Annotated in this window: 42 protein-coding genes and 1 tRNA gene (1 of these 43 running past the window's edge); 20 read left to right on the top strand and 23 right to left on the bottom strand. The window is 59.3% G+C overall.

Translation table 11 applies throughout. The annotated features are described in order from the left end of the window. A protein-coding gene (locus MP439_06060; GenBank protein MCI2975625.1) for a diguanylate cyclase crosses the window boundary here: on the bottom strand, positions 1-1,183 show its 5' portion. 1,112 nt of this gene lie to the left of the window's left edge; the window shows 1,183 of its 2,295 coding nt (coding positions 1-1,183); the start codon lies at positions 1,181-1,183; the stop codon falls past the left edge of the window. A gap of 575 nt (positions 1,184-1,758) precedes the next feature. Here MP439_06060 and MP439_06055 point away from each other — a divergent pair. Together MP439_06055 and trpD are read left to right on the top strand one after the other, a co-directional pair. Beyond that, entirely contained in the window at positions 1,759-4,422 is a 2,664-nt protein-coding gene (locus MP439_06055; GenBank protein ID MCI2975624.1) for an EAL domain-containing protein, read from the top strand. 9 nt (positions 4,423-4,431) lie between these two features. Then, a complete protein-coding gene (trpD, locus tag MP439_06050) occupies positions 4,432-5,592 on the top strand; it encodes an anthranilate phosphoribosyltransferase (protein ID MCI2975623.1) in 1,161 nt (386 codons plus the stop codon). 607 nt (positions 5,593-6,199) lie between these two features. Here trpD and MP439_06045 read toward each other — a convergent pair. Continuing rightward, the gene (locus tag MP439_06045) at positions 6,200-6,862 is read right to left on the bottom strand and encodes a hypothetical protein (GenBank protein MCI2975622.1); all 663 of its coding nucleotides are present in this window, start codon (positions 6,860-6,862) and stop codon (positions 6,200-6,202) included. Between the two features lie 58 nt (positions 6,863-6,920). On the opposite strand from MP439_06045, the gene MP439_06040 reads away from it, so the two are divergent. Both MP439_06040 and MP439_06035 read left to right on the top strand, forming a co-directional pair. After that, a complete protein-coding gene (locus tag MP439_06040; GenBank protein MCI2975621.1) occupies positions 6,921-7,451 on the top strand; it encodes a hypothetical protein in 531 nt (176 codons plus the stop codon). After that, a complete protein-coding gene (locus tag MP439_06035; protein MCI2975620.1) occupies positions 7,448-7,834 on the top strand; it encodes a hypothetical protein in 387 nt (128 codons plus the stop codon). Before MP439_06040 ends, MP439_06035 begins: the two co-directional genes overlap by 4 nt. A 493-nt stretch (positions 7,835-8,327) precedes the next feature. Here MP439_06035 and MP439_06030 read toward each other — a convergent pair whose 3' ends face one another. Together MP439_06030 and mshD are read right to left on the bottom strand one after the other, a co-directional pair. Further along, entirely contained in the window at positions 8,328-9,398 is a 1,071-nt protein-coding gene (locus tag MP439_06030) for an aminotransferase class V-fold PLP-dependent enzyme (protein MCI2975619.1), read from the bottom strand. 539 nt (positions 9,399-9,937) lie between these two features. Continuing rightward, a complete protein-coding gene (gene mshD, locus MP439_06025; protein ID MCI2975618.1) occupies positions 9,938-10,867 on the bottom strand; it encodes a mycothiol synthase in 930 nt (309 codons plus the stop codon). Positions 10,868-10,911: 44 nt separating this feature from the next. Between mshD and nth the strand changes: the two genes are divergently transcribed. Beyond that, a complete protein-coding gene (gene nth / locus MP439_06020) occupies positions 10,912-11,556 on the top strand; it encodes an endonuclease III (GenBank protein ID MCI2975617.1) in 645 nt (214 codons plus the stop codon). A 614-nt stretch (positions 11,557-12,170) separates the two neighbouring features. On the opposite strand, the gene MP439_06015 is transcribed toward nth, so the two are convergent. The 3 genes from MP439_06015 to MP439_06005 form a co-directional block, all read right to left on the bottom strand. Then, on the bottom strand, positions 12,171-14,489 hold the full coding sequence (locus tag MP439_06015) for a DEAD/DEAH box helicase (GenBank protein ID MCI2975616.1): 2,319 nt from the start codon (positions 14,487-14,489) through the stop codon (positions 12,171-12,173). 27 nt (positions 14,490-14,516) lie between these two features. Beyond that, positions 14,517-14,978 (bottom strand): hypothetical protein, encoded by a 462-nt coding sequence (locus MP439_06010; GenBank protein ID MCI2975615.1) that lies wholly within the window; start codon positions 14,976-14,978, stop codon positions 14,517-14,519. Positions 14,979-15,164: 186 nt separating this feature from the next. Then, positions 15,165-16,505, bottom strand: a complete 1,341-nt coding sequence (locus tag MP439_06005) for an amidase family protein (GenBank protein MCI2975614.1) — start codon at positions 16,503-16,505, stop codon at positions 15,165-15,167. Positions 16,506-16,546: 41 nt separating this feature from the next. Here MP439_06005 and MP439_06000 point away from each other — a divergent pair, with 41 nt between their 5' ends. Then, a complete protein-coding gene (locus tag MP439_06000) occupies positions 16,547-17,323 on the top strand; it encodes a class I SAM-dependent methyltransferase (GenBank protein MCI2975613.1) in 777 nt (258 codons plus the stop codon). Between the two features lie 349 nt (positions 17,324-17,672). On the opposite strand, the gene MP439_05995 is transcribed toward MP439_06000, so the two are convergent. Further along, positions 17,673-18,638 carry an aldo/keto reductase gene (locus MP439_05995; protein MCI2975612.1) on the bottom strand — a complete coding sequence of 322 codons (966 nt, stop codon included), beginning with the start codon at positions 18,636-18,638 and terminating at the stop codon, positions 17,673-17,675. Between the two features lie 891 nt (positions 18,639-19,529). Here MP439_05995 and MP439_05990 point away from each other — a divergent pair. Then, positions 19,530-20,006, top strand: coding sequence for a transcriptional repressor (locus tag MP439_05990; GenBank protein MCI2975611.1), 477 nt, complete (start codon positions 19,530-19,532; stop codon positions 20,004-20,006). A gap of 78 nt (positions 20,007-20,084) precedes the next feature. Next, a complete protein-coding gene (locus tag MP439_05985; GenBank protein ID MCI2975610.1) occupies positions 20,085-21,749 on the top strand; it encodes an acetolactate synthase large subunit in 1,665 nt (554 codons plus the stop codon). 364 nt (positions 21,750-22,113) lie between these two features. Here the strand turns inward: MP439_05985 and MP439_05980 are convergent, their stop codons facing one another. Beyond that, a complete protein-coding gene (locus tag MP439_05980) occupies positions 22,114-23,271 on the bottom strand; it encodes a hypothetical protein (GenBank protein MCI2975609.1) in 1,158 nt (385 codons plus the stop codon). Positions 23,272-23,402: 131 nt separating this feature from the next. Between MP439_05980 and MP439_05975 the strand changes: the two genes are divergently transcribed. Next, positions 23,403-24,521, top strand: coding sequence for a L,D-transpeptidase family protein (locus MP439_05975; protein MCI2975608.1), 1,119 nt, complete (start codon positions 23,403-23,405; stop codon positions 24,519-24,521). A 946-nt stretch (positions 24,522-25,467) separates the two neighbouring features. On the opposite strand, the gene MP439_05970 is transcribed toward MP439_05975, so the two are convergent. From MP439_05970 to MP439_05960, 3 genes are all read right to left on the bottom strand, one after another. After that, entirely contained in the window at positions 25,468-26,052 is a 585-nt protein-coding gene (locus tag MP439_05970) for a cytochrome b/b6 domain-containing protein (protein ID MCI2975607.1), read from the bottom strand. Further along, entirely contained in the window at positions 26,036-26,695 is a 660-nt protein-coding gene (locus MP439_05965) for a molybdopterin-dependent oxidoreductase (GenBank protein MCI2975606.1), read from the bottom strand. The genes MP439_05970 and MP439_05965 overlap by 17 nt, the downstream gene beginning before the upstream one ends. Before the next feature lie 711 nt (positions 26,696-27,406). After that, positions 27,407-28,780 carry an MFS transporter gene (locus MP439_05960; GenBank protein MCI2975605.1) on the bottom strand — a complete coding sequence of 458 codons (1,374 nt, stop codon included), beginning with the start codon at positions 28,778-28,780 and terminating at the stop codon, positions 27,407-27,409. Positions 28,781-29,291: 511 nt separating this feature from the next. Between MP439_05960 and MP439_05955 the strand changes: the two genes are divergently transcribed. From MP439_05955 to MP439_05935, 5 genes are all read left to right on the top strand, one after another. Then, positions 29,292-29,720 carry a universal stress protein gene (locus MP439_05955; GenBank protein MCI2975604.1) on the top strand — a complete coding sequence of 143 codons (429 nt, stop codon included), beginning with the start codon at positions 29,292-29,294 and terminating at the stop codon, positions 29,718-29,720. A 61-nt stretch (positions 29,721-29,781) separates the two neighbouring features. Next, entirely contained in the window at positions 29,782-30,435 is a 654-nt protein-coding gene (locus MP439_05950; GenBank protein ID MCI2975603.1) for a response regulator transcription factor, read from the top strand. Between the two features lie 115 nt (positions 30,436-30,550). Then, positions 30,551-33,703 carry a hypothetical protein gene (locus tag MP439_05945; protein ID MCI2975602.1) on the top strand — a complete coding sequence of 1,051 codons (3,153 nt, stop codon included), beginning with the start codon at positions 30,551-30,553 and terminating at the stop codon, positions 33,701-33,703. Beyond that, complete coding sequence (locus MP439_05940) at positions 33,700-34,533, top strand: ABC transporter ATP-binding protein (protein ID MCI2975601.1); 834 nt, start codon at positions 33,700-33,702, stop codon at positions 34,531-34,533. Before MP439_05945 ends, MP439_05940 begins: the two co-directional genes overlap by 4 nt. Continuing rightward, complete coding sequence (locus MP439_05935) at positions 34,526-35,179, top strand: ATP-binding cassette domain-containing protein (protein MCI2975600.1); 654 nt, start codon at positions 34,526-34,528, stop codon at positions 35,177-35,179. The genes MP439_05940 and MP439_05935 overlap by 8 nt, the downstream gene beginning before the upstream one ends. 56 nt (positions 35,180-35,235) lie before the next feature. Here MP439_05935 and MP439_05930 read toward each other — a convergent pair whose 3' ends face one another. The 3 genes from MP439_05930 to MP439_05920 all read right to left on the bottom strand — a co-directional run bounded on the left by MP439_05930 (position 35,236) and on the right by MP439_05920 (position 38,676). Beyond that, on the bottom strand, positions 35,236-35,892 hold the full coding sequence (locus MP439_05930) for a hypothetical protein (GenBank protein ID MCI2975599.1): 657 nt from the start codon (positions 35,890-35,892) through the stop codon (positions 35,236-35,238). Between the two features lie 838 nt (positions 35,893-36,730). Continuing rightward, positions 36,731-37,645 (bottom strand): SDR family oxidoreductase, encoded by a 915-nt coding sequence (locus tag MP439_05925; protein MCI2975598.1) that lies wholly within the window; start codon positions 37,643-37,645, stop codon positions 36,731-36,733. 89 nt (positions 37,646-37,734) lie between these two features. Continuing rightward, entirely contained in the window at positions 37,735-38,676 is a 942-nt protein-coding gene (locus tag MP439_05920) for a LysR family transcriptional regulator (protein MCI2975597.1), read from the bottom strand. 423 nt (positions 38,677-39,099) lie between these two features. On the opposite strand from MP439_05920, the gene MP439_05915 reads away from it, so the two are divergent. Continuing rightward, positions 39,100-40,428, top strand: coding sequence for a MurT ligase domain-containing protein (locus MP439_05915; protein MCI2975596.1), 1,329 nt, complete (start codon positions 39,100-39,102; stop codon positions 40,426-40,428). Then, positions 40,425-41,141: a glutamine amidotransferase gene (locus MP439_05910; protein ID MCI2975595.1), complete on the top strand. Its 717-nt coding sequence runs from the start codon at positions 40,425-40,427 to the stop codon at positions 41,139-41,141. The genes MP439_05915 and MP439_05910 overlap by 4 nt, the downstream gene beginning before the upstream one ends. A 531-nt stretch (positions 41,142-41,672) precedes the next feature. On the opposite strand, the gene MP439_05905 is transcribed toward MP439_05910, so the two are convergent. Then, positions 41,673-43,934, bottom strand: a complete 2,262-nt coding sequence (locus MP439_05905; GenBank protein MCI2975594.1) for an aconitate hydratase — start codon at positions 43,932-43,934, stop codon at positions 41,673-41,675. A gap of 615 nt (positions 43,935-44,549) precedes the next feature. Here MP439_05905 and MP439_05900 point away from each other — a divergent pair. Beyond that, the gene (locus MP439_05900) at positions 44,550-45,305 is read left to right on the top strand and encodes a GntR family transcriptional regulator (GenBank protein ID MCI2975593.1); all 756 of its coding nucleotides are present in this window, start codon (positions 44,550-44,552) and stop codon (positions 45,303-45,305) included. Between the two features lie 355 nt (positions 45,306-45,660). Here the strand turns inward: MP439_05900 and MP439_05895 are convergent, their stop codons facing one another. Genes MP439_05895 through MP439_05875 form a run of 5 tightly spaced genes read right to left on the bottom strand, consistent with a single transcriptional unit; the run spans position 45,661 to position 52,247 of the window. After that, positions 45,661-46,566, bottom strand: coding sequence for a 1-acyl-sn-glycerol-3-phosphate acyltransferase (locus MP439_05895; protein MCI2975592.1), 906 nt, complete (start codon positions 46,564-46,566; stop codon positions 45,661-45,663). Continuing rightward, complete coding sequence (locus MP439_05890; GenBank protein MCI2975591.1) at positions 46,556-48,142, bottom strand: nickel-dependent lactate racemase; 1,587 nt, start codon at positions 48,140-48,142, stop codon at positions 46,556-46,558. Before MP439_05890 ends, MP439_05895 begins: the two co-directional genes overlap by 11 nt. After that, on the bottom strand, positions 48,135-49,343 hold the full coding sequence (locus MP439_05885; GenBank protein ID MCI2975590.1) for a zinc-binding dehydrogenase: 1,209 nt from the start codon (positions 49,341-49,343) through the stop codon (positions 48,135-48,137). The genes MP439_05890 and MP439_05885 overlap by 8 nt, the downstream gene beginning before the upstream one ends. Positions 49,344-49,351: 8 nt before the next feature. Then, positions 49,352-51,676 (bottom strand): HAD-IB family phosphatase, encoded by a 2,325-nt coding sequence (locus MP439_05880; GenBank protein MCI2975589.1) that lies wholly within the window; start codon positions 51,674-51,676, stop codon positions 49,352-49,354. 40 nt (positions 51,677-51,716) lie between these two features. Further along, positions 51,717-52,247 (bottom strand): hypothetical protein, encoded by a 531-nt coding sequence (locus tag MP439_05875; protein ID MCI2975588.1) that lies wholly within the window; start codon positions 52,245-52,247, stop codon positions 51,717-51,719. A gap of 195 nt (positions 52,248-52,442) precedes the next feature. Here MP439_05875 and MP439_05870 point away from each other — a divergent pair, with 195 nt between their 5' ends. Continuing rightward, positions 52,443-53,030 (top strand): TetR family transcriptional regulator, encoded by a 588-nt coding sequence (locus MP439_05870; protein ID MCI2975587.1) that lies wholly within the window; start codon positions 52,443-52,445, stop codon positions 53,028-53,030. A gap of 149 nt (positions 53,031-53,179) precedes the next feature. On the opposite strand, the gene MP439_05865 is transcribed toward MP439_05870, so the two are convergent. Both MP439_05865 and MP439_05860 read right to left on the bottom strand, forming a co-directional pair. Then, positions 53,180-53,572, bottom strand: a complete 393-nt coding sequence (locus MP439_05865) for a metalloregulator ArsR/SmtB family transcription factor (GenBank protein ID MCI2975586.1) — start codon at positions 53,570-53,572, stop codon at positions 53,180-53,182. Continuing rightward, on the bottom strand, positions 53,553-54,722 hold the full coding sequence (locus tag MP439_05860) for an aminotransferase class I/II-fold pyridoxal phosphate-dependent enzyme (GenBank protein ID MCI2975585.1): 1,170 nt from the start codon (positions 54,720-54,722) through the stop codon (positions 53,553-53,555). The genes MP439_05865 and MP439_05860 overlap by 20 nt, the downstream gene beginning before the upstream one ends. Positions 54,723-54,995: 273 nt before the next feature. On the opposite strand from MP439_05860, the gene MP439_05855 reads away from it, so the two are divergent. After that, positions 54,996-56,570 carry an MFS transporter gene (locus MP439_05855; GenBank protein MCI2975584.1) on the top strand — a complete coding sequence of 525 codons (1,575 nt, stop codon included), beginning with the start codon at positions 54,996-54,998 and terminating at the stop codon, positions 56,568-56,570. 452 nt (positions 56,571-57,022) lie between these two features. Continuing rightward, positions 57,023-57,096: transfer RNA gene (locus MP439_05850), tRNA-Val, on the top strand. Positions 57,097-57,671: the final 575 nt, after the last annotated feature.

Here is a 57,671-nt window from a genome sequence, read left to right as displayed (position 1 = left end):
CGAGATGGCGAACACCTTCGGCTAGACCATTGCGGTTGAGAATGCCGGTTAGCGGATCATGGCTGGCGTGCCATCGCCACTCCTCGAGTTCAAAATGGGATCGGCTCGTATCGACCAGGGTGACGAGATAGCGATAGCCATGTGCGCCGTCGACACGTCGGACGGCGATTGAAGCTGGTTGTGGCTTGCCGCTTGGTTTTCTCAGGATGGTGTTGGTCATCAGCCATGGTGTCGGTGACGTTCCGAGTGAGAGCAAAAAGTCACCAAACTGTTCCGAGATCGCGTTCGATCGAGATTGGATGAGTTCACCCGGTGTGTGTCCGAGGAGATGGGCTGCTTGTCGGTTGGCGAAGACGATCGTTGAGTCTTCGGTGAGGCCGAGGACCCCGATATCCAGATTCGAGATAATTGTCGTCACGATAGAGTCTTGCTTTGCCCACTGCCGTTGATGTTGGACGAGGCTCAGACCTGTGACGTAGATGCGTAGACAGTCTTGGACGATTGCGAGGGTTGCCTGGTTGAACGTCGCCTCGTTGGTGGTCCACACTGTGATGGCTTGAGCACTTGCTTGGTCGACGGCGGCGACGGCGGCGATGACTGGCTGGCCATGGTCACTGATGACGACGCCGCGAGCCGGAAGGTCATTGAAGTACAGTGATTGGCGAACTTGCGCGACCCAGGTGGCAACCGGGGTATTTGAGGGTGGTTCGTTGAGGGAAAAGACGGCAACGTTCTCCGGAAAGAGGCGGCCAATGATGGCCTCGGTCACTTGCTGCCACCCAATGCTGTCGTAGTCGAGGGTGAGCAAGGCCATGATCATCTCATTGGTGGCGCGAATCGAAAGGAGCGCTGTTTTTGCCTTGCGCTCATGGTTCAATTGGTGCGAAAGCAGGCCATAGGCGTTGACGAATGCCTGAGCAAGCCTGGTTTGAAGGTCATCGAGATTGGCGGAGCCTTCGGCAAATCCTGGAGCCAGCAGCTGACAACCACGGAGACGATTAGTGGCTGACGATGTGAGTTCAGTCGTCGCCGATGATAGGGCCGGTGTAGCCTGGTCCAGAAAGATGGCACCCTCAAAGTGTTCGTTTGCAAGCCTGGTGAGCCGCTCGATGCGCATTTCGAGGGGCTCTTGGGATGCGATGATTGCGGAGATCTCGCGGAAGGCGATGCTGGTGTCAGCCACGTCAGTCATTCTCGGAGTACGCAAGCATAGTTGGTACCAACCTACACTCCCTATGTCGTCGAATGTCCCCAAGTCCAGCAACAACGGTATCTGGCTGTGGTAGCCACCGCAGGTCGGCTGCGATCAACATTTGTTGAATCAGTTCTTACGAAATATGGGTCCCTCGCACACCTAAAGTGATATTTGTTGCTAGGATCAGAGCCGTGGTGGGTTTCAATACGAAGGTCTGTTTGCATGCATGGGATGTGACGGATGTTCGTTAGTGGGGATCGTGATCGTGGTGATTCGGTATTGGGGGCTGTTTCGGCTGTGCGTAGGGGAGATGCTCCTTGGCCAGTTGGCGTCCGCAGTGGGTGCGTCGAGCGCACCGATGCAAGGTGTGTTGGTCATCCGTTGTTGATGAAGGTAATGGCCAGAGGGTGTGAGCAACGGCTGCCCCGTGGTGCGTGGCATTTAGTAGATTGGCGCGCAGCTGATTGGAGCTTGGCTCCCTGGCCCCGGTTGGCTGCAGATGTGGTTGTCACCTTTGCCGAAGCTATGCAATCATCGCCTGCCTTTGACGGGAGGCGTCGCGCGTGAAGACGAACGCCAATCACTCTCAAGTCGTTGGCGTATCCTCTCATCGTCTGGTCGACGAAGTCGAGTCAAAGGCGGCATTGCTGCGTCAGGTATCGGCGATCCTCGCTGGAAATGTCGGGTCTCACGCCACCCTGGGGGAACTGCTTAAGCTACTGGAGACCCACTTTGGTGTCGCAATTGCGGTCCTTGAGATCGAGGAAGCCTTTCATCGTTTGCGACCCCTTGTACCGGACTCGATTGCCGGTTTTGCCGATTATGTCGGTCTCGAAGTTGACCCCTACGTTCCAGGTACGATGCCTTGGTGCGAGCGGCGGGTGCTCGGTACCGAGTTGACGTTGCTGAGGCTCGAGGAGCACCTGCTCCTCGGCGTGATCGACCCTGACCGCCTCGGGACAAAGGACTACGAACTGCTCGAACAGGTCCTCCCGGCGCTTCGGGTGGCGAGTCAGAGCTATCGACAGGAGCGTTCGAGCCGATGGCTCCATCGACGTGTTCGGGCCAACCAACGTCTTCTCGATGGATTGGTGAGCGCTCGCGAGACTGCGATCCCATGGACGGCGATCGCTCGAGAGGCCAGGGTCCTGACTGGGGCGCGCAGTGCCCTTGTGCTCGAGGTCGGCACTCACAACATGACGGTGATGGCGGCTATCGGGGACACGCTGCGAAAACCTGGTGATCTCATCGATCGCACCACTGGTCTGCTGGCGTGGGTTGCCAACAGCGGTGAGTCCGTGCTCATCGGATCACTCGCCGATCGGACGAGTACGAATACGCAAGCCTTGTTGACCATTCGAGGTGAGAGCCAACATGATTCGGCAGTCGTCGGCCCGATCTTTGACTTAACCGATTCCTTGGTGGCTATCGTGGCAATTTTTAGCCCGGAGCCTTATCGATTTTCTTTGCGTGACCTTCAGGTGGTTCGAGAACTCGCACGCTTTGGCGGGGTTGTTGCAGCCCAACGAAGGACGCTCAACTTTGTTGCAAGCGGGCGCGAGCGCAGCGATTTGGCCGCCGAGGTGCTTGAACTGATGCCTGATGGAGTGGCGATCCTTGACGACCAGGAGATCATCACGTTGCACAATCGAGCCTTCGCCGAGCTCCATGGTGCAGGTGGGGTAGTATCGCTGCGCGGTACCAACGTCGCTGACTTTGAGGGTCAGCGGTTGCGCCAAGTTCTGAACCAGGATGTGCTTGTCCAGGAGGAGGAGCGTCGACGCCTTGATGGATCGACCTTTGTGGCCGAGTCGTATCGCCGTCGATTTGTCGATTCGGCCTCCGGTATCACCGGTGTCCTACTGGCCATCCGTGATATTCAGGAACGAACTGTTGAGCGCCAGCGGGTCCGCCAACTGGCGCACATGGATCCATTGACCGGACTCAACAACCGTGCTGGCTTCTTTGATCTTGCTACGCAGTATATGAAATCAGACGACGAGGTGCTCGTTGGCTTGCTGTTTATCGACGTGGATGGGCTCAAGGTTGTCAACGATCAGTTTGGGCACGCCATCGGCGATCGGGTGCTGGCCGAGGTGGCCAACCGCATTCGCAAAAGCATGCGACCCCTCGACGTGATCGGCCGCATTGGAGGAGATGAGTTTGCGGTGCTCATCGTCGACCTCGAGGCACCACGGGTTGCCAGACAGGTGGCCGATCGTCTCGCAGCTGCGATATCGTCACAGCCTGTCGCCGTAGGGACGGTTGAGCTACGGGTGACGGCGGCGGTAGGTATCGCGACCGGCACGACATCGACGGTCGACCTTGATCAACTGATGTCGATCGCCGATTCGGCGATGTACCACGACAAGTTCTCACGGCGCCGCCCAGACCTGATGAACCTGTATCGAGGAACGCGCGATGCCGTCGAGATCGGTCTCGGGCCAGACCTCGTGCGGGTCCTGCGTGGCGACGAACGCGGTGGCGCCCTGTTGCTGCGTTTCCAGCCGATCTTTGATGCCACAAGTCGATCTATCACCGCAGTCGAGGCGCTTGTACGCTGGCAGCATCCGAGTGAGGGGTTGCTGTTGCCCGGTCGCTTCCTCTCGCTTGCCTTGCAGTACCGTCTCATGGATCAACTAGATGCCTTTGTGCGGGCTGAGGCGATGGCGCGCTTTGCTCGCTGGCGCGAAGCTGGCCTTGGCACCAACATGCGATTGTCCATCAACTTAAGTGGCGTCAATGCCGCTGAGAGTCGTACCGTGCGTGACTTTTGCCAGCTGGTGGACCGGTTTGGGATCCCCAGTGACGCGATCGTGATCGAACTCACCGAGACAGAGCTTTCGGATCTGTTGATCGATCGGATTGCTCGGGTGATGCGTCGGCTCAAGGCCGAGGGCTTCAAGATTGCGTTGGATGATTTCGGGGTTGGAACGTCGTCATTTCGGCACCTGCAGATCATCCCGGTTGACATCGTCAAGATCGATCGTCAGTTCGTTAAGGATCTTGGCTCTGGTGACGATCGTGGGCTGGTGGCGGGATTGGCCGCGCTTGCTGGGGAGCTCGATATCGAGGTGGTCGCAGAGGGAGTTGGCGATCAGGCCTGCCTCGATGTCCTGATCGAGCTTGGTGTCCCTGAGGTGCAAGGCTTTCATCTTGCTCGACCGCTGCGTGAGGCTGCACTCCTGAAGCTATTAGAGAAAGAGGAACACACCGGGCTCGGCTAGCATGGCTAAATGCCCCAGTCAGCCTCTCCGGATTCTGTCGTACCCGCGGCCCGCGTCGATCACCATGGTGATGATGCCCCCTTGCCAAAGACGGTTGTAGAGAGCCGCCCATCACCGGTACCAGCCACCGGATCACCCATGTGGGCCGACCTTTTGGCTTTACTGATGCGTGGGGGCTATCTCACCGAGGATGAGGCGAGTCGTGTGCTCATGAGTTTCTTCACCGACGAGGTGCCCGCGCCAGTGGTGGCATCGGTGCTCGTCCTCATGCGCCGACGGGAGGAGTCGGTCGACGAACTCGTTGGTTTCGCCAAAGCGATGGCGGCCAAGATGTTGGTCGTCCCCATCGATGGTGAGGTGCTCGATACCTGTGGGACGGGAGGCGATCGGCACGGGACCATCAACGTCTCCACGGCCGCTGGACTGGTGGCGAGCGCAGCAGGCGCCCGGGTGCTCAAGCATGGTGGCCGAGCGGCTAGCTCGAAGACAGGTTCAGCTGATGTGCTTGAGCATCTTGGCATCGATATCGAACTCGATCCAAAAGGAGTGGCACAGATGGTGCAGACGTCGAGATTCGGCTTTGCACTGGCGACTCGCTTTCATCCAGCGATGGCCGCTGTCGCGCCGGTTCGCCGGGCGTTGGGGATCCCAACGGCCTTCAATTTTCTCGGGCCCTTGGTCAATCCGGGCCGAGCAAAGTACCAGCTGGTTGGCGTCTTTGACCGCCGGTTGGCACCGTCGATGGCCGAGGTGCTCAGAGCCCAGGGATCGGAGCACGCCTTGGTCGTCTCGGGAGACGATGGCATGGATGAGGTAAGTCTTAGCACTCCGACGATGGTGTGGGAGGTACGGAGGGATCGCGAGGTGACCTGCTATGAGATCTCCCCAGGTGACTTCGGCCTCCCGACGGCATCGCTCGCACAGCTACAGGGTGGCGACGCTACCGAGAATGCCGACGTGCTGCGATCCATCCTCGCCGGGGCGATCACCGATGCCAGGCGGGATCTGGTTGCGCTCAATGCTGGTGCGGCCTTGTACGCTGGCGACAAGGTTGGCTCCATTGCTGAGGGAGTTGCCAGTGCGATGGAATCGCTTACCAGTGGTCAGGCAGGTGTTTATCTCGATGAACTCGTCGCATCACAGCCTCGCCACAAAGCAAAAGGGCACTGACGTAGCCCGCAGTCCTGGGTGATCCCAGGCGATCCGGTAAGGACGTGCCCTGCCCTCAACTCCACACTCAGCCCTGCCCAGCCCAGACTGACCTAGCCCAGACCACATGGACGAAGGCCACAGGCGACGTCCTGGCGCATCGGTGTCTAACCTGCTGAGTCTTTGAGCGTTGATCAGCGATCTTGTTGGTTCCTGACTGGCCGGTTGCTGCTTGCTGCGTGTTGGTTCGATGGGCCCCAGAGTCGGTGTCTGGCACGCCGTAGCCAGTGCGTGCAAGCGACGTTTTCTGTCGACGCAATGTGTATGTGGGCCCATGGCATCCTCTCGATTCGTGTAGGAGGATAAGTCGATGCTGATCTTCGATTACGAAGTGACAACCGGCGCCATGTCGCAGGCGGTTGGTAGGTTGGCGATGCCAACGTTTTTCGATGCCCACGTTTGATGATGTCGCCGGATTGTCGTGGCAAGGTCAAAGCTGTGTGTGCGGACCGGGGCGCGCTGTCGGCACTTGGTGTTGGTACCGTCGTGTTGTGTGCGTCCTTGGTCGAATTGGGTTGTGGAGTCGTTGGATGCTGGTGGCATGAGCTAAATCAACTGGGCCAGCGATTCAACTGGTGCGCTCGATGAGCGGTACGCGGCCCTGTGAGGTTGTCCTTGCCTTTCGTGGAGCCGACCAGCGCTGGAGATCCTCAAGCGTCGCGATGCCGAGCGAGCCCAGACGTTCGATCAATGCGTGAAGGAGGGCAGTCGTGGTAACGACGTCGGCGAGTGCACGATGGCTGGGTGAGCGCAGCTGCAGGTAGTGAGCTAAGGTAGCAAGCTTGAAGTTGTCGACTTCGTCTCGTAGAAGTCGACGCGCCAGTAGCAAGGTGTCAACGGCGTGATTGTCGATCGATTGCCCGAGACCTCGCGTGCATGCTGCATTGAGGAAGCCAAGGTCGAATCGAAGGTTGTGTCCTACGATGACGGCGTCGCCGAGAAAGACCCGAAAGGCATCGAGGACGTTGGCCTCAAACGGGGCGCACCTACGCATGCGATCATCGATGCCGGTGAGGCTGACGATGAAGCCGGGAATCGGATCATCACCCCAGACCAGCGAGCGAAAGTGCCCCAATACCTCCCCGCCACGGACCTTGAGCGCGGCGACTTCGGTGAGACGATGAGCGTACGGAGAGGCTCCGGTCGTTTCAGTGTCGACGACGACAAAGGTCACCTGCCGAAGGTCCTGAGGCACGCCATCGGTGACGTGAGTGACCACTGAACGATCCATAGTCAGCCAGCCTAGGCCGAGTTCACGACACGTTCGTTTACGGGGTAGAATCCATGGCGTGGATAAATCATTGGACCAAGCACACGCGGTTCGCCTCTATCGCCGTGTTCTCTGGGTTCGCCTGCTGTTCGCGGTTGGCATTGGTGCTTTTTTCGGAGGGATGGTGTCGCTCCCGCTAGTGTTGGTCGGTCTCACCGAAGCGTCGGCGCTCGGGGTTGGGGCGGGTCTCGGTCTCGTCTTGGGCGTCATCGTGGTTGTTGCCTCTCGGGTCCAGCGTTCCAGTGAAGCCCCATCAGCGTGTGGAGCACAGTGTTCGAACTGCGCCGCTGCTGGCACCCAGGGCTGCCTTGCTGGTTTTGATCGAGATCTTGAGGGACGCATCGCCGCCTATGATGCTGATCGTCTCAAGCAGCTGGGCTTTCGCATGCGTGGAGTTCTCGTTCTCCCGATATTGCTCGGAATTCTCGATGTCGTGGTGCTTTCGCGGAGCGCTGGAGTTGGGCCGCTCATGTTTGCACTCATCGCTTTTGTCGCAGCGATGTTGGCGATGGCGTTGATGGGCTCGTGGTCGGTGAGCCGTTCGTCGTGACTCGGGTTCGCACCGCTGTGGCTGTTGCTGGCGGTGTGGTCGTGGTTGCCTGGTTGGCACTCGAAGCTTGGACCCATACCTTTACGCGAGACGCTGAGGTGATCACCGGTGTGGCCATCGTCGTGTTCTTCCTGGTCGCTGCGCCAAGGGTATTGCATGAACGCGTCCGTCCATTCGACATCAAGGGTGTCACGATCTGGGGCGTCGCGGCGTTGGTGGTGGTGGGCGTTGAGTTGTTCGATCTCTTTGCCGGTCCTCGGTCGCAATATCCGACGATCTCTTCGATGACGAATACGTTGGTCGGCCAGACACCTCTTGGGCGGGTGATTCTTGCTCTGGTCTGGCTTGTGCTTGGTGCTTGGTTGGTACTATGCGGGTCGTGAGTTTGGTGCTCTGGCTCGTGGTGGCGGTTGGGCTCGTGGTGACCTCGTTCAGCGCTCATTGGCACCATCATCGGCTCACCCAGGTCGTGGCTGCCATTCGTTCGCGTCGGGTAGGTGCTTTGTTGCTCGGGCTTGGTTGGGCATGGGTCGGTTGGCACTTCCTCGTTCGATAGCGGTGCATTGTTGTAGCCCACGATCGCTCACCAGGGACGCCAAATCCAGCGGGCCGTCGTGTACCAAGCTGGAACTGCTTCAGCGGTCATGGCAGCCACCACTGATGCAGGGTGATCGACATCCCTTGGTACCGACATGAGTGGTACCGACATGAGTCTCAGCCGATGTTTGGTCGCGGGAACACTTTGGTGAGCCACCATCGCCCACGAGCCCCTCAAAGCGGGCCGGATTATGGGCGCCACCAAGTTCTGCTTCTCATGACGAGGTCGTGACTGGCCATCGTTGTGTTTTTGATCGTATGGGATTTCGTTGTGCTCATCTAGGCCGACGCTATGACATGTGGTCGTAGCGTCGCCGCAGCGCGCTCGACGTCGTCGGAGGTGTTGTACAGGTGGAATGACACGCGGAGGCGGCCATCGCGAACCGAGACGGCAAAAGGTATTGTGTCAGGGATGAAGTCGGGTTGAACCGCAAGTGAGACGATCGCCGAAGGTCTCGTTGGTAAGGGCTGTCCTAAAATGGTGAGGAACCGTGTCGCGAGTGCGGTGTCATGGGCGTGAATGGCGTCGACGCCGATCGAGTTTATTAGCGTCAGTGACTGCACAGCACCAACCCACGACAGCCATGCCGGTGATGGGTCGAGCCCTCTTGCGGTCGTTGCCAGCCGTAGGGGAGGGCCATAGAACGACTGGCTGATGTTCTCGCCGCCGTACCAGTTGGCATACAGTGGGGTGATCATCCGTCGGAGCCGGTCGGAAAGGGCCATGTAGGCCGCGCCACGCGGTGATAGGAGCCACTTGTATCCGGAGCAGACGAGCGCATCTAAACCATCGAAGTGCAGCGGGAGCCAGCCGGCGGCTTGGGTCGCATCCACGGCCAGCAGTGCGCCGACTTCATTTGTTCGAGTTCGGATTGCATCGAGGTCACAGACTTGCCCGGTGGCGCTCTGCACTGCCGATAGCGAAACGAGGGTGGTCGATTCGTCGATGGCATCAAGGAGGTCCTCCTCGGCGACGGTGATGACCTCGACTCCTCGCTCCTTTTGCACCAGATAGGGGAACAGGTTCGAGGTGAACTCGATGCTAGGGGTTACGATCCTAGCTCCTTGGGGTAGGGAGTGTGCGATGAGGGCGACCAGGACCGATGTGGAAGGACCGGTAACGACCTGGTCGGGCGCCGCTCCAACCATGGCCCCAAAGAGTGCACGAGCGACATCGGTCTGTGTAAGCCAGTCGTTAAACCAGTTCACCTCTCCGCAGGCCCAAGCATCAACGGCCCTGTGGAGGGCATCTGCGGTAACTTTGGGTAACAAACCAATGCTGGCAGTATCGAGAAAATCACGGTGGCTCGTAAAGTGCTGGCCGAAGTCTGACTCGTTGGCGATGTGCATTACAAGAACTCCTTTGTTCCTAAAGCTGTAGTTGTCGTTTCGGCGTCGTCAAAGTATCGTGTCGTGTCGTTGCTGTCTGGGTCGTGGCTACCTATGTGACGCTTCGGGAGTGCTGTAGGGGCCGATCGCTTGGTTGTCCAGCCGACGGCTCAGCTTATCGGCTCTTAGCGCCGCTTGCTGTTGTGATCGTCGGGGCACTAGGCAAAGAGCCCGCTGGTGGCCAAGGTGAGGCATTGGTTGGATCTGGAACCGAGACAAGGTGCGGCTAGTGGTGTCAGGATGGTGTCGAAGTAGCCACGTATTACCCGCCATCGGCACAGAAAGAGAAGACACAGCCAGCTAGCGGGCAGACCGATTGCGATACCGCAAGCGCCGACACTGTCCGCCAATGCGCGTGATTGGATTACTAATCGTGTCCTTACGCGTGGCTGGGGATCAACCTGTCTGATAGTATTGTTGCTTCCACTTGCGCGGACTCTGAGCAACGAGACTGGATCAATCGGGCCAGGATTAATCGGGCCAGGATTAATCGGTCCTGATCAGTCGCTCGCTTGGTCAAGGTCTGATGCGCTAAGGACGTAGCGGCGATCGCAGTGGTCGGCTAGGAAGCCAAAGCGTTGGTACAGGGATTGGGCTCCCTGGTTGGTTCGCTCAACGTAGAGCATGATGGAGGGAAGCCGGCACACATCGCCGAGGTAGTGCATGCCTTCGGCCAGCAACACACGACCGAGCCCCTTGCCAGCCGAATCGGGGTCGACCGCGATCACATAGATCTCGCCGATCTTGGGGTGAGCGTCGTGATGGATCTTGGTCCAACAAAATCCCTCGATTCGATCGTGATCGCCAATGATAAAGAAGCCTGCGGGGTCGAACCACGGTTCGCGCTCGCGTTCTTGGAGGGTCTCGAGGTCCCAGTCACCTTGATCGGGGTGCCACTCGAAGGCTCGGTTGTTGACGTTGAGCCAAGCCGACTCGTCTACGCCTGGGGCAAAGTTGCGAATTGTGACCGAAGGGTCTGGTCGATACTCGGTGTACGGGAGCGTGCGGCGCATTTGGATGACCTCGCGGTCCGAGCGGAAGCCAAAGTTGCGATACAGTCGGTCTCGCTCCTCGGTTGGATTGGGAATCCATAGGCTCACTCTGGGTGTGAGATAGGTCACAGCATCGGCTAGCGCACGTTGCAGGAGTTCTCCGACCACGAGCGTGTACTCATAGCTCGGGCGAATCGCGAGCTCAAACTCGACTCCCTTGTTCGTTTGGCTGCGGGTCAAAATACCGGCCACGACCTGGGTATCGACGTCGAGCGCCATCAAGCTGGTGAGGTTTTGGGCATTACAGTTGGTCAGGTTAATCCAACGATGGTCGGCAAGAGCTCGATGATGCTCCACGGCCTCGACCTCTTGAGCAAGCGAGATGATTGAGGGCAGATAGAGATCGGAATTGATTGTGCGTACATCGAGTTGAGCCATGTTACTAGGCTAATTTGCGCATGGGTCGGGGAAGGCGTTCGTTAATGGGAAGACAACAGATAGAGCAGATTGTCAGGGAGCTCGAGGTGCTCTATCCAGGTGATGCAAAGAGTCTATGTGCACTGAATTTCAAGAGTCCATTCCAACTATTGGTGGCGACGGTCCTCTCGGCCCAGACGACCGATGTGGTCGTCAACTCGGTGACCCAAGCGCTCTTTGCCAGATACCCGACGCCTGAAGATCTTGCAGCCGCTGCGATCGAGGACGTCGCTCATCTGGTGTATTCGACGGGGTTTTACCGCACCAAGGCCACCCATGTCGTGCAGCTTGCCGATGAGATTGTCAAGCGGTACCAAGGACAGGTGCCCGAATCGTTGGAGGAGCTCATCACGCTCCCTGGCGTTGGGCGCAAAACGGCAAACGTCGTTCGTTCGGTGTATTTTGGTAAACCCGGACTTCCGGTGGACACCCATGTCCTGCGGCTCTCAAACCGGTTGGGGCTTTCAACCTCACCCTCGCCCGAGGTGGTCGAAGCCGAGCTTTGCGAGCTGCTGCCGGCCAGCCGTTGGGGAGCGTTCTCGCTGCAGCTTATTTTGCACGGTAGGCGCATCTGTCGTGCTCGAACGCCATCGTGTTTTCGTTGTGAGCTCGCTGCCTACTGTGATTTTGCCCCCGAGTCAATGAAGTGAGTGATCGCACTGGTGATAGGAACGCGCTGAGCATACAGACGCGTCGCGTTGCTGACGTGATTCTGGCGACTAGCTAGCCAATGGGTCCAGCGAGAGCTCGCCAGTGTTGGCTTGTCGTTAAGAACGATGGACCCATCTGACCACGATGGTGGCGCTGGTCTTGGGCCGTGGTGAGCGCTCAGGTGTCAGGCGTCGCCGCCGTGAGCAATACGTGTCCTCGCCGGTCAATCACGACCGTCGTCGCCTTCCTACCTATTGGCGCGAGCGTGGTTGATGGCGTTGGGTACACCGGCTCATGGCATGGTGCGTACCAGAGCCTTGTCGCACGGTATTGCCACACTGCAGTGGAATGCCATGCTGTAGTGGCGCGCGCTCTCGAAGGGTGGGGGCGTGTGGCAAAGCCCATGACACGATGGCTGACCGAACTGCATCGGCTGAGCCACCTCGACGGTATCGGAGTCGCCCGAGGTGGTGATCGAGCGTTCTGGGAGTGTCAGAATAGTCATGTAGTGCTGCTCTTGGGGGAAGTCTGTCCTGCGTGGTAGCGTCGAGCACCGGGCGATGCAAGCCCGACGGTTGACCACGATGGTTGGTATTGGTCGTGACGTTGGTGCTCAACGAGCCACGCCGGGGCTGGTGGTGCTGTCTTGGGTGAGTTTGCCGAAGGCCTGGGCGAGACTAAGTGCGCCACCCTTGTCGATCACCTCATCGTCGCAACGAGCATCGAGGACACAAAAGGGGCACCCATCGGCGCATGAGCACGATGCGATCATCCGCTCGGCCAGCTCCAGGGCCTCGTTCAAGTGCTCGATGACTTTCGTGATCATGAGGGCGGGATGCGAACGGGTGAGGTAGTAGATAACCATTGAGGGGAGGTCGCCGTTGCGCAGCGTCAGGCTGGCGAGGTCCGAAGCGCCACCGAGCGTCAAGAGTGGGAGCACCTTGGCGAGTGCATGCTCAAGGGCATGGAGTGACGCGAAGTACTCCTCGGGTGCGATTCCGACGGCGATTGGGTCGGTGCAGGTGATGACGACCGCTTCGGCGGGACTCGAGATGACGGGGCTTGTCACCTTGCGCTTAGCGACCTGGCGCGACGTCGCATCGAACTCCTTGTAACCGGTGACCTGTTCGACCACGAGCGCGTCGATCCGATCGAGTATCAGCCATGGATGAGGCTGTACTCGTTCAAGGCTTGGCCCTTGTGAGAGCGACCGAAAGAGCGTCGGTTGGGTGTGATGGCCCTCGGTCTCAGGGATGCAGTAGATCTCGCGGCGCTCGTGGTCGATGCGCTGCACCCGAAACGGAGAGCCGAAATGCAAGAAGACTGCTCCCTTATGCGCTTCGCGTAGTGCCGCCCGGATCGAGATCTGCTCGACCCCTCGGTGCTCGCCGACTTTGGGGAAGTGAATCTCGTAGCTGGGCTCGCGTTCGATGAACGGTGTGCCGAGGTGTGGCCGCTTGCGATTCGATCGATACAGGGATCCCTCGTGGCTCAAGGTGTCGCGCGCCACGAGATCCTCGAGAACGGCATCGGCCTCGATGTCGGCGATCGCTCCCGCATCAAGGGGTAACTCGGCGGCGGCCAAAGAGACGTGCCGTGCGAGGATCGCGGTGTCGTCGGTGGCGGTGATGGCGTGCTCTGGCGTGCGTTCGAGCAGTTGGTTCGCGTTCGCCAGTAGCGATCGAGAGATTGGGTCACCACCTACCATGACGATTCCGATCGCATCAAGATCGGTGCGACCAGCGCGACCAAGCCGTTGCCAGAGCGAGGAGATCGACCCGGGGTAGCCGTTGAGAATGACGGTGTCGAGTGAGCCGATGTCGACACCGAGTTCAAGGGCGCTGGTTGCGGACACGCCTCGGATGATGCCGGTGCGCAGTTCGTGTTCGATTCTACGACGCATCTCAGCTGAGTACCCAGAGCGATAGGGAAGGATGCGATGGCTGCGATCGGAGCCGGCCATCGCCACGTACTCGGCCTGGGATCGGGTGTTGGAAAACACGACCACCGAGCGGCGCATGCGTACGAGGTGGCGCGTGAGATAGGCCGCCTGGGTCGACGGTGGGGTCTTCAAATCCTTCGTGCAGTCCCAGAACACGATGGTTCGCTCCGATTGGCTGGCACCATTATCGTCGACCAAGACGAATGGCTGGCGGGTGAGGTTCTCCAGATGCTCCTTTGGGTTGGCGATGGTGCCTGAGGCGCCGATGTAGACGGGGTGAGCGCCGTAGTGAGCGGTGAGGCGCTCCAGACGCCACAGGAGCCCCCGCATGGAGGCTCCCAGACCGCCGACGTAATAATGGGCCTCGTCGACGACGATCACCGCCAGGTTCGTCAGAAACGTCCCCCAGCTGGCGTGCCAGCCGAGGTATAGGTGAAGGCCATGTGGGTTGGTGATGATGATTCGGGCGTTGGCTCGGATCTTGGCCCGCTCTGCTTGTGGTGTATCGCCGTCGTAGACCGCGGGTCGCAGTTGATGACCAAGGCGCTCATCGATCTCGCGAAGTCGTTCGAGCTGATCATAGGCGAGCGCCTTGGTGGGGTAAAGAAAGAGGGCGGTTGCGTCTGGGTTCGCGAGGAGTCGTTCCAGCGTGGGAAGGACGAAGGCGAGTGTCTTGCCTGAGGCGGTGGGTGTCGACAACACGACATTCGACCCGAGCTGTACGTGGTCAAAGACGTGCGCCTGATGGGAGTAAAGCTCTTGACCAGGCGAGAGCAGCGCTTGGGTGGTGATGGCCGAGAGCGGAGTTGTGGTCCGTTCATATCGAGCCTTGCTGGCAGGGATGATGATGGCGTCAACGATCTGATCACGATAAAAGCCAGCTCGTTCGATCGCCTCAATGGCCGACGTCCCCTTGGTTTGGTCTTCTACCTCGGCAACCGGAGCCTTGTTCGAGAGCGCTCGAAAGCGAGCCTCAAGGTCGCTTGACAAGACTTCGTGATGGTCGCTCGATGTGGATCATGGTTCGTTTGATTCTAGCCGTTGGCGCGCACACCTCTCGAATCTCTCAAGATTCTGCACCCAAATTTTCGTCAGGACTGGCTCGGCAACGTAGGCAGTGATGGAGCCACCGACAATCGCTCGAAAGTGCAGCTCCTCCTTCCAGGACAGATAGCAGGCATCCTGTGTACCATCGGGGCGCAGCGAGAGCACGCCCTCACCCTTGATCAGCCCACGATGGCGCACCCCAATCGAGGTGCCCTCCTCCCAACTAGTGATCTCCATCTGATCACGGGTGCGCAATGGTCCTACCTTGGTCAGACAGGTGAAACGGGTGCCAAGGCCACGGTGTTGATCGGTACTAAATTCGATCGATTCGGCGTCGGCCATCCAGTCGATGTGGTGGGCGATGTCGGCAAGCTCAAGCCATGCGATGGCGATCGGTACGTGGATGTGGCGTTCGATGTCGATGGTGGTCACGACAGATACAACTCCTCATACTCTGAAAGCTTCCGTCTTGGTGGACTGGCATACCCTGATGGAGACCGTGCAGGTCCGGTAAGGGCACCCTCACCGTGTGGCGGGGGTGGTAGGGATGTCGGTTTGGATGGCACCAGTTTCGGTGCTCGCGGTTGGGCGGATGTCATTGTCCCGATTCGACGTACGTTAGGCCATCGCGAGTGTTCGCTGGACGGTCTCGGCCTCGGCGAGAAGCGCTAGGTCGGTGTGAGCTCGACTGATCATGGTCATGCCAATGGGAAGGTCATCGAGTTTGCCGATGGGCAGGGTGAGCGACGGGTAGCCGGCCACGGCAGCCACAGCCCAGTTCCCTTGGATGTCGGGGTCGCCGTTGACCGTGTCGATTAGCCACGCGGCATTCATCGTCGGTGCCAACACGATATCGGCATCGCCCGCGCGTAGAGCAGCATCGATGCCGAGCCTTGCTGTTTCGCGGTTGGTGTCGCGTGCCTTCTCGTAGGTAGCTAGGTCCCAGGTGCGCTCGAGGCTCATGGCGAGAAGCTCTTGCCCAAAGAGGGTGAGCTCTTGGTCGACATGTGCCGCGTTGAAGGCGACGATGTCGGCCAATGATCGTGAGATAGCATCGTTGCGATCCTTAAGGTAACGATCGAGATCGTCACCAAGTTCATGAGCGAGCACGATCAACTCTGCCTCCTCGTCAGGTTGTAACGAGCCTTTGTCGACCGTTGGCACGCGGGTGATTTCGATACCTTGGGCTTGCATTGCGGCAATAGTCACCTCAAAGAGGGCGAGCGTCTTCGGGTTGAGCCCCTCTAGCAGTGACTCCACGATGACATAGCGAGGCCGTAACGCCTGATGGGGACCGTCGACGAGGTGGGTCGCCACCGTTCGAGCGTCACTGACTCGGTTGGCAAAGATACCAACCGAGTCTTGACTGTGGGAGAGCGGTATGACTCCAGTGCGGTCGATGGCACCCGGAGTAGATTTGAAGCCGACGACCCCATTCATGGCGCCAGGGCACAAGACGGAGCCATCCGTCTCGGTGCCGATGGCGACCGGTACGTAACCTGCTGCGACCGCAGCTGCAGAGCCAGAGCTCGAACCACCGCTCGAGCGGGTGGGGTCGTGGGGGTTGCGGGCGATACCGCCTCGCGCACTCCATCCAGAGATCGACGCGAACCCACGGAAGTTCGCCCACTCCGATAGGTTTGCTTTGCCAATGATCGTTGCCCCGGCTGCTCGCAGGCGAGCTACCACGGCGGCATCGCGTCGTGGTGGCTCGAGCGAGAGCGCGAAAGACCCAGCGGTGGTGGGGAGATCCATGGTGTCGATATTGTCTTTGATGAGGATCGGAAGCCCACCAAGCGCGCCGGAACGGGCGAAGGGCTGATCGGAGTTGGCGAGGAAGAGGAGCGCGGCTAACCCATCGGTTTCCTGACGATGGGCAAGGTCACTGATCAGTGTCGGGCCCCAGTCGGACTGGGAGGCGAAGTCGGCAAAATCCTGGATGGTTCGAAGTTCGATCATAGTGTTCACCCTAGTAACCGAGCCTGCGCTAAAGTTGTCGAGTGACCAGCTTTGGAAGACAGTTCGGGCTCAATGCCACCACGTATGATGCGGCCCGCCCTGGATACCCGGATGCGCTGTTCGACCAGATCGCAGCCGCGCTCCCACCTGGTGGGTCCATCGTTGAAATCGGAGCTGGAACTGGTATCGCCACCCGTGCGCTACTCGCGCGTGGTTTTCGGGTTACGGCGGTCGAGCCCGACGCCGAGATGGCACGACAATTGCTTGCTAGCAGCGTTGGTGACCTGGAGGTGGTGATTAGCGACTTCGAGCACTATCAGGGACCACGTCGCTCCTTTGACGCTGTGGTGTGTGCTCAGGCATGGCATTGGTTCGCCAGTGCGTACGCCCTACGCGGTGTTAAACGTCTGCTACGCCGAGATGGAGTCTTCGCTACCTGGTGGAATATTGGGAGCATCGTTGATGAGCAACGTGCGGGTGCCCTGGCAGCGGTCTTTCGTGATACAAGCCATCGACTGCCGGTTCTCTTTCGCAGGCCTGATCTCAATGGAACGATCCAGGAACTCGCGCGCCTCCTCCGAGGAGATCTGGGCTTTTATCGAGTGGAACGACTCGCATTCGAATCGTCGGTGTCCTATACAACCGAACGCTTTGTTGCCCTGATGTCGACGATGTCCGAGGTGCTGGCCCTCGACGAGGTAGACCGACGAGAGGTACTTAAACGGCTGAGTGAGGTCATCGACGAACAGGTGGCACTGACCGGTTTAGTCACCGAAGTTGTCTACGCCACCCTTGGTTTTATGGCGTTTCGCTGTTGATTGACCATCATTGCTGGTGCACGTAATGCAGGGCTACCGATCCAACTTGGACAATCGATCTCGCGTAACGATTCGCCCGTGGTGGTGTTGACGACGACGCGCTCACGCTAGGTGGGCTAACACTTGGGTGCGTCCGCTACGAGACAAGGTGGTCACAACGCCAAATGCCTTGCACTGAAGCTCAGGCAAGGCATTTGACATGATTATTACGATACAGCGCCCATGACGACACAGCGCCCATGACGACACAGCGCCCATCATGGCTTACAATGCCGACGACCTTACTGCAGTTCAAGCGATCAAGGCGCGAGCTGTAGTGTACGTCGACTTGTGCAGTGGTGTCTTGGTTCTACTTGCCGTCGAGGATCTTCGTAATTTCGTCGCGCACCTCAGGGGTGATGCGCTCGTGGGCCGCAGTGGCACCCAAATTCTCCTCAAGCTGTCCACGATTGGACGCCCCTAAAATCACCGTCGAAACCTTGGGGTTGTCGAGGCACCAACCGATGGCTAGCTGGCCCATCGTGACATCAAGCTGCTTGGCGATTGGCTCAAGCTTTTGCACGATGGCGGCACTCTTGGGATCAGTGAGCATCTCCTTGAGCCATTCGTAACCCGGGAGCGATGCTCTCGAACCAGCAGGAATGCCGTTGGCATACTTGCCAGTCAGAAGGCCTGAGGCGAGCGGACTCCAGGTTGTGAGGCCAATGCCCTCCTCGTCGAGCAGTCGCTTGTACTCGACCTCAACCTTGTTGCGCGCGAGCATGTTGTACTCGGGTTGTTCAACCACGGGGGCGTGAAGATGCTGCTCTCTCGCCACCGCGATTGCCGCACGAATCTCGTCAGCTGACCATTCAGAGGTACCCCAATAATGGGCCTTGTGTTCGGAGACTAACTCGTGCATGGCGAAGACGGTCTCTTCGATCGGTGTCTCAGGATCGGGTCGGTGGCAGTAGATCAGATCGAGATGATCGAGGCCAAAACGCTCGAGGGAGGCGTTCACCGCCTCGATGAGGTACTTGCGATTCAAGGTGAACTTTGCATTGACCGTGTCGTGGATTCCCCAGTAGAACTTGGAAGAGACTAGGTAGCTGTGACGGGGCCAGCCCAGTTGTGCGATCGCCGCTCCCATGATCCGCTCTGACTCGCCGCTCGAATAGGCCTCGGCGTTGTCGAAGAAGTTGATCCCTTGCTCGTAGGCGTAGCCGAGGATCTCGGTCGCCTCACCGACACCGATTTGAGGTCCGAACGTTACCCATGACCCGAATGAGAGTTCGGATACCTTGACTCCTGCACGTCCTAATCGTCGATAGTTCATCTGCTTCCTTTCGCTTGTTGGTTCCTCCACTCTACCAGCCAGCCCAACCAGTTCTGGTTTGGGTGGCGCCAGAAGAGCTTGTCACCCACGTGGATTGGGCTTGAGTTGTTACCCAACGGCAATGATGCCAGGGCTCGGATCGTGGCGAACGGACGGCTAATGGCTACCGTGCGATGCAATTGATCGCAGGTTCCGGAGCGCATGCGCGATGTTTCCGTTCGAATCGATGGTTCACGCCATGGCTGGCGCCGCTACAGGATAGGTCCAGCGCCAGGGGATAGGTCCAGTGCAATGGCTCGGCTCGTGCGGGCCAAGTACAATGGGTGACGTGATTGACCACGAATGCCAGGATCAGGCCGTGGCGAGCCAGACACCGCCCGCTGGCCTTCGATGGCATCGCGTGGGCGTTCTCGGCGACGCGTCCAACACTGCTCATCGGGTATTCTGCGGTCCCGTCGCCAGCCCTGGAGAACCCCTTCGCTGTGACGTGGAGCCAAGATGGTGTCCACAAGACCTGATGTGGCCTGTGGGCGTTGGCTCGCGATCAGTAGCTGAGGGTTGTCCGTGTGCTCGCGCCTCGCGCGCGATGCTTAGACGGCGACTAGCCACAAGGCGGTGGTGGGTCATAACGAGCCACGTTGGAGCCAGTCATCCTTTGCCTTCTGACGATGGAGCTGTCAGTAGTGGAGTTGACCGTAATGTTCCGACCCGTCGGCCCCTAACGGCGAAGTATTGGGCGCATAACCAGGTTTTGGTTGGCGAGACCGGCGGCGTCGATGTTGACCCTGTTCAAACAGGTACAGATCAAGTAGGTGGCGGTCAGTTGGCTGACGAGCCAACCGATGGTATCTACTTCGATGGCGTCACGGTGCGTCGACAAGGTCGATGATCGTGGAGGAGCGACTGCAACAGGCATTCGAAGAGAAGTGTCATCGTCGACACTTCAAGATTACGCGCGAGCGCCAACAGGTCTTTGAGGCACTGTTGCGCCAGGAACACCCGGTGACGAGGTCGTACCTCTTAGCAGAGCTGACCAGCGAGGGGATCCATCCACCGACGCTGTATCGCACGATCGATGCGTTCGTGGCGGCGCAGATCGTGCAGGCGATCTCGCTCAATGGAGATGTCGGGTACGAGTTGTTGCCACCCTTTGCCCCCCATCACCATCATTTCCATTGCCTGAGCTGTCAGAAGGTCATCGGCTACGAGGTGTCCCCGACGGCAGAGCTTGATGAGTCGAACATGCCGGGAGAGGCGAGATATCACCAGGTTGACGTCTATGGCGTTTGTCGCGAATGCCTACAGGCGGGGGAAGGTGCTATCGATGTTGTGGCTCCCGCAGTCTGTGTCGTTGACGGATCGCTATGAATCGCTGGGGCGCCGCTCTTGAGGCTAGGGACCAGGGTGAACCGTGTTGGAGCGTCATGAGAGGAGACTTGCGATGAGTTGGTCACAGCGCAAAGTGACGGTTCGACGATGACAGGCGCCGAGCGTCTCGTCGCTCGCCTAAGCGAACTCGGCGTCAGCCATGTATTTACCAATCCCGGTACCACGGAACTCGAACTCGTTCGCGCACTCACAACGTGTGAGTCGGTGACTCCCGTGCTCGTCGCGCAGGAGTTGGTCGCGACGGCGGCAGCCGATGGTTTTGGCCGTATCCGAGGTGTTGGTGCGGCACTGTTGCACCTTGGGCCCGGCTTTTCCAACGGGGCCGCCTTTGTCCACGATGCTAGGCGTGCCCACACGCCGATGCTCGTGATCGTTGGCGAGCATCCAGCATCCCATCTTGAACTCGATGCGCCGCTCAATACCGACCTGGCGGCCATCATGGAGCCCTTCTGTGTAGCGGTCGTGGTGATCGATGATGTCGCCACGATTGATGCTCGTTTGGATGCAGCCATGCGCAGTGCCCACTCACTAGGCGGCCCCGTCGGTGTCATCGCACCCCAGGACGTCATGGCCGCTGAGGTGCCGCCGTCATCATGCGTCACGCCGGTTGTGAGCCACGCAGCTGGGATCGCAGCCCGTTCCCAACGCATGGCGATTGCCCACCCACACGATGTCATCACCCCACATGTCACCACCGTCGATGTCACCGAGCTCGATCAGAAAATCCTGGGCGACGATCCGTTGTTCATCGTTGGCTCCACCGCCTTGTTGGGAGCTGGTCCTGCTCAGATCATGGCGATCGCAACCAAGGTCAACGCGCGGTGCGTGGCGGAGGTTTTTCCGGCCGTGATGGAGCGGGGTACGGGCGTCCCCTACCTGCCACGGCTGCCCTACTTCCCTGATCAGGCTCGGGCGGTGATCGGCACTCCAAGCGCAGTCGTCTTCGTCGGTGCCGGAGAACCGTTGGCCTATTTCGCTGAGGAGGGTCGTTCTGGGTACCTGTTCGATCGAGGGGTGCCACGCGTACAGGTTATGGCGATAGGCGGTGACGCCGAAACCATCCTTTGGCAGTGGTGTCGACATCTCGGATTGAAGGACTTGGGCGAGGTGCGCGGTGTTCTTGACGCTAAGGCGGCAAACGAGTTGCGTGAGGCTCCACCCTCATATCTCACGAGTGGTGACGAGGTCTTGACGATTGAGCGCCTGGGTGAGGTTTTCGCGGCCGCTATCTGCGAGGGTGATGTCATCGTCGACGAGGGGAGGACGAGTTCGGCGCCAGCCTTTCTCCATGCAGACAAGGCCCCACCGCATCGATATCTGGCTCATCCTGGTGGTGCGATCGGCGGCGGACTTGGCTTGGCACTCGGTGCGGCGCTGGCCAGTGGTGCCCGGGTGCGCGCGTTGGTGGCCGATGGTGGCTCCTTGTATGCACCCCAAGCGCTGTGGACGATGGCTCGGTGCAATCTCCCGATTGGTATCGTCATCGTAGCCAACGACGGCTATCGCATCCTGCGTCTTGAGATGCGGGCCAGGGGTATTGAGCCGGCCTCCGATGAACTCACCAGACTTGGTGGTCCCGCCATTGACTACGTAGCGCTGGCGCACGCTTTTGGCGTCGATGGATATCGAGCCAGAACGGTCCACGCATTGACGGCGGTGCTCAGCGATCGACGCAACGCGGTCACCCCGTTCTTGGTGGTGGCTGAGCTCGACCAGAGCTGAGTAACGAGGGGGCACAATTCCTACGGTGCCAGTGCTCTTATGGTTAGAGGTTGTGGTATCCGGCGCGCTGGAGTAGTAATGCTATCTATCGGGTGGATGCAACAGCGATGCCAATGACGCTGCCTGGCTCGTGTGGATCTAGGCCGACAGTCTGCATCGATCGGACCGGGTCGCCAACACCAGCGTGGGCCCACTAGGCCAATCGAAGGCCGTGGTACCATCAGACATCCAGACGCTTTACGACCAGAGGTTCTACTTGGTGTCGATTGCGTTGCGGGTGCTGATGTCCCTTGGCCGGTGATATCCCTGGGCAGGCGTATCGGCGGCTGATCTCCAGGGATGGTTCGCGCCACCTGTGCTACGATCAGAAGAAGACCAGCAGCGGAACGACCGAAACGAAGGTCGCGAGGTAACCGAGGTACGCCGGCCACCATCGAGACGGGTTTGATCGACTCCAGATCAGCACCGAGGTTAACCAGAGGATGTCCGTTGCACGAAAGTACGAGGAATTGTTCCAGACCTCTTTTGAGAGTGAGAGCGTGAGCGCCAACATCAGCACCCATGCGACTTTGAGATAGACGGGGACATCGGGACTGTTGAGGTTGAGGGCCGCGAGCACAACGAAAAGGCCGATGATGGCGAGCTGGCCAAACCAGATGAGGTTGGTGACATCGAGCGTGTGGGCGTGGTGAACGATGCCCACCAGCACCGAATAGACAGGTATTCCGACATTGCCCTTGAGATCGCCGCTGAGCGCAACCCGACCGAGAATTTCGCGCAACACGAACTGCCACCCTACGAATGCGACGCCAGGAATCAAGAAGACGAGGGGGTTCATCGACGATCGATGGCGTCGGATGATGACGACCAGCCAAATGATGCCAAGGCCGATGGGTACGATGAGCTCGGTCTCGAGCGCCAGACCAGCGAGGGCAAAGCTGACGCCGGCGAGGATGGTGTGATCGAGTTCGTAGAGGTACATGCCCACGAGCAGCAGTGCTGCTGCGGTTGGTTCGGCCAGGTCACGCCCGGTACTCATGGTGTAGCCGAAGTAGCCACCAAGGAGTAGTCCGACCATGGCCGGGTGCGCGCTGTTTCGGGCGAGCTTTGCGCCCATGTAGGCGATGGTTGTCACGGCGATCAGGTTCACGATCACCAGTGTGTAGGGGACCCAGTGGTCATGTCCAAGGGCAAGGATCCAGGCCAGCACGGGATAGACGATACGTTGATCGCGAAAGGCCCCGTTTAAGGTGATGCCAAAGGCATGTATACCTAGATCGAACGGGTCAAGGGCGAGGCGCAGGAAGAATTGACCATCGTAGCCGGTTCCGTGATGTTGGTATAGGTACGAGGGGAGTTGTGCGCGGTTGGCGAAGGTCGTGCCGATCAGCGCCAAGCTGGAGATTTTTCCCTTCGCGACGACAACGGTTCGCTCGCTAAGATAAAGGGCATAGACGACGAAAATGGTGGTCGCCGCAACGCGGGGCGCTCGTGTTGATTCCGAGGTCGTTGCGGTATGCACGCAACCATCGTAGCAACCGTCACATTCGACCAGGCGAATGTGGAGTAGCACGTCGTTGTCTGGTCGGAATGCCGACTGTTTCTCAGAGCAAATTCAGGAGTTGCTTACTAGCCTGGAGCGGGGTGATGTAGATGGATTTTTCTAAGAAAATAATGCTCCTGGGTGTCGGTATCCTTGTCGTGCTCCTGGTGGCTGTCGGTATCGTTGTCGTGCCGAGTCTTCATGGCCAGTCCAGTGCGACGTTGGCGTCGAGTGACTCGAGCACCTCCAAGGCACCGGTGGTGGTGGCGTCCGTGACCCCAAGCCCTGGGGCTACCGATGTTCGTCCTAATGCTGCAATCACCATCAGCTTTTCAACCGCGATCAGCTCGCATACACCGATGCCGACGCTGAGTCCTCCGATTGCCGGCTCTTGGTTTTTGGAGAATCCCACTACCATCGAGTTCGCCCCTGATGCTAGCTACACCCCGGGTGGCTCGGAGAGTTTGACGATACCAGGTGGCCCCACAGGTATTTTGGCGACCTCTGGACAACGGCTCCAGAATCCAGAGCAAGCCTCCTTTACTGTCGCGCAAGGGTCGCTTTTGAGAATGCAACAGCTTTTGGCACAACTCAACTACCTCCCCGACAGCTTCCACGCTACCAGCCGGTTGGCCTCCAATGCCGATCTGGCGTTAGTGCAAAAGGGTAACTTCAATGTTCGTTGGGCTGACGAACCCTCATCGCTACAGGCGACCTTCTATCCTGGTGCCTGGGGTGTTGCGACCCAAGCGGCCATTATGTCCTTTGAGAAGGTGAGTGATCTACCGGTCAATGGTGAGCCCTCCTCTACGGTGTGGTCAGCACTGCTTGCGGCTGCAGCTAAGCACCAGATGGACCCACACCGGTACTCCTATATCTACGTCTCGAAGTCACCACTGCCTGAGACACTGAAGCTCTGGATCAACGGCAAGGTGGTGCTCACGAGCATCTGCAATACTGGTGCTGGCGCTGACGATACCCATCAGGGCACTTGGCCGGTTTTCCTTCGCTACAAGCAGGCCTACATGAGTGGGACCAACCTCAACGGGAGCCATTATCACGTGCTCGTCCACTGGATTAATTACTTCCATGGGTCGGTCGCGGTGCACGGTTATCCACGGGCCAAGTACGGTTTCCCGCAAAGTGATGGTTGTGTGGAGCTGCCGATCCCAACGGCGGCGGTCGTCTACCCGATGGTGCACATCGGAACGATGGTGACAGTCCTCTAGTCCGATCTTAGTGATGGATGGGCTGCGCCTGTATATGATGGCGCGTGTTCCTCGTTCGGAGTGTTGCAGCGTTGTGTAGAGGCGGTGAACGGAGCCAACGCGCTGATGTGTTGTTGCGAGCAACCGTGCGAGTTTTTCGTTGATCTGAACTCTCGGTCGACGCTCAACGCAAGGTCGACCTCGGACCTGTGGTTAGGCACCCCCATTGGTGGTGGTTGGTGTTTACGACAATGTCTGGAAGGGGGTTTTTCGCCTTGTGGCGTGACACTAGCTGCGTACACAACGGGCCGTGTCGATCAGGGAAGAGCCCGTCGCTCAGGAAGGCACTTGCCGTCCTGTGGCGAGGTCAGCAGCATCTTCGGCTCCGGTGTCGCGCAGCATCCCCTTCAACGATGTCAGGGCCACTCCTAGTAACGATATCAGCGCCGATGATGCTGTCTTTGTTCACGATTGCGGAATGAGTGCAAATGGTGCCCATACAAGCCTCGATAACGGGTTTGTTGAGCGATCGGCGATGCTGTGACCGCGAGTTGGTTCTCGCCTTCAACAGTGCGGGGTGAACAGTCACCAGGAATGAGCAGCGGATACCAGGGCACCGAGGCGTCGATACCAAATGGCGATAACTGCGCGCCGATGTGCCTCTGGTCCGCTGTGACTGGCTGGTAGAGAGTTCATCGTTCGACAATGCCCTGCTCAAGCGATCGTGCGCAAGGTGGTCTTGGGTCGGGCGAAGTAACTTCGATTGGCCGATCGCAGGTGAACATCGCTTTGCGGCTGTTGTCTGTCAAGAGGCTCCTCATCGCCTGCGGCTGATCGAGAACCGTCCGGCTCAGTGCATCAGACACCATTGAATCACAGTCGACCAACGTATGGGCGCCAACGGCTCGAGTTTTGCAGCTTGCTACCGGGGCAGCTGTGGCCGATGGTGACCTTGCTGGTTCGATCGTCAGCGACCAGAACGCCATGCCAGGACCGCCTTCACGATGTGGCCAATGACCAAGACGGCGAGAACGAAGAAGACGAGTTCGTGGGTAAATTCTGCTCCACCTTGAATCGAGAGCGGTATGCGCCCCGGAGTGCGCAGGGCGAGCCCGGTCAAGACTGCCAAGATCCCAAGGGCCGCCACCGCGGCGGTGAAGAGTCGCTGGCCAACGTTGTACTTTTCGGGCTGAGCACCCTCGGGTGAAGGACTTGCTCGATGTAGCCAGTCACCGATCGTCCCGTGCCAGGATTCCAATTGATTGAGTGGTGCAATCATCAACTCATGGAGATCTCCACGTAGCGCGCGTCCCCACGGGCCGATGAGTCCCAGCACGAGGACCACGGTTGCGGTGATGCCGGTGTCGATGTGAATCCGATTGATGAGCGGTCTGGGTAGGTGGGCCGAGAGGGCCGGAACAAACAGGATCGTCCCTGTCCCCAAGAGGATGAGCATTGACGCAGCGATCACCCAGTGGATGATCTTCTCGACGATGTCAAAACGGGTCTTACGATCGCCGGTCGCCGGCGAGGGGCTAGGAGATGGTGGCATTCACCGGATACCCCCGCTGCTCCCAGTACCCCGGGATTTGGTGAGCGATAAAGTTGATTCGATTGAGCCATTTGACTGACTTGTAGCCGTACATGCTGGGTACCAGCAAGCGAACCGGTGCGCCATGGTCTGGTGATATCGGCTTACCCTCGAGATCGAGGGCGAGAAGCACGTCGGAAGCTCGAGCCTGGGACAGACTGAGGGAATCAGTGTAGACACCATCGGCGCTGTAAAACTCCAGAGCATGCACCCCTGGATGAGGGTCAACCCTTTCGATCACGTCAGCAAGTCGAACGCCGGCCCAATGGGTGTTGGGTACCGTCCATCCAGTGACACAGGTGAAGGTGAAGGTCACCTCGTGTTGGGGCAGGGAGCGAAGATCGTCGTAGGAGAGCGTGACTGGTCTTGCGACGCTGCCGTCGATGCGAAGATGAAACGATGCTGGTTTGATCTGTGGAATCGAACCGGTGACCGTGTAGATCTCGAACCCGCCGAGGCTAAAGCCGCCTGCGTTGGCGAGACCACTGACGGTTTGGGCGATATCGTGGCCAAACAGTGTGGTCGCGACCCCAGCCCCAAGCACGGAGAGAAAGACTCGTCTGCCGACTCGACGGCCAGTGGGTGGGGGATTGACAGGATCCATACTTCCAGTATTGTCGGAATTTATCGTTATGTAGAACCCAGGACTCCAGCAGGGATGCGGGTTGAGCGCGTTAATCGGTCAGCAATGGACCAAGGACAGAAGCCGACAGGGTCTTTGCGTGTTTGCTGACCCTTATCTGGCACCTCCAGAAGTTATCGAAGATTGCCAGGGTCACGAATTACGTTTGTTGGAGGTTGAAGTCAACGATGCAAGGTTGGAGCGCGAGCTCTGACGACGTCAGACAGATTAGGGTAGGACAACAGACAGATGGCTAGCCGATCAACCTGGCCCGTCGTCGTTGTGCAGCGGTTGGGCAGGACGCCGGCATCTGACCTGTGGATCATGGTAGGAGGAAAGCGACATCGGTGTCGGCCACCTGGCCCAACCTCTTGTTGTTGGTGACACAAGTGACTAGCGAAGCCCTGAACGTTGACGCCACCATTAAGCACCTGCCGTATCGCAAGTCATGAGCCGGGATGACCAACCAATTAACAAGCAAACAAGCAGGCAGGCAAGTCAACCTAGCGGCGTCGACGGATCGCGGCTCTTGTCGCGAGCCATCAGTCGCTTGGCGGTCGCTGTTGGGCCCTGGCGCACAAGTCAACGATGTGCGCCTCGTCAATCGGCACTGGGGTCCAATCGGTGCAGGGAGCTTGGCGTCGTATCGAGGTCAGGCGCCACGCTGATGGTGGCCGAAGGCGGCGCTTGTGACTATTGCCATTCCGGATCCTCGACATCTGGTTCCTCCCCAGAGTGTCGAAGTGCTGAGATTGCAACAACATAGGAGGCGAGCGCCAAGAGAGCGGTAGCCCCGAGAAAGGCCTCGCCGTCGGCGAGGGTCAGGTCGGCTAAGGTCGCCACAAAGGCACCGAGAACCCACGACAGTTGGAAGTAGGATTCGTAGCGGGCAAAGAGGCGTCCGTATTCGTGCTTTGCCATTGCGGTTTGTACGTTGGCGTCAAAGGCGATCTTGGCACCCCCGGCGGCGACACCAAGTACGAAGGCGATCACAATGGCTCCGGCAATGCCGATACTGAGGGTAGCGGCGACAAAGGCGACGGCCACGATCGCGATCGTACCGAGAATGACGATGGTCGTCTCGCCAAGCTTGCGTCGGATGAGCGGTGTCACTTGGGTTGCGAGTGCGGAGCCAAGTGAGCTTGCGACCAGTGCAGCACCATAGAGCCAGGTAGGGCTGTGGTCGTTCTTGAGGGCGAAAGCCATGAGGAAGACGAAGAACCCCACCTGGCCTCGCAGCACGCTCATGAGAAGCGACAGCGTGAGGGTCTGTGCGTAGGCGGGTCCGCTGGGGCGGCGTTTCTTGGTCGGTCGTGTCGTTACGCGCTCGACGGGGCGCGGGGGGAGGCGTTGGACGAGAGCACGGGCCTGATAGATGAAGACGGCTAAGGGGATTAACTCGACGATGAGATCCCAGCGGGCGCCGAGGAATGGTGTCTTCAAAATTCCCGCCCCAACGACCCCGGCGATAGCGCCTGATACGGCGGCGAGCAGCGTGATGTTGGCATTCGTCTTCACGAGGCTGCCAAGTTCAGCACGCGAGTCAGAGTCGAGAAGTTCCGGAATCAACGATGATTTCGAGACCAAGTATGCCTTAGAGGCGACCAAGTTCATGAGAGCTAACGGGAACAAGAGGAGTGAGCGGAGTTCGAAGATCATAAAGAAGGCTCCAACGAAGCGCACGATCCCTGAGCCGATGACGACGACGCGCCGGACCCGTGGTCCTCGGTCGATGATCGGGGAGATGAGAGGTGCCAGCACCGCGAATGGCGCCATGGTGAACAGAAGATACAGCGTCACCTTCGATCGCGCTTCGCCAGGCGAGATCGAAAAGAACAGCGATCCGGCGAGCGCCACCATCATCAACGTGTCCGAGGAGATAGAGAGCGCATGGATGCGACGCAGGACACCAAGGGGCGAACTCGCGTCGAAGTAGTTCGCGAGCCAGACCTTCGACCGTTCGGTTATGCGTCGATGCGGCTGAGGGGGCACGCACTCCATGCTAGCCAGCGAGCGCTCAGCGACCTTGGGTCTGGGACTGGCGACGATAGCGCGAGACCTGACCACTACTGGCGGCTCACCTATAGGCCCAGCCATTACGGGTCAAGGCATGGCAGTAGGATGGACAAAACGTTGGGTAAGTCGCCACATCTCATTGGGCGATTTATTGGGCACCGCGGTGCGTCGTCAACCGAGATTGTCAAGGAGAACCCAGATGGCGTGTGGTGGACGCCATCTGGGTCGTGGGGTGGGGTAGGAGTTAGGCTCACCAAGACTCGACGCTGACTCGTTAGTGAGCCTCCCTCCACTCTCGGTCCAATCGGGGTCCAGGTTGAGGAGTTTTACCCGTGAAAACAGGGACCTTTGCCCCTCGGTCTACCTCGTACGCCGTACTAATGTTGACAACTAATGGGTGTACTTCGTAACCAGATGGCATGGGCCATGGGGTTGCTGAGTTGGCATTATGGTCCGCTAGGGCGGGCCGAGGCCACGATGAGTTTGGTACTTGTTGCCAGACTGTAGTTACTTTCTTGGTTTTGATTGACAAAAAATTTTGGAGAAGAGAAGGAGCGTAGTCATGACAGTACGTAAGTATGATCGGATAGTTTTGGGTTACGATGGTTCCGAAATGTCAAAGCCCGCGCTTGCGTTTGCACTCGATGAAGCTCAACTTCGCAACGCTGAGTTGGTGTTGATCTATGCGTGGACCGAGCCTGACTATGGCTTTGGTCTTTCGGAGTCGGTGATCGGGGAGTTTGAGGCAACCGGCAATGCCCTCTTGGCTGGCGCCGTGGAGGAAGCCAAAAGGACGCATCCTGACGTGAAGGTCAAGACGGTGTTAGAGAGCGGCAATGCCGCGTCACGGATCATCGAGCAGTCCGAGAAGGCGGATCTCGTCGTGGTCGGGGCTCGTGGTCATGGTGGCTTTAGCGCTCTCTTGCTCGGTAGCGTCAGCGACCAACTGGTACATCACTGTCCGGTCCCAGTGACGATCGTTCGTGGCTAGAGTCCGGTTCCAACGAGGCTACGCCTCGTTGATCCCGATGGATTGGGACTAGTGTCGTCCTATGCGTATTCGACTCTTCATTGTTGAGGACCATGAGGTCGTTCGGCGGGGTATCGTCGCGTTGTTGAGCAACGACCCGGATATCGAAGTGGTTGGCGAGGCAGGAGGAGTTCACGAGGCACTTGATCGATTCGGGTTGGTCGAGGCCGATGTCGCCTTGCTCGATGTTCGTCTCGGTGACGGCGATGGGGTGAGTCTGTGCCGTGAACTGCGTTCGGAGGCGCCGGGCCTCAAATGTATCATGCTCACCTCCTTCTCCGATGACGAGGCGCTGTTTGCGGCCATCATGGCGGGGGCGTCGGGTTATCTGCTCAAGAAAATCAAGGTAGATGAGCTCCTTGACTCCATCAAGCGGATTGCGGCCGGGGAGAGCCTGATCGATCCGGGATTGACGACACGGCTGCTCTCGCGATTGCGCGATGGGGTCGATGACCCGCTTGCAAGCCTGACCGAGCAGGAGCGCAAGATCTTTGATCTTATTGTCGAAGGTAAGACTAATCGTGAGATCGCCGCCGAGGTCTATCTGGCCGAGAAGACGGTCAAGAACTACGTCTCGAATCTGCTTGCCAAGCTCGGGGTGCGCCATCGGAGCGAGGTTGCGGCGCTAGGGGCGCGGCTTGCGGAGCGCAAGCGATTCGATCATGAACAACAGTGATAGCGATTTGGGTCCCTGTTCTTGACAGCGTCTCGTCACCCGGCTAAGCTAGCTCGGGTGTTGGGATGTGCCGAAGATTTTGTTGCGCGAAGGTTATTGATGTCACGTTCATTGCATGACTAGTGGCAGGGTAGGGCTGTTTGTCCGAGGACTTCGTTTTCGTCTTGGTGCGCTCGTCTTCTTGCTGGTGGCGGCCATTGTCGCTATTCTCGGTGCGACGGTCGGACCGATCTATCTCGGTTCGGCTCAAAACTCCGTCCTGATCGGCGGGCTTCGTGATGCTCCGATCAGCAAGACTGGACTGCAAGTAAGTTCCAGCGGTGCCCTGAGCCGAGTCAAGTTGCTGGCCGCCGAACGTGCCGTTCCCCGTCTTGATGGACAACCACTCTTTCATCACGGGCTCCTGACCGCCTCGCTCCCTGTCTCGGTAAGCCCGCCGCCATCGCTCGGTAACGCCGTGCTCTCCTCCTTGTTCTTTGAGCGCTCCGACGTCTGTGCACACCTACAGCTCAGCAAGGGCCGCTGTCCGAGCACCAACACCCAGGTGCTGCTTTCGACGAGAACAGCGCACTACCTGGGGCTCAACGTCGGTGATCACATCCGTGCCACCGCCGGCCTGATCGCCGCTGGTGTCCCTGGGGCTGGAGCGACGGCGACCTACACGGTTGTCGGCACCTACGAGATCCCTGATATCTCCACCAACTACTGGTGGGGGAACAATTACTTCGCGTTTGGCTCAGGCTCGGGTTCGGTGGTGGCGCTCGATCCGATCATCGTGGCACCAGGTTTCTTCGGTGGCAAGGCGAGCTTTGGGGTCACTAGTACTGATAATCAGGCGGGCAATACCAGTTACTTTGGGGTCGACCGACTGTTGCAGATGCCGCTCGATGCGTCGGTGGTGACGTTCAGCAACTATCACCAAGCGGCCTCCGTTGTTGCCAACTACGTTGATGTGGTTGCCACCCATGACCGGGCACTGGCTAGCTCGGGGCTGGAGGGTGTGATCAACTCCATCGTCGCCTCCCAACACTCAATGTCCACCCTGGTAACGGTCATCATCTTGGAGCTGGTCCTGCTTGGCCTCATCGTCTTTGGTACCCTCATCTGGCGGATGGTCCAATCCAGAATGGGCGAGTTCCGACTCGCCCAACTAAGAGGCGTTCGCCCAAGAAGCATCGTCACTAGAGCCGTTGGTGAACCACTCGTGGTGCTGGTGGTCGCAGCCCCACTTGGCTTTATCGGCGCCTACCTCACGGTGTCGATCATTGGTCATAGCTACTTCGTCGCTGGAACCAAGCTCTATATCTTGCCCACCACCTACCTCGCGGGTCTTGCGGTCATCGTGGCTGCCCTCGTGGTGACCGTCGTTGCAGCTGGCACTGCGCTTCGTCGTGGGGTCCTTGAGGCAAGTCGCTCAGCGCTACGCAACCGTGGTCGTTTCCGCGCCCTCATCGACGTGTTGATCGTGGTAGTCGCTGGGGTCCTTACCGCCCAGCTCGTGATCGCCCCAACCAATGGCAACAACGTCGATCCCTTAGCCGGAGCCGCCCCAGCCTTCTTGGGTGCTGGGTTTGCCATCGTCGTCATTGCCTTGACCACTCTCGCACTCAGAGGTGCTCGCCGTCTCACCCGTAAAGGACGCAGAATCTCGTGGTACCTAGCAGTTCGCCAACTTCGCGCCCGCTCCCCAATGTTGCGCCAGATCATCCCCTTTGGCATGGCACTGGCCTTAGTGGTCTTCGGCTATGGAGCCCAGTCGGTCATCGCCCGTCATCGCAGCGATGTCGCTGGCTACGAGGTTGGCGCCGGCAAGGTACTCACCGTCTCACTACCAAAGAACCTCGGCCTCCCACGAGCCGTCGATCAGGCTGACCCGGGTGGCCATGAGGCCATGGCGGCTGAGCTCTACAAGGCCTCGAGTGGCACGACGTTGGCCGTCCAAGCCAGCAGGTTTGGCTCCGTCGTATTCTGGCCGAAGGCGGTCGGTACCGAATCGGTCGGAGCCATCGCTCGCCAACTCCATCCCTTTGGCTCCAAGGCGTTGCAGGTAACGTCGGCGCACTTGACCCTATCGACGCGCACGATTGGATCGGTGCCCGCCGGGGCGGCCGTGGATCTTGAGATCTCGATCCTGAACGAGGTCCAGGACAGCCCAAACATCATCTTCCTGCCGCTCTCCTCCAAGGAACAGACCGTCACCGAACCCACTGGGTGTACTCGTGATGAATGCCTGCTCTCGGGCATCGGGTATTCGGTCATTACCAATGGCGGTTTTGTCTCCCCGAATGCCCACTTTACCATTGATGTCAGCAATCTTCGAGGTGTTAGTGCAGCCGGTGCTGGTTCGAACCCCGATTCGGCCAGTGTCTTTGGGTCCCCGTGGCGGGCTGCGGGCGGGGTGCAGACATCGGTGTCAACCCACCCCAACCTCCTCTCCTTCACGGCCTACCCAGCCAGCGGTGGCTCCGACGTCGCCGTTGTACCCGCTAGTTACCCAACCTACATCCCCGCCATCGTCAGCCAGAGTGTCAAAGCGACCCTATCATCGAACTCGGTCTCAGCCGTTGGCACCGGTGTCACCGTTGGTCTCGATGGCAACCAGATCAACATCCGCCCCATCCTCACCCTCTCCTCACTACCTTCGGTTGGTACCGATGCCAGCATCGTTGACCTCACCCAAGCTGAGCTAGCCCAAGACTCTGCCTCCCTCGCCAGTAACGAGATCTGGCTCGCCAAAGGAGCCAACCCCTCGATTATCCACCGACTCCAAGCCGAAGGGGTCACCATCGACTCCATCACCTCAGCCAAGTCCCTGGCTGCCTCCTATGCCAATGAACCCCTTGGCCTTGCCGAACGCCTCTTCCCAATCGCTGCCGCCGCTGGCATCATCGTCGTCCTCCTTGGACTGGCCTTTGAACTCTTAGTCGAGGGTCGAGGCAGAATCCCCGAGTTTGCCGCCATCCGTGTTCTTGGGCTCTCAAGAGCCCGACTCGTCATCGGCTATATCCTGGAGGCCACCATCTTGGTCGTAGCTGCCGCCATCGCTGGCGTTGGAGCCGGCCTCCTTGGAGCCCGCCTAGCCCTTCCAGCCCTCCCCGAGATCGACTCAGGACTCGATGGCCTCCACTTTGGCTATGTCCTCCCCGTCCTTGGCGAGATCGCCGTCGTTGTCGTGGTCTTGGTCGCCGCGATCATCGTTGGCGCCATCGCCGCCATCCGGGTCGTTGGACGCGCAAGCTTTGATGAGTTACGAGCAGGTGACCGATGACCCAAACCCAACTTTCCATCCGCGTGGTGGGCCTTGTCCATCTCTATCCCATCCCTGAGGGTGATGTCGTTGCCTTGCGTGGGGTGGACCTTGAGATCGCCCCTGGCGAGGTCGTTGCCCTCCTTGGCCCCTCTGGCATGGGCAAGTCCACCCTGTTACGCCTCATCGCTGGCCTGTTTAACCCCTCGGCTGGACGGATCTTCCTCGGTGACAAAGACATCAGCCAATACAAGCCCCGAGAGCTGGCCAAACTGAGAGGCCGCCAAGTCTCCCTCGTCCTCCAAGGGGCACCCAACAACCTCATTGGCTATGGAACCGTACGAGAGAACCTCATCTTTGCCGCTGACACCAAGGCATCTCGTGTACGTGCCACCGAACTCCTTGACACCCTTGGCCTTGCCCCCATTGGTGACCGGGTGGTTCGCACCCTCTCAGGTGGCCAACAACAGATGTGTGCTCTCGCCGTTGGCATGGTACACAACCCAAGCGTGCTATTGGTCGATGAGCCAACCAGCCAGCTCGATCACGTGAGCCGTGATCTGGTCGTTGACCTGTTGACCCGCATCAACGCTGAGTATCACACCACCGTGGTCATCGTCACCCATGACCCCCACATCGCCCAAGCGATGCCAAGGACCATCACCATCCGAGACGGAAGGGTTGGGGCTGAGGGTCGCTTTGGCGAGGAGTTTGCCGTCGTTGGCCAAGACGGCACCCTTCAGCTCCCTCCACACCTACGCCACGTGTTGCCACCTGACTCCCTCGTCAAGGTCACCCCGATCGACCAGGGACTCGAACTCCGTCTCATCAACGAGGCTGACCATGGGTGATGTCGCCGCCATCTGGGTCCGTGACCTGATCGTCTACCGTGGTAGCCAACGCATCTTGGCCATTGACGCTATTGACATCAACCGTGGCGAGATGCTCGCCCTCATTGGCCCCTCTGGCTCTGGCAAGACCACCTTGTTACACACCATCTGTGGTCTCGTCCAACCCGATGAGGGATCGGTGATGCTCGCTGACACCACCAAGGCATCAAGACCAATCAGCCTCCACGACACCGCCCTCATCCCACAGGCCTTTGGTCTCGTTGCCGCCCTCAGTGTTGCCGAGAACGTGGAGCTAGGTAGAAAGCTCTGGCGCGGTGGACAAGGAGATCCCCGCCCAGTCGATGAGCTCTTGGCCATGCTCGGCCTCGATGGACTGGCTAACCGCTTGGTGCGTGAGCTCTCCGGTGGCCAACAACAACGGGTAGCTATCGCCAGGGCCCTGGCGTTAGCCCCTCGCATCCTCGTAGCCGATGAGCCAACCTCAGAGCTTGACGCTGGTAACCGCGAACGGGTGATGGAGATCCTTGCCAATCACGCCAAGGCCAGCAACGTCGTCATCATCGCCGCCCACGACCAGACGATCACCGAATACGCCACCCGCAGCCTCGAGCTCGCCGATGGCCAACTCGTCACCGAAGGGGGTTAGGTCCCAGCGGTGGCGACATTCTGCCCGGAAAGGGTAGGAGTGTGCATCGCTGGTGGTTAGTCCTCAGAGCTCGCTTTGGGGTAGGGATCGACCTGAGTAATGAGGCTTGCAGTGGTGCGTGCGAGATTCACGGCATGGTCGCCAAAGCGTTCGAGGAAACGTCCGACCAATGCGAGCTCCATCGCGATGGCGATCGGTGGTTGTGATGAGGCAACTTCGGTCATGAAGGAGACATGCAGGTCGTCGAGGCTCTCGTCGAGCTGGTCGAGATGGACCGCGACCATCGGGTCTTGGACGTCGAAGGCGACGGAGGCTTGGGTCCACATCGATGCACCCAGCTCGGCCATCTGCTCCATGATGCCGCGACAGCGAGGTTTCAGGTCACGGGTCAGGTCGAGGGCGGCTTTGCGTGCGATATGTTCGGCGAGGTCACCACTGCGTTCGAGTTCTGGAATGATGCGCACAATGCCGACGAGATAGTGCAACTCGCCAGGTTTGTGGTCATCGTCCATGAGGCGTTGGCTCACCTCACCTTGGAGGGTGCTATAGAGTTCATCGATATGGCGCTCTCGGTCCACAAGCCTGGTGGCGATTGAGGTATCGCTATGCAGGAGGGCCTCTTTGGCACCAACAAAGCTATCGCCAACCAGGGCAAAGAGTTCTAGCACGCGCTTGTCGATCGACGTGGACCGATAACGTGCTGTGATAGTCATGATGTAACCAGTCTAGGAGTTGTGGCCCCCTGATCACGATGGGGCGGCTGTTGGCGGACCCGGGTCGTGTTGTCTCCGAGATCGTGTGCGAACCCAACTTCAATCCAGATGATCTTTGGCCTCTGGCCTTGCGTGGTAGGGACGGGGCACCTTTGGGTATGGGGAGGCAATGGGTACCTGAGCAACTGAGGTCCACCGAGAACCCTAACCATCCCCAGGATGTCCATGGATGGCTCAATGTTGCTGGGTTGGTTGGCTCTGTCCTTGTCCTTGAGCGGTCGATCGTCGTGCGTAACGAGAGCACGCCGCCAGGCCGTGGTTCTCGTCGTCAGTGGCGTCGGCCCAACTAGCTGCGAGGTGTCGGCGCCGACCGAGAGCTCGACCAACCGCTGGCAAGCACGACCTGTCGCGAGCGACGGGGTGAATTGGTGCGTGGTGACAGTTAGCGGCGACTTGGTTGACGTAATTCATCGAGTCTGTCCGCATCGTTGAGTCGTGCCATCTGATTGCACGGTCCAACCCAGTCATGAGCGGCCAGCGAGACATGGGGCCGGACCGGTCAAAACGGGGCAGATCCCAAGCAGGACAAGGACGTGTCGCGAGTGTTGGCGCTTTCAGCGTTGGCTTCAGAGCCGTTGTGGTTTTCGTCGCGAGCGCGTGGCTGGGCCCGTCAAACTCCTTTAGGGACTCTGATCGGCTTGCTCGGGGCCGACTCACCAACGACTCGAGTCCGGTCATGTTGAAAGCGGCCACATGAAACACTCCCCACATCGCAAACGGCCACATCGAAGGAATTCACGTCGAGCGAGAACGGCTAGATGTGGCCGCAAAGTGATCGTTAGGCTGGTTCGTGCCCGGACATATCCGCGTTCTTACGCGCCTTGGCGACGAGATCGACCATGAGGGGATCCAACTCCTCGACGCTGAACCGTACGCCAGCGGCGTCGACGCCTGGTCCGGCATGCCAGCCCTCGGCGACATCGACATGGTTCCCGGCCACATCGAAGACGCGACCGGTGATTGAGCGGGAACGATCAGAGCCCAACCACACGACGAGTGGTGAGATGTTCTCGGGTGCGAGTTGCTCCTTGGCCTTGACGTCGTCATCGGCCACTATTCCAAGATTTTCAGTCATACGCGTGAGCGCAACTGGGGCGACGGCGTTGACGGTAACCCCGTAGCGACCGAGTTCCATGGCGGCGATGTTGGTCAGCGATGCAATGCCGGCCTTAGCCGCGCCATAGTTGGCTTGACCGACGTTGCCATAGATCCCTGAGGCTGAGGTCGTGTTGATGATGCGGGCATCGCGCGGCGTGCCGGCCTTGGAGAGCTCTCTCCAGTAGCTCGCCGCCCAGTGGATCATATTAAAGGTGCCTTTGAGGTGGACACCGATGACGAGATCCCACTCGTCCTCGGTCATGTTGATGATCATCCGATCACGGAGGATGCCGGCGTTATTAACCAAGACATCGAGTCCGCCAAACGTGTCGATGGCGGTGTTGACGATGCGTTGCGCTCCCTCCCAGGAGGAGACGTCGTCGCCGTTAGCGACCGCCTCGCCGCCAGAGGCCCGAATCATGTCGACAACCTCGCCTGCGGGTCCACTGCCAGAGCCAGATCCATCGACCTCCGCGCCGAGGTCGTTGACGACGACCTTGGCTCCGTGTTCAGCAAAGAGCAGCGCGTGTGCACGCCCAATGCCACGACCTGCCCCGGTCACGATCACAATCCTCTGGTCACAAAACTTTGCCATTGCTCCTCCTTCTTCTACGTTCTTAGTCTACGACGCCGGACAAGACATGAAAAGGCAGCTTGAGTGTTTTTTGCGCTAACTGACTTATATCAAACCCGGGAACGCTCTGGATTCCTTATAGCGCTTGCTATGCCTTCCGGGAGCGAGGTTTTTGGTGAGCGGAGGATGGTGACGAGCGTCTCAACCACGGCCTTGGAGGCGGCCGATTGGATGCGATTGCGGTATCGACCGATGCCTACCCGCCGGGGGTTGAGGTCGACGATTGGGATCGAGACTCGGGGGGTTGGCTGCACGAGGCTCAGGATGGCGCTCGACGGGAGAATCGCAGAGCCGTAGCCCCCAAGCGCCAGGATGGCAACGACGTGTAGGCCATCGATCTCGGCGGTGTGTTTGAGTTGGAGGCCCCGCGTAGCAGCCATGGCTTCGAGCTCTTCTCTAAAGCCTATGTGGCTGGGCGGGACGATGAGGGGATACTGGACGGCTTCGTAGAGCGAGATCGACTCCTGGTGAGCGAGGGGATGCTCGGGCTCGGTTATGAGGACGTAGGTCTCAGTGAAGAGGGACTCGAAGGTGAGACCATCGATCGTAAGTGGGGTAGTGAGCAGCGCGAGGTCGATGTTGCCAGAGTGCAGCCGCCGCTGAAGCGAGGCAGCGGTGCCCTCGGCGATCTCTAGCTCAATCCTGGGGTGTGCGGAGCCCAGTTGATCAAGCAAAAGAGGGAGGAGCCAGCTTGCGGTTGTGGCGATGATGCCGAGGCGAACCCGGCCGGTGATGTCGGCCTTGAGGCCATCGAGATCGGTGTAGATCTCCTCGAGCTCCTCAAGGAGTCGGCGAGACCGGCGAGCGACGATCTCTCCCTCTTCAGTGAGGGTACCGGTGCGACGGTCGATGAGCAGGGTGTTGAGCTCGCGCTCGAGGCGTGAGATGTGACTCGAGATGTTCGACTGTACCGTGTCGAGTGCCTCGGCGGCTGCAGAAAAGCTACCTGCCTCTTCGACCGCGAGGAGCGAACGTAATTGGCGGAGCTCCATGCGCTTAGCCTATCGGAAAAAGTGATATGAAGTATCATAAAAATGCTTTGGATTCGGGGCCGGTGGTGGTTAGTATGTAATACAGCAACGGAGATGGTTCCCCCCCCAAACCGTTGCTCCTAAAAGGAGCCGGCACCCCCCTGCCGGCTCCTTTCAATTTTTGTCGGTTCTGCGCCGCACATCAGGTTTGGGCGGTGCGCGAAAAATGACAACTTGACAGGGCTGTTTGCAGGGTTTGTTGCACGGTGCAACGTGCACAGGCTCATCGGTACCGAGTCGGTCGTAGCCCTGTGTCACGCCGTTATGAACCTTTCGTGCGCTCGCTCTCCTGGACGACACCTTTCTGGATAGGGTGTGCGTTTCTGGGGGGCGCCAAGGTCACCTTGATGAGGCCCCCAAGCTAGTGGGTAGGCTTAAGGAACTATGAACCCTTCTCTCCGGACAGATTTGGCGCGCCGCGCGGCACTCGTGAGTGCTTTGGCTGCGAGGTTCGTGCCGGGTTTTCAAGGGCAGACCCTTCCCGGGCGTATCGCTCTGGCGATCGACCCTGACTTTCTCTCCCATCGGCACGCCAAGGGTCTTGCAACACGATCCATCGTAGTAACCGGCACCAACGGTAAGACGACGACGACCGCCTTCGTTCGGGCGCTGTTGGGTCCTAAGGCACTGGCTAATCGCGGATCGAACCTTCCGTGGGGTGTGGCTACGGTGTTGGCCAAGGGTAATGGGCATGCGACCGGTGCTGTGTTTGAAGTTGACGAAGCGTACGTGCCATCGGTGGCGACAAGTCTTGCGCCGGCCGTCCTTGTCTGGTTGAATATGTCACGGGATCAACTGGATCGTAACCTCGAGGTGCGTCGATTAGCGGCGAGGATCGCCGAGTCGGCTGCGGTGATCGAGACGGTGGTGGCCAACGCTAGCGACCCGTTGATCGTCGCGAATGCGAATCTCTTTCGGCGTTCTATCTGGGTCAAAGGCCCTGAGGGCTGGCACCAGGATGCCCAATCGTGCCCGCGATGTACGGGCGAGCTGACGTATGAGAGCCAATGGAGTTGTGAGGCCTGTGGCCTCTCGGAGCCACAGGCGGACTACGAGGTAGACGAACAGAGGCGCGTGAGGGCGCGAGGGATCTCGCTTGGCGTTCTTGACCCAGGCTTGCCTGGGGGGTTCAACCTCTTGAATGCTCTGATGGCGGCCGTCGCTGTTGGTGAGGCGACCGGCAAACCGCTTGGGGAGCTCATTGGACGTGTGTCGGTATCCACCGGTGTTGATGGGCGCTTTGGGACCTGGTGGTTGACGAAGTTGGCAACGACGCCATCGCTTGTCACCTATCTCGCTAAGAACCCTGCGGGTTGGCACGCCAATCTCAGTCTCATCGGTGCCCTGGAGGGTGAGCTTGTGCTTGGGCTCAATGCCCGTGTAGCGGACGGGTGCGACACCTCCTGGATCTGGGATGTCGACTTTGAAACACTGTATGGCTCGCGGTCTTCGGCACGGGTCATTGCAACGGGGGAGCGAGCAACCGATCTTGCCTTGCGCCTTGAGGTGGCGGGCTTTGACGTCACCGTCGTATCGTCTCAGGTTGAGGCCCTTCGATTGGCTGCGCGCCGCCAGGGATCGGTGGACCCGACGGGTTCGGTGGGTGGCAATCGCATCCTCTATCTTGGCAACTACACCGCGTTTCGCGCGTTGGTGAGCGATTTGGAGAAGCTAGGGGCGATCCAGGGAGTCGGTGCCGGGGTGGTATCGTGAGTGTAAAAATCGTCTCCATCTTCCCCGAGGTGCTTGGCACCTACGGCGACCATGGAAACGCCCGCATCCTGGCCCATCTCGTTCGTCGGAGTGGGGAGACGCCGGAGGTGGTCACGGTCTCAGTCAACGAGGCAGTACCGCTCGATGGTGATGTGTACTTACTTGGCGGGGGTGAGGATGGCCCCCAGTCGCTGGCGGCTCGACGCCTGAGAGAGGGCTCACCGCTGCACCACGTGGTTGAGCGCGGGGGTTCGATTCTAGCGGTCTGTGCTGGCTACCAGCTCCTGGGTCGCAGCTTCGTCGCCGAAGGCAAGACTCTCGCTGGGCTTGGGCTACTCCCAATCGAGAGTGTTCCAGCCCCAAAGCGGATGGTGGGAGAGGTGTTGTCCGAGCCGTTGATCGGGATCTCGCAGGCGTTGATGACGGGTTTTGAGAACCATGGCGGCATGACCATTCTCGATGACGGTGCCCAACCCCTGGCCAGGGTGCGGCATGGCAACGGGAACGGTGACGATGGCTACGACGGCGTGATCCACGCTTCGATCATCGGCACGTACATGCATGGTCCGGTCTTGGCTCGAAACCCTGGGTTAGCGCAACTGCTCCTGGCTCGGGTGGGGATCGCGGTTGAGCCGTCGGCGCCGCATTGGAAGCTCCACCATGAACGGTGTCAGGACCAAATCGCTAGTCTCTGGACGCCGAGACATCGGTGAGCTACCAAACCTGGGTTGTCGGCCTTGGTGCCTCCGGCGCGCTACCAAACGGGTAGTGAGGCCATCGACGCTGTTGGTACGGTGCGTTGGCGATCACCCGAACCTTGGAGCATCGATGCGAACAAGCACAAATCCAACCCGAACTCTTGCTGGAAGAGTCCGACGGGGGCCGATCGGTGGCAGTGCTCGTCGCGAGCCTGGCATTCTCCCATCCATTCTTGGCACCGGTGTCGATGGGGGATGATGACTTTCAGTGTTGCGCTCGCCGGACGACCGAACTCGAAATAGAGCGTCGATCCCCGAGGCGCCCTGATCACAGCGACACCGAGAAACGACCGCCCCGAGGCCGGAGGCTCGATGATCGTTTGATCTCATCACAGTCCGCAAGCGCTAGGGTGTGCAAGCGGTCGACCCTCAGAACTCACGACGACGGGCGACCTCCACCATGGTCAGACCACCACACAGTCGACCGAAGTTCGGTCGACTGTGCTCGGGTGTACTTTGGGCTGATCTTCGACCGTCAGTCAGGTGCTAGCGAGCACGCTCACGAATGATGTTAAGCGCACTCCCAGCATGGAACCATTCGATGTGGGTGGGTGAGAGGGTGTGGTTCATTACGAAGTCCACCGTCTCTCTGTTGGCATGATGGATCTTGCCATGGACAGGAGTGTCGGGCGCGAGATTGGCAAGATCGACGATGTCGATCGCGTCATCGCGTTCGATGAGCTCATACGTGGCTGGATCCGCAAACGTCAGTGGCAAGATTCCCTGCTTCTTCAGGTTGGTCTCTGCGATGCGAGCGAAGGAGCGGGCGATGATCGCGCGAGCACCAAGGAACCTTGGCTCCATCGCCGCGTGTTCACGGGACGATCCCTCGCCATAGTTCTCGTCGCCAATCGCTACCCAGGCGATGCCTGCAGCTTTGTAATGGCGGGCGATCTCCGGTAGCGACTCTTCAGTCTCATGGATCTTGCACCAGCCCTTGCCGGCGACCGATCCGAAGGCGTTGTTCACGCCAAGGAAAAGGTTGTTGGAGATGTTGTCCAGGTGGCCTCGATAGCGAAGCCAGGGTCCAGCGGCGGAGATGTGGTCGGTGGTGCACTTGCCAACCGCCTTCATGAGCACGGGGAGTCCGAGGAGATCCTTCCCATCCCAGGGGCTAAAGGGTTCCAAGAGTTGGAGCCGCTCAGAGGATGGGTCCACCTTGACCACGACGGTTGAGCTATCACTTGGCGGTGCCCGAAAGCCTGATTGTTCACTGGCAAACCCTTGCGCCGGGAGTCGTTCGCCGGTTGGTTGCGGAAGACGTTCTCCTTCGATGTCATCGGTGAGGGGGTTGAAGTTGAAGTGGCCGACCAGCGCGTAGGCGACAACGATCTCAGGTGATGCAATAAAGGCCAGGGTGTCGGCGCTCCCGTCATTACGCTTGGGAAAGTTGCGGTTATACGAGGTGAGGATCGAGTTGACTCCCTCTGCAGCTTTGTCGGTGCGCTTCCATTGTCCGATGCAAGGACCGCAGGCGTTGGCGAGCTCAGTCGCCCCGATGGCACGCAAGTCATCGAGGAGTCCGTCGCGCTCAATGGTGGCGCGCACGCGTTCTGAGCCAGGGGTGACTAAGAGTGGACTCTTGACTTTGAGACCTCGCTCATTTGCCCAACGTGCAATCGACGCTGCACGGGCGATGTCCTCATAGGAAGAGTTGGTGCACGAGCCAACCAAGGTGTACGAAAGCTCCGTTGGCCACCCCTTCTCGGTAGCCTCGGCACCGATCTCGCTGACGCCACGGCCGAGGTCTGGCGTCCCTGGTCCTACGATTTGGGGCTCGAGGGTGCTCAGGTCGATTTCGATCACCTGGTCGAAGTACAACTTCGGGTTTTGCTCCACCTCTGGATCATCGGTGAGATCTGCCAGGTGCGAGGCCACGAGGTCGGCGATTGCATCGCGTCCGGTCGAGCGCAAATAGGCGACCGAGTTCTCGTCGGCAGGGAAGAGCGAACAAGTAGCACCGATCTCGGCGCCCATGTTGCAGATGGTGGCTTTGCCGGTGGTCGACAGGGCGCGCGCTCCCTCGCCGAAGTACTCCAGAATCGCACCGGTGCCTCCTTTGACGGTGAGAATCTCGGCGACGCGGAGGATGACGTCCTTGGCTGCGGTCCAACCGGTTGGTGCCCCTTTCAGATGCACGCCGATGAGCTTTGGCAGGCGGACATTAAAAGGCATCCCCACCATGACGTCGACCGCATCGGCGCCGCCGACACCGATCGCCACCATGGAGAGTCCACCAGCGTTCGGGGTATGCGAGTCGGTCCCGATCATCATCGCACCTGGGAAGGCGTACTGCTCGAGGACGACCTGGTGGATGATGCCTGAGCCTGGCTCCCAGAAGCCGAGACCATATTTGGCTGAGACGGAGCGCAGAAAGTCGTAGACCTCCTTGTTCGTCACCTCGGCGGTCTCAAGGTCGGTGGTCGCTCCAAATTGTGCTTGGATGAGGTGATCGCAGTGGACGGTTGCGGGCACCGCTACCTGTGGTAACCCGGCTGTCATGAACTGCAAGAGGGCCATTTGGGCGGTCGCATCCTGCATGGCGACGCGATCTGGCATGAGCTCGACATAGCTTTGTCCCCGCTCGAGCTCTGTGCCTTCGGGGTGAAGGAAGTGGGCAAAGAGCACTTTTTCTGCGAAGGTAAGCCCGCGCCCAAGTCGTTGACGGCCGATCTCGCTCGTCTCTTGGAATCGCTCGTAGAGCTTGTTTACGCTGGCTACGGGGGTTGATGCGTCCACGGTTGTCATCGTTATCCTTTCGTCGGTACCCACAAGTATAATACAAGTTTAAGACAGGTGCAACGCCGGTGCATTGTTTTAGCGTGTTGGGTTGGACTCGTCCCTTATTTGCGAGCCGGGCAATCGAACCCATGGAGCGAGTCGGTGGGTGCGCTCGTCGGTCAAGCTGGCGCTTCAACCTGGTAGTTGCGTCTGACGATTCATTCAGGGTGCTGTCGAGGCTCTGTCGCCCACTGATTCCGCGAAGTGATCAGGAGCGCGTTGATGTCACGCTCGAACTCCTCGACCACTGCTGCGATCCGTCGCTGCCGCTTGGGGCTTTCGTCCATAGACAAGTCATCGGTGCTTTGAGTGGCCAAACCTAAGCGTGACGCATGGAGTAACGCAGATCGCGCATTGCCTAGCCGTGCGGGTGGGGGCCGTGCCCGCATGCCCCTCGGTTCGTGGTCTTTGATCGTCGGGGCATTCGGTTGCCCGAGGTTAGTTAGGTGCTGACCGAGGCGGTCCACCTCGGCGTTGTATCAGCGAACTTTTCCAGTATTTTGGGGCCAGCATTCAGGGCCAGCGTCCGATCCTGTGATTTGGCCGCCACTGATTGTGTGATAGAATACAAGTATAAGACATGTGCGTGTACCTCGATACGTAAGCGTTGCTGACGAAATTAGGGCTGAGATTGCTGCCAATGATTTTCGTCACGGCGACTTACTCCCGTCCGAAGCCGATCTCGGTTCACGGTTTGGCGTGTCGCGTATTACCGTCCGTAAGGCGCTTGAGATCCTGCGTGGCGAGGGCCTTGTCGAGTCACAGCAGGGCAGGGGTTGGGTCGTCACCCGAGCTCCGTTGCGGCAGGTGCTCGGTGAATTCTCGACCATCGAACAACAGCTCGAGGAGATCGGCGTTGTCCCTCGGCGGCGTATTATCGCCTCGAGGGTGATCGAGGCCACCGGGCGTTTGGAAGAAGTGCTCGGTGGTGGTGAGCTACTCGAGGTGACGCGGGTCAATCTAGCTGATGGGACGCCGTTTGCCAAGGTGACGGTTTGGATTCCGTCCTACCTCGGCCGAGGCCTCTCGATCAAGGACCTTGAGCATCGCTCCTTCTATGAGTTGTTGAGCTCATCGAGATTGCTCCGGCGTCCGTTGAAGCGCGCGGTGCAGACGATTGCTGGCGCGAGCATCTCTGATGCCGACGCTCAACTGCTCAATGTGGTGGCCGGTGCTCCTGGCCTGATGTGTGAGCGTATTACCTTTGATGAGGGTGATCATCCGGTTCTTTTCTCTCGCTCACTGTTCCCCGCCTCGATGGCCGTGTTTGAGATCGAGCTCGCACCGTCGTTTGACTCAATTGCTCCAACCGGGTTGCGGTTGATGGAGTCGACGTAGGTTCCTCAGACGAGACGAAGTGGCCAATGAGATGACATCGGCCGAGGCTGTGGGTCGGCGTCGCTTTGGCGACGACGAGTACCACGATGGTGTCTCCAGTGCTAGGAGAGGCTAGTGATCTTTTCAAGACGTCTGAGCCTGGTGGGAAGAGGATAGGTCGCTTCCGAGGCAGGCATTTAGTGCCGTGCCGTGGGCATTGAGTCAAAGTGTACCACGCCCGTGGTGGGCCACGATAGATCTCGTCGATAGGGATCGCGTCGCACATGGCGCTGGGCGCGGACTACAAGAAGTCACGTGGGGACGATGTCACCAACAAACGATTGGTCTGCAATCTTGCACTGGGGATCGAGGTGCGTTAGTTGCGGGAACCAAACATCTTTGGCCACTTGCGCTCACTGTCGGGATGGTGGCGATGGTCACTTGATCGCCACGCCTCGACCCAACTTCGCGATGGGGCAGGGAACGGGAGCGCACGCTCGGGTTGTCTGGCGGTAAAGAAGTCGGTTGCCGCCTCTCGCCCAAGGACTCCGAGGGCGTGGGTGATACGTTCGTTCAGCTCGGCGACCTTTTCACCGCCGCGGGGAAAGAGCGGTTCGCCGATGACGACGGTGGTGGAGCCGGGATGGATCCGATCGTTGGTCTTGCCGTAGATCTCGTAAGTGCCGTCGATAAAGAGAGGCACCACCGGGCGGCTGACCTTGATGGCGATCTGTGCGGCACCAGACTTCAGTTCTTGGGTGAGACCATCCGGCGTTCGACCCCCTTCGGGAAACAGCACGAGGTTCCAACCCTCCTCAAGGAGCTGGATCGCCAGCTCCGCTGAGGCTCTCGAGGGGCGAACGCGGTCGATAGGGATAGCGCCGAGCAGCGTCGAGGAGAAGAAGCCCTTGGTCCTGCGGTCAAAGAAGAAGTCTGCACCGGCTCCGACCACCGTGTGGTGGCGCAGCTGGGGTGGCAAAACCGCCAGGACGAGCGGCGTGTCCAGGTGACTCTGGTGGTTGGCCACGAAGATAAGCGGACGTTCTAAGCCATCAAGTGCCGAGGCGTTGATGGTGGTTGGCTTCGTGATCGCACGGGTCAAGGGTGTGATGCCAGCGTCGAGCAACAGCGCGCGGACCTTTCGAACCGGCTCCTTGCGCGAAAAGCTGGTGTCATAGTTGGTGCCGGTGGCATGGCTTCGCGGTGGAATCATCGATTGCGGCGGGGTTGGCCGACGAAGGATGAAGCCGAGCAGCGAGCTCATCGAGGGCTTAGTAGACATCAGCCATCACCAAGGGAGGGGAGTGCAGGTGCATGATGCTCGGGTCTTGACCAACGATGGAGCGCGCCATCTCAAGGGCGTCGGCCATCGTCGAGGCTGCTTGGAAGCCGAGGCGGCGGGTCGTCTTTGGGTCACCACCGAGGACGATCACGCCACCAAGATGGTCGAGGGCATGGGCCCCCCAATACCACATGTAGAACGGATGCACCCCATGGTAGGCGTTGCCGGTCCGATAGAGGTGGATGTACCAGGGATCGCGCGCGAAGGACTCTTCGTACTTGGATTCGATCACCAGCGGATCGGTGGTCTCGGTGAGGACCTGTTCAAAGAAGTCGACATAGCTTGGATGAAATGCTGGGTCGAACTCCGGGCGATTCGGATGAGACAAAATGACGACACCACCCTTGCGCACCAAAGGCTTGTTGCGGTACATGTTGAAGAAGTAGCCAAGGCCGAGGCAATAGACAAGGATCGGATTCATAATCGAGTTGACGTTGTAGGGGCCGATGAAGGGGAGTCCAAGGGTCAAGATGTCGGATTGGCCATCAACCCGCACCAGTTGCTGTTGGTAGACACGGTCCAAAGTGATCTCATGGACCGCCTCGACCTCACCAGCGGTGATGCCGGTGACGCCATAGGGGGATCGTACCGATTGAAAGATCTGGCGAGCGAGGTGCGGAGGGGTCTTTTTGAGCGCCTCGCTGGCAGCGATAAAGCTGCCCCGGTCACGCAGGTTCCACTCCCACTCGCGCTTGGACAGGAAGCGAAAGCTCTCCGGGAAGGTCGCGGTGTTGAGAGTCGTCTCGATCTGAAAGATCTTGACTCCTGCATCTTTGATCACATGTCCCATGCGCCAGTTCGACGAGTGGAGCTCGGAGTTGTGTCGATCCATGAACGACCGCGAATGCACCATCGTGTTGACGTTGTGGTGAAACTTGATCGAGTCGTAGCCGGCAAGTCCGGTAGCGACGGATTTGTGTCCCCCGTCCATGGAGACGAGGTTGATGTTGACGTAGACGAGTAGGTCGCTCTCGACCGCACGACGGTTGAGCTCTACCAGCTCTCCCCGGTCGGTCTCCCCGACGACGGTCATATTGGCCTTGTCCTCGGCGTCGTGTTGGGTGAGTTGGCCCCGGGGAGCCATCGCGTTATAGACCCGGTTGCCGAGGGCATGGCGTAGCTCGTTCTCAGTCATACGCCGATGGAGGGCAAGGGCTGCAATCAACACGACATCGGTCACTCCGGCCTCGGCGGCACGTTCAAGTACCGCTTCGATCACCAGTGAGCGAATATCGGGTGCCGTCATCTGCGGCAGCGGAAGGGAGACATCATCGAAGGCGATCGTGAGCTTCATGTTGGGGTTCAACAGGCTCGAGAGCGGCTGGGCGTCCCCAACGGGGTGCTCCAGCGCTTGGTTGATGGCGGCTCGGACATCGGTGATGGGATTGAGAGGCTCCGGCGGGTAGAGGATCCGCGAGCCTCGCGGTAGACGCTCTAGACGGAAGGACTCCCCGTGCCAGAAGAGCGTCGGTGGGGTCGCGCGGTCAACCTCGAGAACAAATCCGGGTCTAGGCATCGTGTACCGACTTTCTTTTTGTGAGATCGAAGACAACTTTAATGGCGTCCTCGCGACCACCGTGATAGGCCTTACGAAGTGCAGGGACGTATTCGTTGAGCCGGTAGTGGTGGGTGACGAGGCGTCCGAGACGCAACTGCTCGGCGACGTGGATGGCGAGCGCAAAAGTGCGTGGGTGCGTATCGGTAGCAGCGAGGCCGAGACGGCTCGCGGTCCCAGGATCAAGCTCTTCGGTTCCATAGGCATAGGCGCCCTTGATGGTGACCTCGCGATGCCACAGGGGTGCAAGATCGAGGGGCTGGCGTGGAGGCATGCCGGCGATGATCACCTCGCCACCAGGGCGAACCGACTCGATGGCGGACTCGATGCTCGTCGTCGACCCAACCGCATCGATGACGATATCGAAGCCGTTGCTGAGATAGCGGCCAACGCGCTGGCTCGCATGCAGGCGACGAGCTGCGCTGAGCAGTTCGTCGCTATAGAGCACCTGGTGGGCCCCAAGCTCCTTGGCCAGTTGGCGCTGGAGCGGGTGCTTGGCGACCACTGTGATCGAGTCGTACTCGCCGAGGAGGCCAGAGGCTGCGAGGCTCGCCAGTCCGACGGTGCCGGCTCCAATGATGGCGAGATGTCCGCGACGCACGGTTGGTCGAAGGCTGACGTGGATGGCACAGGCCAAAGGTTCGATCATGACCGCGTCTTCAAGGCTGAGTGCGTCGGGCACCGAGTGAATTGCGCGTTCATGGGCGATGAATTCGTTCGACCATCCGCCACCGGTCGAAGCACAGTAGCCGAGTTGGATTCCCTCTTTAAGGTCACCGATGGTGGTGGACTCACAGCGTTGGGTCTGTCCACTGGCGCAGAACTCACAGGGGGCGAGGCCACGGATGGCGCAGGTAAGTGCCGGTTCAATGACGATGCGTTTGCCCGGTTCATCGACACGCTCGCCGACGATCTCGTGCCCAGGGGTGAAAGGAAGCGAGGTCAGCGCCTCGAAGTAGCGCGAGGATTGGAAGAACACGGTGGCGAGGTCGGAGCCGCAGATACCTGAGAGCAGTGGACGCACCCGTACCCAGTCAGACGAAGGCAGTCGTGGTACGTCAACGTCTTTGAGTGCGAGTGGTCCCGACTCGATCGCCTTGTCGGTGAGTCGATCTTTGAGTACGCGGGCCGTGAGGAACCGAGCCGGTGAACGACTGATCACGAGCGCTTTCAAAGTGACCGTCCGATCGGGAGAAAGATATTGCCAAAGCCCTGGGCACGGGACCATTCTTCGATGAGCCACCCGCGACGCCTTGCAAGTTGGCGCAGCTTGGAATCCGGGTTCACAGCGACGGCAGTGCCGGCGGCCTCGAGCATCGGGAGATCGCTGGCGGAGTCGGCATAGGCCACGGTCTCTTCGATCTTGTACCCATGGTTGGTGGCCACTTTACGCAGGAGGTCTCCACGCGCCTCGCCGATCGGCAGGGCACCGGGTACGTCACCGGTGAGGTACCCATCGGCATCGGTGGCCATGTTGAGTGCCAGCATCTCATCAAAGAGTGGTGCCATGGGTGCGACGGCAAAGGAGAGTGCGCCGGTGATGCATACGGTATAGTGACCCGCCCTGCGATGCGCTCGGACCCGAGCGAGCCCAAGCGGGAAGGACTTGCGTAGGAGGTAGCCGGTCAGGAATTCAGGTGCGCGTCGCTCAAGCTCGGCGAGCTCAGCGCCGCGATAGCGTCGGTAGAAGTAGCGCAGGAAGTCTGAGCGGTCTCGGCCATCGAGCGCGAGGAGCTTTGGTCCCTCCGCCAACAGAGAGGCGGCGATGGCGAGCTTATGACTACCCTCGACACTGGCGGTGGCTAGCCAGGCGAAGGAGTCGACTACGTTGGCGGCCAGAATGGTGTTTTCAAGGTCAAAGGCTGCCAAGCGGTGGCCGGTGAGGAGGGAGGAACGCAGTCGATCTTCGCGGGAGACGCGCTTGGGCGCGCTGCTCTTTGGCCGAGTTCGCGCACGAGCATGTTCGACCACCGAGGGGAGGTGGGTCTCAAGGACAAAGGACTCCCAATCGATGAGATGGGGATCGATTGCGATGGTCGCTCGGTCGGTGTCATCCAGGGTGGCAGCGAGCTCCATTAAGTTGTCGGCCAGATAGATCGCTTCGCATTCGGCATAGGCACCGTAGAGTTCGACGTAGGACCCAGCGCGCTCGAGGCCCTGCTGTGTTTCGGCTAGGCGGTCCTGGTACTCGGTGAAGTTTGCCCTCAGTGGCAGCTTGGAGATGATCTTGGTCGAGGTATCGACGATGCGCTTGGATCGTCGGAGGGTCGATTCGACCTGGCCCCTGGCGGGGTAGGTCCATTCGGGGATCGCGATGGCTTGACCGATGTCGTCATAGAGCGGGTTGGCACCAAAGTAACGCCGGATGAGCGAGACGAGCTGGCGATACTTGAGCGGATTCTGTGACCCAGATGCCGAATGGTAGAACCTCGTGGTTGCCGGGGGATGCGCCGCGGCAGCCAAAATCGCTCCAACGACCAGATCGACCGGGATGACGTCGACGACGCCCTCGGGCACGCCAGGGAAGTCCTTCAAGAGACCTCGGGCAAAGGAGATGATGATCGGCTCCGCCATCCTAAAACCACGGATCCAACCGGGGTAGGGGTCGCGAAGCGCTGATTCAATGATGGAGGGTCGCACGATCGAGAGCGGCACGTTAGCACGTTCAGCCTCCAAGAGCCGCTCACCAAGCGCCTTAGTCATGGCATAGGCGTCGGGCCAACCTAGGCTCTGTGCCCGTGCGCGGCCCTTGGCGACCATCTCGTCTTTCACCCAGTCTGCCCGGAGTCGCTCGATCTTCTCCGAGAGCAGGGCGACACCGGCGGCGCCGAGTTCGGCGATTGCTGCCTCGCGCAGCTCGGCCAGCGTGTCTGGTTCTCGGCTCGAGGCCTCGGTGGAGATGCGTTGGGCGCGTGCCGCATCGACCTCGTGGCGCCAAGGGATCTCTGGGTAGTGAGGCTGGTCGTTGAGGGAGAGCTCGGGCGCATCGCCCTTGCGTGATCCAGCGACGTAAGCGGTGGAGACAGAGACGAAGTGACCTGGATCCTCACGACCACTGCGGGCCCTTTGGTAGGCATGCATGACTCTGGTGGGTCCGAGCAAGTTGATCTCGACCGCCTGGTCGAACATGGCGTCAAAGCTGACGGTGGCGGCCGAATGGATGACGACATCGGCCTCACTCAAGAGCCGTTGCCCCTCGGCATCAAGGCCGAGGCCATCGGTTCCAACATCGCCAGCGGCGATCCGCACACGGGTGGCGACGACGTCGCGAAAGCCATCGGCGCCAAGCGTCGTGCGAAGCCGGTCGAAGCAGTTATTGCGAAAGAGATCCTTGTCAGCACGCGCCTCAGCGCTGATGTTGCGCCCGGGGCGAATCAGGAGCACCAGGTTGGTCTCTGGCAGGGCACGCAGCACCGTCTCGACGAGAGCCGTCCCCAAAAATCCGGTCGCACCGGTTATAAAGAGCGTTTTGCCGCTTAGCGCAGAATCGAGCACCGAAGTATTCCCGTCATGTGTCTTGCCAGTTTACGTCGAGCTAGGGGCGGCTGTTGCGCCTACGTCGCGCCTCGCGTTTGGACGGTGGTTTTGGTGGCGTATACCGCTTGGAGGCCGTGGGCCGTGGCCGTTGGCTGGCGTTCACGATGCTCGATCCATTGGCGACACCACCGGAGCTGCCAGGAGGTGCAAGCCCAGCCTTTTTGGCCTGACGGGCGAGGCGACGTGCCTCGACCTGAGCTTTGTCGACCTTAAAGCCAGCGTAGACGCCCCAAGCCATAAGAGGGAAGGCCAACAGCACCAAGCTGCCCCAACCAGCGCCGAGCGCCACGATAATGGCACCAACACCGGCGAAGCGACGTTGGTTGCGATAGATCATCACCGCGGTAATCGCCATGAGCAGGAGACCCTCGGTGATGGCAACGGCTGGGTTATCTAGAAACGATGCGTTCTTGGCCGGCTTGACTTTGCCGATGATCACCGGTGTCCAGATGGCGATGTAGGCTACGGCTGTCGCTGCGACGATGCCGAAGCCAAACTGACGTTCACGCTTTGATAGTGGGGCGGCCATACCTGGGCAAGCCTAGCGGGATGACACCGTTGTGCGTCCAGCACCAGCACGCCGTCATTGGCTTTGCTGTGGCTTGTTGCACTAACCCAGGGACCCAGGCAACCTGAACGAGTGCTCCTGTGGCGATAGCTCGCCGGGGAGGTTCGCATCACGGTTCGGCCCGACAGCGGTACCAACAGCGATAGAGTGCCGTTGATGACGATCAAAGAGCGTAAGGAACGCACGCGTGCGTTGTTAGCCCAGAGAGCGGCGGAACTCTTTGTTGCCAAGGGTTTCGATCACACGACGGTGGAGGAGATCGCCCAAGCAGCTGGCATCTCTCCACGAACCTTCTTTCGCTACTTTGCCACCAAGGAAGAGGTGGTCATGAGCTTTTTATGGCTCAAGATCGACCAGCTGCTGGCCTCACTGGCTATGCGCCCACGGAGCGAAAGTCTTCTCGAGTCGGTGCAGGTTGTTTTCCGCGCTGTGCAGGGTGAAACTGAAGTAGAACAAGATCGCCAACTTCTACAGCTACTCGCCACGACACCGTCGCTTCGGGCGCGTTGGCTGGTCGACGGCTGGGAATCGGCGGTTCGACTTCGCCCGATCATAGCCGATCGGCTCGGGGTCGGTATTGAGAGTCCTCGGGTGTCGCTGATCGCTAATGTTTTGTTCATGGTTACCGAGACGGTGCTCGATCAGTGGTCGGTGAACGGGGGTGACTTCATCGATCAGATGCTCGATGCCCTGGTTCTCATCGATGCAGGCGGTCTCTTGAGCAGCGCTACAACGCAGGTATGACTGGGTGTCGCGCGGCGTTCTGTAGGTACCCGCGATCGATTTCGTCATCAACAGCGCCTAGTGGCGTTAGCACCATAGGGTAATGGGTGTGATTGGAGTCGTTGATCGACGCTGCCTGGATTGCAGTGAGCAACTAGAACGGTGAGGTGCTATGACGCGGTTGAGTGCACGTGCTGGCATTGGGCAATACTGGCGATATTGTCCTTCGCATGCAGACTGGCGAGCTGCAGGATGTTGGGGATGAGCGGGTCTGCAATCCGGTAGTACTTGCGACGACCAACACGCTCGACGGCAATGAGCCCACAGGCGGCAAGGCAGCCCAGATGGACCGAGGTGCGTCCTTGGGAGAGCCCCGACGCCTTGACACACTCGGTAGCGCCAAGTTTCCCTGCGGCATCGATGGCGAGCAACAGCTTGAGACGAGTTGGCTCCGCGAGCGCGCCGAAGAAGCGCGCCAGGTAGGGGATGGTGTCGGCTTCGACGCCATCGATGCTCCAGTCGTGTAGGCGAGCTTGCGTGAGTTTAGAGGGAACTGAGCGCATCGTGGATCCTTTCGATCATGGTCGCAACCGCCGACGGCCAGGCGGCAAGGTTGAGGCGGAAATAGGAGGGAGCTCCCGGCAGATAGTCTTCACCAGCTCCCACGGCCACATGGGCTCGATCGAGCAGCAGCGTGAACGCGGATTGGCCCTCGGGTAGTCGCTGAAGTTGCGCCCATTGCAGGTAGGTACCCTCCCGCTCAGCGAGTGTGAGGACATCGAGATCACCGAGTCCCTTGGCGACGCTGAGAAAGTTATCGTCAATCATCGCATTCACTTCGGTGAGCCATCCTCCTTCGGTGCGATAGGCCTGGGTGCCAACGATGAGCCCCATCGACGTCGCCTGAGACAGTGTGAGTAGCCCACTGGCCTCGATGCGATTGCGCAACTGTTGGTCGTTCGGGAGCTCGATGTGGGCAACCTTGAGACCAGCGATGTTGAAGGATTTGGACGGTGAGGAGAGGACAATCGCTCGACCTCCAACCGGGTGGTCCAGCGAGGTAAAGGGAATGTGGCGAGTGTTAGGTCCGCGTAGATCCTGATGAATCTCATCGGAGATCACGGTGAGGTTGGCGCGTTCGGCAAGGGTTGCAATGCCGACGAGCTCCTCTCCAGTAAAGACGCGGCCGGTTGGGTTGTGCGGATTGCACACGATGATGGCCTGGGTATGGGGGTCATCAGCGGCTTCGGCAAGGCGTTCCATGTCAATGTGGTACTTCCGATTCTCATAGAGCATTGGAACCGTGATCAGTTGGCGTTCTGCTCCGGCCACGACGCTAAAAAACGGTGGGTAGCTGGGTGTAAGGACAATAACGCCGGCTCCCGGGTCGGTGACGGCCGTCACGATGATGCGCAGCGCGGCAACGACATCACCAACGGTTCTCAGGCTGTTTGGCTGGGTTCCAAAGTTTGTTTGTGCCCACGCTTGGTAGGCCGCTTCATAATCGTTGACGAGATCGGGCGAGGGATAGCCGGTATCACCGGCCTCGAGGAGCGCGATACCAGCTTCGAGCGCGCGGCGTGGAGGTGGAAAGTCCATGTCAGCGACCCAGGCTGGCACGATATCAGCGCCGTAGCGACGCCACTTGTAGGAGTGGGCACGTCGATCTCGTACGGCAGCGATGGTCTCTTCGGGGGGCAGGAGCGGTGTCATCAGGGCTCTAGTGTAGCCCCCTCAAAACGTTCCCGCCAGGCTGCGTGTCAACCGATCGGATGACATGTTTCCGCAGCTCTCGACTGATTTTCATCATTGCTACAGGTTGGGAGACTTAGAGCCGTGAAATCAAGGACGCACATGGGAACAAATCGGCTAGGGTGGTCGTTAGAAATGGCAGTGACTGACAAAGTAGTCGGCTCGGATGGGTCCCCACGTTGTCATCGCGGCGGTGTAATAAGTCCGTAGTTGAAGTTCGTTAAAGGAGCGTCGATGGAATCGTCACATATGCAGGGTACAAATAAGGGTCGTTTACGTGGCAACCCGTGGTGGTCACTGGTTGCGGTTGCCTTCGGGGTCATCATGGTCGGTCTCGACGCCACGGTCGTATCGATCGCGAACCCTTTTATCGCTCGCGGCTTACACGCGAGTCTGTCAGATCTTCAGTGGGTTACCAACGGCTATCTCCTGGTTACCGCTGTACTCCTGATCCCAGCTGGGAAGTTGGGCGACCGTCTAGGACGGCGAAAGATCTATCTCATTGGGATGGCCGGATTCGCGCTGGCAAGTGCGGGTGTTGGGTTATCGGGATCTATTGGTCTTGTCATCATGTTTCGTGCCTTCCAGGGCGCCTTTGGTGCAATGATCATGCCGAATACGCTGGCGATCTTGCGTAAGACCTTCCCACTTGAAAAACTCAATACCGCCATCGGTATCTGGGGTGCGGCCTCGGCGGTGGCGATTGCCGGAGGTCCGATAGTTGGTGGGTTACTCGTCCAGGATGTTTCGTGGCAGTGGGTGTTCTACCTCAATGTTCCGGTTTCTATCATTGGCATTGTCATCAGCGTCCTTGTGCTTCGAGAGAGTCGTGAGCATGATGTCGAGTCACCGGACTTTGCCGGGATTGTGACGCTTGGAGCGACACTGTTCTTGCTGGTGTTCGGGCTGATCAAAACCCAGACATGGGGTTGGCTGGACGCCAAGACACTTGCCTGTTTCGGTGGGGCCATTATTGCAGCCGCCCTCTTCGTCTTCGCAGAGGGCCGTGTAACCAATCCGCTCGTGCCGTTGCGCATCTTCGCCAGTCGGGCACTCTCGATGTCCACCATTAGCGTGATCTTGAACTTCTTTGCCTTCTACGGGGTTATCTTTTTCGTGTCGCTGTATCTCCAGGAGGTTCATGGATACAGCCCAATTCAGGCTGGTGTTCGCCTGTTGCCACTGACGGCGATGTTCGTCGTCTCGGCCCCCCTTGGAGCCGTCCTCAATCAGCGCTTTGGCCCTCGCTTTCCAGTCACCATCGGTATGCTGCTTGCCGCCGCTGGTCTAGCGACCTTAACGAGATTGGAGGTCAACTCGAGCTATCTCCTGCTTGCGGTTCCATTCATTATTCTGGGCCTCGGCGTTGGATTTGTGCTCACTGCTACCTCTGATGCGATCGTCGGGAATGCCCCGTCACAGGACGCTGGGGTCGCCGGTGGTGTTCAGTCAACGGCATTGCAGATCGGCGGTGTCATTGGAACCTCCGTGCTCGGTTCGGTCTTGCTCGATCGTGTCGGCTCCACCCTTGTCGGTAAGCTGACCAAGGCGGGTGTCCCGAGCGCTATCGCACCGAAGCTACTAGCCGCTAAGCCACTGATCGCTGAGGGTGCCGCCCCGCGGGTGGCACACATACCGGCGTTATTGCAGACCGCGATCACCAATGGCTCGCACGCCGCCTTCCTGTCAGGACTGCATGTGGCGATGGTGGTTGGGATTATGGCCTTGCTGATCGGTGCCGTCACTGGGTTCGCCATCGGCAATCGACGACCCTCTGAGGACAAGACCATCGAAGCCGTGACCGACTGACCGGCATAGGGCCCGTTCATGCTGGCCACACGAGTGGATTGGCCCAGTGGCCGATCACAGCTCATTGATTGACCTATGCACCTAAAGCGTTTGGCGGCGATCCTCAGGGTCGCCGCCAAACGCTGCTCGTTGTACCGTACGTGATACATCCACCCATTTGGATCGATGGCTCCTTGAGATGTCCAACTGCTTGGCTACTCGTTTGACACATCGATCAGAGAACTGGACGAGCTTTGCGGGTCATGTTCCAAGGTCTTTCCCAGGCTTTGGTCGAACCCTGATCTCGTTCTCCTTGTCTTCACCTCTCTTGCTCAGTCTCCTTAGCGTTGAGGGCTCATGCGCTCGGTTTTGCGAGGAGTTTCGCCGTGGTGTCTAGGACAGCTAGCCCAATGGGCCCAGAGGCGCTTCGAGGACAGCTTCAACTCTCGGAGTCACTATGATCTATTTTTCGCGGGCGCTTAGCTCAGTTGGTTAGAGCGCAGCCTTCACACGGCTGAGGTCGGAGGTTCGAGTCCTCTAGCGCCCACCGCAGAGTCCCTGGTGAGGCTGAGTCGATAACGAGACAGTTTCAAGGGTGGCATTTGCGCTCACGGCAGCTTCAACGAGGTGTTGTGTGGATTGTGGTCCGATTGCTCTCCGCGTCCTTGCTGGGTTGGTGAGGCGATGTCTTTTAGTCATTCGACATCTCCCGTCTGACCGTTTGCGTCGGTGGCGCCAGACACCCGGCCCGAGCGTTCATCGGCGAGTAGCGCATTCATGCGCCCTTTGGTGGTAAGGAGTGACGCGAGCTTGGACGGTGTTGGCCCCTGGCTAGGAGCGTGCTAAATAAGCCCGATTATTGCCAAACTGAGATGCTAAAAGTCCAGGTCAGAGAGCTGTGATTTTCTTGAAACATGACTTATTCAGCACGCTCCTAGAAATTTAGGTGGCCGATGCGACCCCTTTTGAGCTTGCGCACGCCTTGGAGCCACCATGACCAGACTCTCGGATGTCACCTGCGTTCAGGGTGCAAGGTCAGTGGATACCCACCGCTACTTGGAGACGACCGTCACTGAATATGGTGGCAGTGTCAGGTCGCTTGAGACGTGCAGTGACACCAAA

The organism is Ferrimicrobium sp. (genome assembly GCA_022690815.1).
Lineage (GTDB): Bacteria > Actinomycetota > Acidimicrobiia > Acidimicrobiales > Acidimicrobiaceae > Ferrimicrobium.
Note: the sequence above shows the minus strand (reverse complement) of the source record. Positions and strands in the feature narration are given on the sequence as shown.

Coding starts and splice junctions, on each gene's coding strand:
- trpD (MCI2975623.1), top strand. CDS start 4,432: ATGCCCCAGTCAGCCTCTCCGGATTCTGTCGTACCCGCGGCCCGCGTC.
- MP439_05905 (MCI2975594.1), bottom strand. CDS start 43,934: ATGACAACCGTGGACGCATCAACCCCCGTAGCCAGCGTAAACAAGCTC.
- MP439_05935 (MCI2975600.1), top strand. CDS start 34,526: ATGGGTGATGTCGCCGCCATCTGGGTCCGTGACCTGATCGTCTACCGT.
- MP439_05995 (MCI2975612.1), bottom strand. CDS start 18,638: ATGAACTATCGACGATTAGGACGTGCAGGAGTCAAGGTATCCGAACTC.
- MP439_05965 (MCI2975606.1), bottom strand. CDS start 26,695: ATGGATCCTGTCAATCCCCCACCCACTGGCCGTCGAGTCGGCAGACGA.
- MP439_05855 (MCI2975584.1), top strand. CDS start 54,996: ATGGAATCGTCACATATGCAGGGTACAAATAAGGGTCGTTTACGTGGC.
- MP439_06005 (MCI2975614.1), bottom strand. CDS start 16,505: ATGATCGAACTTCGAACCATCCAGGATTTTGCCGACTTCGCCTCCCAG.
- mshD (MCI2975618.1), bottom strand. CDS start 10,867: ATGGCTCAACTCGATGTACGCACAATCAATTCCGATCTCTATCTGCCC.
- MP439_05945 (MCI2975602.1), top strand. CDS start 30,551: ATGACTAGTGGCAGGGTAGGGCTGTTTGTCCGAGGACTTCGTTTTCGT.
- MP439_05930 (MCI2975599.1), bottom strand. CDS start 35,892: ATGACTATCACAGCACGTTATCGGTCCACGTCGATCGACAAGCGCGTG.
- MP439_05950 (MCI2975603.1), top strand. CDS start 29,782: ATGCGTATTCGACTCTTCATTGTTGAGGACCATGAGGTCGTTCGGCGG.
- MP439_05925 (MCI2975598.1), bottom strand. CDS start 37,645: ATGGCAAAGTTTTGTGACCAGAGGATTGTGATCGTGACCGGGGCAGGT.
- MP439_05955 (MCI2975604.1), top strand. CDS start 29,292: ATGACAGTACGTAAGTATGATCGGATAGTTTTGGGTTACGATGGTTCC.
- MP439_06045 (MCI2975622.1), bottom strand. CDS start 6,862: ATGGATCGTTCAGTGGTCACTCACGTCACCGATGGCGTGCCTCAGGAC.
- MP439_05860 (MCI2975585.1), bottom strand. CDS start 54,722: ATGACACCGCTCCTGCCCCCCGAAGAGACCATCGCTGCCGTACGAGAT.
- MP439_05890 (MCI2975591.1), bottom strand. CDS start 48,142: ATGCCTAGACCCGGATTTGTTCTCGAGGTTGACCGCGCGACCCCACCG.
- MP439_06030 (MCI2975619.1), bottom strand. CDS start 9,398: ATGCACATCGCCAACGAGTCAGACTTCGGCCAGCACTTTACGAGCCAC.
- nth (MCI2975617.1), top strand. CDS start 10,912: ATGGGAAGACAACAGATAGAGCAGATTGTCAGGGAGCTCGAGGTGCTC.
- MP439_05940 (MCI2975601.1), top strand. CDS start 33,700: ATGACCCAAACCCAACTTTCCATCCGCGTGGTGGGCCTTGTCCATCTC.
- MP439_05975 (MCI2975608.1), top strand. CDS start 23,403: ATGGATTTTTCTAAGAAAATAATGCTCCTGGGTGTCGGTATCCTTGTC.
- MP439_05865 (MCI2975586.1), bottom strand. CDS start 53,572: ATGCGCTCAGTTCCCTCTAAACTCACGCAAGCTCGCCTACACGACTGG.
- MP439_05875 (MCI2975588.1), bottom strand. CDS start 52,247: ATGGCCGCCCCACTATCAAAGCGTGAACGTCAGTTTGGCTTCGGCATC.
- MP439_05970 (MCI2975607.1), bottom strand. CDS start 26,052: ATGCCACCATCTCCTAGCCCCTCGCCGGCGACCGGCGATCGTAAGACC.
- MP439_05870 (MCI2975587.1), top strand. CDS start 52,443: ATGACGATCAAAGAGCGTAAGGAACGCACGCGTGCGTTGTTAGCCCAG.
- MP439_05915 (MCI2975596.1), top strand. CDS start 39,100: ATGAACCCTTCTCTCCGGACAGATTTGGCGCGCCGCGCGGCACTCGTG.
- MP439_05920 (MCI2975597.1), bottom strand. CDS start 38,676: ATGGAGCTCCGCCAATTACGTTCGCTCCTCGCGGTCGAAGAGGCAGGT.
- MP439_05895 (MCI2975592.1), bottom strand. CDS start 46,566: ATGTCTACTAAGCCCTCGATGAGCTCGCTGCTCGGCTTCATCCTTCGT.